We start from the raw sequence: 57,671 nt of genomic DNA, 5'->3' as shown, positions 1-57,671 counted from the left end.
GACGGGCGGATTTGATATTATGCTGTCGAACCCGCCTTATATTGCGCACAGTGAAATGGCCGGGCTTGAACCCGAGGTCCGTGATTTTGACCCGTTTGGTGCGTTAAGCGATGGTGCCGACGGGCTGGGGGCCTATCGCATTCTGGCAGGTGTTGCCGCCCGCCTGGTGCGACCATCGGGCTGGGTGCTTTTTGAAATTGGTCGGGGCCAGCACGAGGTAGTTTGCAGCCTGCTTGAACAGCAGGGGTTTGAAAGTGTTCAATACCGGCGTGACCTGGGTGGTATCATCCGCTGTGTGGGCGGTCAAAAACCGCGCTCGTCGCATTTTAACGTTTCGTTTTTGCCTGAATGACCCCTTTGTCACCCTTCAAGTTGGCGGTGCCGGATGTTTGTGCCCTCGTAAGCATTTGGGTTTGCACGCAAACATTACCTGTGCGGCCATTGCGGCCAAACAGATGTAAAAAAATTGAAAGAACGGAAAAAAACAGTTGGAATAAGCCGTCAAGCCATATAGTTTGTCGTGAGCAGGCCGGGTGCCTGACGCGCTTTCTTATTGCGCCGTGTTCCCCTGTAAACAGTAACAAATCTCCGTTCCTCAAATTGGTCATCGGTTGATTTCTGACGGTACCGTTGGCCGGTACTGTTTTTCGGGAAATGTGTTTTTTCAGACGGATTGGTTCCGGGGCACGATTACGATGCCGCCGGGTGTCCTCAACGCCAACAGTATGTTGATATGAGAAATAACAATAAACGTCCGCGCGGGCGGCCACAGCCTAATAAACGTCCTGTAAATCCGAAATTTCAAAATTTTGACAGTAACGGTCCGGACGGGCGTGTGCGCGGTAATGCCCAACAAGTTTACGAAAAATATGTTTCGCTTGCCAAAGACTGCACCGATGATCCTGTTCTGGCAGAAAATTACTACCAGTATGCCGAACATTATTACCGTATTATGCAGTCTGCGATCGAATGGGAAAATCAGCGCCGTGATGCGCAACCCCGTCCGGAACGTAACGAGCGAAATGATCGGAATAATAACGATCGCAACAACAACGACCGCAATAATAATGGCGATCGTAACAACAATGACCAGCGTGGCAACCGCCACACCAATGCTGATGCCCGGGCAGATGACGCGCCGTCGCAAGACAACGTAACGTCGCCCAACACCAGTAATGGTGCCAATGGTGGCAACAGTACCAACGGTGCTAACAATACGAACAGTACCCATGGTGCAGAAGGCGATGCTGGCAGTGCGCCGGCACAAAACCAGCACGATGATGGTGACCGTCGCAATGACGGTGCGGCCAATGCCCGCCAGGATGATGCAAAACCGGCACGGGCACCGCGCACACCGCGTGCGCGCACACCACGCCCGCACAAGGCCGATATTGCCCCTGCTGCTGCTGCCGATGATGAGGCCGCCCCTGTCGCGCGCGCTGAAAACACGGTTGCTGTTTCTACGCCGGTCGCTGTTGAAGCGCCGGTTGTGGAAAGTTCGGATGCAGGTGAAGAAGCCGCACCAAAACGTGTCACGCGGGCGCGTCGCACCACAACGCCACGTGCGCCGCGTAAAACCGCCGCAAGTGCCAAAGCGGGTGACGATGCCAACAGCGATGAAAAAGCTGCTGTTGTTGCGAAACCTGCTGCAAGCGATGGTGATGTTCCGGCGGATGCTGTTGCCAATGGCGACGCCGATGCAGATGGCGACGATAAAAAGCCGCGCAAGCGTGCTGCTTCCACCACGCGGACCCGGGGGCGTCATCCGACTGCCCGTCGGGGCCGTAGCCGGGTTGGTTCGCGCGAAGACGGCGAAGACGGTGGCGACACCGACACCGATACTGACACCGAAAAGGTTTCAGCCTGATTTATCAATTTAATGGCATAGCCATGATTGTCTGAAAATCTCCCCGGCCTTAAATGTGGCCGGGGATTTTTTGGTTCAGCACCAAATTTTCCCGGTGCGGGCCGTTTTTTATGCCATTCATCACGGTTCGGAGGTGCCGCCTGTAAACAGCGATTGTGGAAACTTGCTGCCTGCAGGTATAAATTATTTCTCTGCAATCCTGTGGGGTATGGGGGGTATGCCGGTGCGATTGCATCGACCCGCCGTGAAAAATTCAGGGTGGTTCTTTACCAGCAGGCGACAGACATACGGCAACGGGCGATAAAGCCGATGCGCGGGCAAACGGGCGTGCCCGCATAATGGCGAAAAAGGGTATGGGCCTCTTAGGCGGGGCACACCATAAACTTATATAAAACAGGGCGATTGGGGAGGTTGCAATGGGGCCATCCGGCTTCCGGGTCATATCGGTGTTGCTGTTGGCACTGGGCGCGCTGGTCGTGGTTATTGGCATGATGGCACGCGATAATGCCCTGGTGCTTGCGGGGATGAGCTGTGTTGTTATCCCGATGGTTGTGCGGCTGTTTATCGCCATCCTTGGCCCGTTTTTTAATGGCCGACCGGCAAGTCAGACAACAGCCAGCACGGGTGTAGCGCCTGTTGCGCCCAGCGAACCGGACCAGGATGAACCGCAAGGTCACTGGGCGACGGAAGACGGTTTGGAACAGGCTGGCGTAATGGCAGCTGATCCGCAAATTTATTTGGCCCGGTGGCGCAATACCACCAAACTGATTGGCTTGCCGTCGGTGCGTCGTTTAATGACATTTTGCAATCAAGCGACCGATTTTTATCAAAGCAGCGTGATCCCCAATGCCCTGACATCGCGCGATAATTTGCTGGTATTTGAGGCAAATGGCCTGGTGTGCAAGGCCGTGCGCGACCGGCGGACGCAATTGGGACAGAAAATGATCGTGCTGGACCCGTTTGGTCGTTCTGGCAGCACCCCGGACCAGTTTAATCCATTTGATTTTATGCGCCCGCAGGGTGACGGATTGGTGTCGGATGCCGGAATGCTGGCGGAATTGTTGCTGGCGCCCCATTTCATACGCGAACTTGACCCGCAGGACGCCAGGGTTGCCCGCGTGTTGCTGCAGGGCCTGATCATTCATACCTATCGCAATGCCAGCGAGGCCAACCGGCATCTTGCAGAAATGCGCCGCAGCCTGACATTACCGTCGCACCGGTTTTACCCCTTGCTGGGTGAATTGATGGATATCGATGCCACAGAAGGGCGGATTTCCGACATTGCGCTGTCGATCATGGATATGTCGGACGAGCATCGCAGCGCCATTATCGATGCCTGTCGCAGGGCGACGGCGGTATTTGAAATTTCACAAATCGAACATGCCAGCAGCAAAACCAGTTTTGAACTTGAAGATATATCGCTGCGTGACGCATCGGTTTTTATTATTGGTGACCCGCCCGAGGGCGACGACCAATCCCTGATCGCATGGAGCCGGGTGGTATTGGGATGTTTTTTATCGCTGATTTCCAGGCGTGATCTGGCGCAAAAAATACCGTCTTTTCTGGTGATGCTCGATGGTGTTGAAAAACTGGGGCGGCTGGTACAGCTTGAACGGTTGCTGGGCGGCGGGGGCGGCAGTAGCAATGAAGGGCTTACATTATGGCCCTGTTTTAGCGGCGTTAGCGCGGTTATGGATGTGTGTCACAATTGGGAAAATGTGGTTGGCCGAAGCGACGTTTTGCAGATATTTGGTCAGGATGGCGCGTTTGATCTGGATTGGACCGCAGGGCTGACGGCGATGTCTCGTTTTGTCGATACCAGCAACCGCAGCGGCACCCTTGATGCACCGGTGCATTTGCGCAGCCGGGACAAACAGCCAATGTTAAAATCGGTTGAAGTGGCCCGGCTGCCCGATATCGAACAGTTGCTGTTTTGCAAGGGATTGCCGCCCATTCGGGCCTTGCGGCTGCAATGGGCGGATGACGATGCCTTTCGGTTGCTCGCAACCCGCCCGCCAACTTTTTAACATCACCTGGCGGCTGGCGCTGCCCGGTTAACCGACTGTAAGGTGATCACCGGCTTTAACGGTGCCGCCGCTGGTTGCTTCAAGGTAAACCCCCATAAACAGGTGGTTCATGCCCTTGCGCAGCAATAACGGCACATTGATATCGGACTGGGCCGTGTCGGGGTTGATGCTGGTGGCCTTGCACCGGGTAATAGGGTGGACCATGCGAAACGTTACATCACCCAGGGTGATGGCCTGGTTTTCGGCCCATTCCAGTTCAGACCAGGCCGGGAGGCCATCGACCAGAAAATTGCCGCGAAAGCGCATAGGATCGACAAACTGGCCGACGATACGGTCGCCAAAATCCTGGATCGATGCACGATTAAGCAGCGAGATATAAGGTTGTTCCATATCGCTAAAATGGGTGCCGGGCACCGACATGATCCTGGGGCTGCCAGCAATATCATTTTTCAAAAAGGCACTTAGGAAATCCTCGATCACGGTGCGGCCCATCGCCTCTTCAAGGTTGCCCTTGCATATGGTACGGCCGTTGCGTGAAATGGTCAGGGTGGTGGTGGCATCGTCATAATCAATGCCCAGTTCGGCCAGTTTGGGCGTGTTGACCAATTGCAAAAAGTTTCGTTTGCGCGCCCAGCCCGCCAGTCCGTCTTGGCCAAGCGATGTGCTTGTTGCCAGAACATAGCGGCGATCATGTTGTAACATATTTTGGGCATCAATCGTTGCCGATGCCATTTCAACGCCGCGAAGTCCCTTGACCGGATAGCGCATGATCGCGCCAAGTTCACCGTTTGCCATCGTTATTGCCTGCTTTTCTGTCACGGGCAGCCCCGCAAGGCGCTGCATATTCATTATGTTTCAAGATCAGACGTTACTGATTGTTTCTGCCTGCGGCAAGGGCGCAATTGTCCTGATTTTATCGGGCAATGATGGCGGCAATCGGGGCGGAAACATCGCCTCAAACCGTGTTGAATGTGGTATCATAAAATGATGCTTCAGGGATGTATGCAAAGTACCGCAAGGTCCTTTCATCATTGGAAGAATGGCTGCCTGAAAAACCCGCCCGGATTTCCCAGTTTGGGGCTTGCGCCTGGCAATACTTGAGACATATCAAGGACGTTCACCTGATGTTCCTGTATCTGTAACGCAGGATGAATACCCAAAATGGTGACGGATGCTTCAGTCAAGGTCCGCCAAGTACCCCTCTGTTGACTCAAGGAGTGACAGTTAATGGAATTTGAGAATTTTACCGACCGGTCCAAGGGATTTTTGCAATCGGCCCAGTCTTTGGCCTTACGCGAAAATCATCAGCAATTTGTACCAATTCACCTGCTTAAAGTGCTACTTGATGACGAGGAAGGCCTTGCGGCCAACCTGATCAAGGTACAGGGCGGGGATGCGAAACTTGCCCTGCAACGCACCGAACAGGAACTGGCAAAGCTGCCAAAGGTTTCTGGTGCCAATAATCAGGTTTACCTTTCCAGCGAATTTGCCCGTCTGATCGACGAAGCGCAGAAAATTGCCAAAAAGGCCGGTGACAGCTATGTCACGGCAGAACGGCTGTTGCTGGCGTTAACCCTTGATACCAAGGCGGTTGCGGGCAAAGTGTTGGCTGATGCCGGGGTGACGGCGCAAAATCTGAATGCCGCGATCAATGAATTGCGCAAAGGCCGCACGGCAGACAGTTCAGGGGCCGAAAGCCAGTATGACGCCCTTAAAAAATATGCCCGCGACCTGACCGAAGCCGCGCGCGACGGTAAACTTGACCCGGTAATTGGTCGTGACGAAGAAATTCGCCGGGCCATTCAGGTGTTGTCGCGTCGGACCAAGAATAACCCGGTGCTGATCGGCGAACCCGGCGTTGGTAAAACCGCCATAGCCGAAGGCCTTGCCTTGCGGATTGTGAAGGGCGACGTGCCCGAAACCCTGAAAACCAAAAAGCTGTTATCGCTTGACCTGGGGGCGTTGATTGCCGGTGCCAAATTTCGCGGTGAATTTGAAGAACGGTTGAAAGCGGTTTTATCCGAAATTGAAGCCGAAGCCGGACAGGTGATTTTGTTCATCGACGAATTGCACACCCTGGTCGGGGCTGGCAAATCGGAAGGGTCGATGGATGCATCGAACCTGTTAAAGCCGATGCTGGCACGCGGTGAATTGCATTGCGTAGGGGCGACAACGTTAGATGAATACCGCAAATATATTGAAAAGGACGCCGCCCTTGCCCGTCGTTTTCAGCCGGTATTTGTTAGCGAGCCGACCGTGGAAGACACGGTATCGATCCTGCGTGGCATCAAGGATAAATACGAACTTCATCATGGGGTGCGTATTGCGGATGCGGCCCTGGTGGCCGCAGCGACCTTGTCGAACCGGTATATTACTGACCGGTTTTTACCTGACAAAGCCATCGACCTTATGGACGAGTCGGCATCGCGCCTGCGGATGGAACTCGATTCCAAGCCCGAGGAAATCGACGAGCTTGATCGTCGGATCATTCAGCTGAAGATCGAACGCGAAGCCTTGAAAAAAGAGGAAGATCACGCTTCGAAAGACCGGCTGCGCCGCCTGGAAAAGGAATTGACCGATCTGGAAGGTAAATCCGCAGCGCTGACAGCGAAGTGGGAATCGCAGAAAAGCGAACTGGCGGCATCGACCCATATCAAGGAACAGCTTGATCAGGCGCGCGGCGAGCTTGAACGTGCGATGCGCGATGGTCTTTTAGAGCGGGCCGGGCAGTTGCAGTATCAGGAAATTCCCGCCCTTGAACGCTTGCAGGCCAAGGCCGATGATGATCCGACCCACGGCATGAAAGACGAGGCCGTGACCGAAAAGCATATTGCCTCGGTGGTGTCGCGCTGGACCGGCATTCCGGTTGATAAAATGCTGGAAGGCGAGCGTGAGAAACTTTTGGACATGGAAAATGTGCTGCGCAAGCGCGTGGTGGGGCAGGACGATGCCGTGCGTTCTATTTCCAATGCCGTGCGGCGTGCCCGTGCCGGGTTGCAGGACCCCAACCGTCCGATCGGGTCGTTCCTGTTTTTAGGCCCGACCGGGGTGGGTAAAACCGAACTGACCAAGGCATTGGCACAATTCCTGTTTGATGATGAACAGGCAATGGTGCGCATTGATATGTCTGAATTCATGGAAAAACATGCGGTTGCGCGTTTGATTGGTGCGCCTCCGGGCTATGTTGGCTATGAAGAAGGCGGATCATTGACCGAAGCTGTGCGTCGCCGCCCGTATCAGGTGGTGCTGTTTGACGAGGTCGAAAAAGCCCATCCCGATGTGTTTAACGTTCTGCTTCAGGTGCTTGATGAAGGGCGCTTGACCGATGGGCAGGGCCGCACGGTTGATTTCCGCAATACGCTGATCATTCTGACATCCAATCTCGGGTCCGAAATTCTGGCCAATCTGGGTGAAGGTCATGATACCAGCGAAGTGCGCAACCAGGTGATGGAAGTGGTTCGGGGATCGTTCCGGCCGGAATTCCTCAACCGTCTGGACGAAGTGTTGCTGTTTCATCGTCTGGAACGTGCCCAGATGGATTATATCGTTGATATTCAACTGGGCCGCCTCGAGAAGCTTTTGCAGGATCGCAAGATCATTCTAAAACTTGATGATTTTGCAAAAAGCTGGTTGGCCGATAAGGGCTATGACCCGGTTTATGGTGCCCGTCCGCTCAAACGTGTGTTCCAGCGTTATTTGCAGAACCCGCTGGCAATGCAAATTCTCGAGGGAACCGTCAGCGATGGTGCAACGGTGCCGGTATCGGCCGAGGCAGGTGTTTTGCTGTTAAATGGCAAAAAGGTTGAACTGGTCGATTAAAGACCTGTTTCGACGTGTCGCCAAAATCGTTTTAAGCCCCCGGCATCGCAGGATGAACTGATGCCGGGGGTTTGTTTTACAAACATAATTTGGCCGCGAAGATTTATGACATACAACAGGTGTTTCGTTTTTTATTGGCCGGGGAGCCTTGAATGATGTTGTTGTCGCGTAAAATTGCTCTTGCTGCGGGCGCTGCCTTTTTGACAGCGGGCATTGTGTTGGCAGCAGTGCCAGCCCAGGCAGAAAATTCGTTTTTCAGTTCGGCCAAAAAGGCGCTGGGCGACGTTATCAGCAACCAGTCTTCGTCCGGTTCCGAGGCATCATCCTCATCCTCATCCTCGTCCTCATCGAGCAGCTCTGGCGGGCAAAACGCGGCCCTGTCGTCGTTGTCGCAAGGCGTGGTGGATGACGGTCTGCGCCAAGCCCTGGATAAAGGGATTGGCACGGTAACGAAAATGCTGGGGGCCAAGGATGGTTTTAACGCCGACCCGGTGGCGCATATTCCGTTGCCTGATACCGTGAAACAGGTGCAGTCGTTGTTGAACAAGGCCGGGATGGGCAGCTACGGCGATGAAATCGAACTGCGGATGAACCGTGCAGCCGAAAGTGCCATGAACAATGCAGGCAGTATTCTGGCCGACGCGGTTCGCAAAATGACGGTGGCCGATGCCAAGGCGATTTTGCAGGGGCCTGATGATGCCGCGACCCGCTATTTGCAAAAAGTTTCCGGCACCAGAATTGCCGATGATATGCGCCCGGTGATGAATGACGCACTTGCCGATACCGGGGCGTTGCAGCTATATGACCAGATGTTGGGGCAGTATGATAAATTGCCAATGATGCCGGATGTTAAAACATCCCTGACCGATTATGCTACCGATGCCGCCATGAAGGGGCTGTTTCATTATTTGGCCGTACAGGAAGGCGAGATTCGCAACAATCCGGGCCAGTGGACGACAGATGTTCTTAAGACGGTTTTTTCGGCAGCACAGTAAGTTTTGTTGAGTATGCTTTATACCCTCTGGAGCCTTGCGCCTGGCGGGTTGGCCGGGGCAAGGCTGGCATGACCAGTATGGTTGTGGCGTTATTTTGGGGGCAGTTTTTCCCAGCGGTTGCGCATTGTGGCTATGCCGCGCTCCGGCACATCGTGGATCGATTTAAATTGCCCTTGACATTCAATGATTTGCACGGGAATTTTTCTTTCGCGCGCCATATCAAGGTAGGGCTGCATTTCCCAGACCTGGCTAAAGGTGTTGGCAACAACAACGCTATGGCCATCTTCCAGATTTTGGCGGGTTTCGTGTTCACAGCGCGCATGAACATCGGCCAGTTTGGCCGGTGAAAAACTGTATTTTCCGTTACGGTCCGTCATGAACATGTCGGCTTCAAGATGGATCAGGTCACCATTCTGGCACAGTTTCTGTGCCAGCGTTGATTTGCCCGATCCCGGCAAGCCGCGGATTAACATCAAAAGCTGTTTGGTATCAGACGTGGTCATCAAGCTGCGGTCCGCACTGATTTGCGCAAGAGGTTTGATGCAATTTCGCAGATTGACCGCATTTGCGCCAGCCTAACCTTGCCGCGTGATGCCAAGTACCATGTGGCGTTGATATGACAGTATAGGGCGGCGCACTTAATGCACCGGAAAGTTGGTTTTGGGGGCAAGCTTGGTGACAAGGGGGGAGCCGACGGATTTTAGATATTGTATCAGTGTTGTAGACATTAAATCCTGGCGGTATAAATTGCGAATGGTCAGGTTGAACTGGTCGACCAGTTCAACACAGTTGCTTTGCTGCGAAAACATTGCATACAGGGCTTCGCCCGTAACATTAAGTTGGCTGAATGACAAGTCGAGGTCGTCATATTGGCGCAACATATAGCGGGCAACGGAATCACTGGTAAGCAGATAATCGGCACGTTGCGCACTTAACATGCGCAAGCCAACCTCGATTTCGGGAATGACATCAACCTTGAGAATTCTTTTGGCAATGGCATTGTCAATGTCGGGGCCGTGGCTGTCGCCCCGGCGCAGCAGCCCCTTTTGCGGGCGTAACTCGTTCAGGGTCAGTTCGCCCGGTTTGATGCGGCTGTCGTGGATGATGACAATGCGTTCATAGCCGATGGGTATATCGCTATATGTTGCCCAGGTAAGGCGCTCAGGTGTGCGATAGCCCGCGGGAATAAAATCAACCGATCCGCTTTGGGCCTCTGATAACAGGCGTGCCCATGGCATTTGTTCCATGGTGACGTCGATATTCATTTGTTTGAAGGCCCGTTTGGCCACTTCGATAGATGCCCCTTTTGCGTCATTATGGCCATCTCGATAGGAAAATGGCGGATAATAGCTGTATCCGACGATAATTGTGGTGCATTTTTCCTGGGAGGCCGCCGGGAATGGCAGCGTGAACATGACCGCGCATAACGCAACAGTGGCAAAGATCGTGACACAAGGATGACGGGGCAGGAGCAAAACGGCAGTCTGAATTCTTAGGAGAAATTCCGGATAATTCCGTTTGTTTTTCATCCGTTCACTATGGCGGATTTATTGTTTCATTACAATCTGGGCGATGATTTCCGAGGATTGATGTTTCGCAATGGTAGTGGTCGTCGCATTCCGTTTTTGGGGGAATCTCGATCAGTGAATTGGCGGTGTAAGCAATAAAGTGTGTTGCAACAACGGTGCTGCAAATCGGGATTCATCGAACAAGGATTGATACCTTCGCTGGTATCTTGCGCCAGCGAAGGTATCAACAAACCGTGATCAGCTTTGCCGTTTGCGTTGATAGAGAGATATCAGGCGCTGTTCATACGCGGCGCGAATTTTGTGGCGGCGAATTTTCATTGATGGTGTCAACATTTCGTTTTCGATGCTGAATGCACCATCGGCAAACGTAAAGCTGCGGACCTTTTCAATTGTGGAAAGGCGGGTATTGACCCGATCAACGGCCTTGCGGATTATTTTGCGAAATTCTTCGTTTTCCGACAGGGTTTCAATTCTGTTTTCCAGCTTATGAGTGCGGGCGAAATCACGCATCATGTCTTCTTCGGGCCATAAAATGGCAACCAGATAAGGTTGGTTATCACCATAAATCATGGCTTGGGCAATATCGGTTTCCAGGGTTAGCAAACCTTCAATGCGCTGGGGTGAAATATTATCCCCGCCGGAATTGACGATGATGTCCTTCTTTCGATCCGTAATCATCAGGCTGCCTTCATCATCGAGCTGGCCGATATCGCCGGTATGCAGCCAGCCGTCGATAATGGTTTGTGCGGTGGTTTCGGGCAGGTTCCAATAGCCTGTCATGATGCTTTCGCCGCGCAACAGAATTTCGCCGTCATCGGCAATTTTGCATTCAACCCCCAACATCGGCGGGCCAACCGTGCGCAGTTTGTTGTTTTCAGCCCGGTTACACGACACAACGGGGCTAAATTCGGTTTGGCCGTATCCTTGTAAAATACGCAAACCGCAAGAAACAAACAAAACACCCAGTTCGTAATTCAGCGGTCCGCCACCCGATACCATGGCTTTTAAGCGCCCGCCAAAGCGTTGGCGCAATTTGCGGCGTAACAACAGCTCGCACACCAGGTTTTGCACCCATTCAACCGGGTTCAGGCGCGTACCTTCGTATTTTTTGCGACCCAGACGCAGCGTCAGGTTAAACAGCTTTAATTTAAAGCCACCTTCCTTTTCCAGCGTGCGGCTCAGGCGCTGATACAGCATTTCATACAGGCGCGGCACCGCTGTCATGATGGTCGGGCGCACTTCGGCCATGTTGGCGGCCAGTTTGTCCAGGCTTTCGGCATAGTAAATTTGGGCCCCGAGGCTGATGGGGAAATACAGCCCGGCGGTATGTTCGTAAGAATGCGACAGCGGCAAAAACGACAGGAAAACTTCGTCATTAATGCCCAGGGCCTCGATAATATCGAAGGCACCAGCACAGTTATTGATAATGGCACCGTGGCTGAGCATGACCCCTTTGGGCGCGCCCCCGGTCCCTGATGTGTAAATCAGGCAGGCGGTATCGTCGCGTTTGATATTGGCAACCCAGGCGTCAACATCGTCGTCAAGGGCGCTGCCTGTTGCTATCATGTCGCTCCAGCGCGAAATCGAAATGCCGCCGACAAAACTTTGTCCCCAATCCTCGATGATGATGGCGTGGCGGCAGCGCCCGGAATCCAGTGCGCCATGCAAAAAGGGCTGGGCCAGTTTTTTGGTCGATATAATCGCCAGACTGGCCCCGGAATCTTCGATAATGTGCAAATGGTCGCGTTCGGTATTGGTGGAATAGGCCGGGGCGGTGAATGCCCCCACACACATGATCGCCAGATCGGCAATGCCCCATTCGGTCCGGTTTTCGGACAGCAAAATAACGCGATCACCGGGGCGTACACCAGAGTTATACAATGCGCGCGCCAGCGCACGCACCTGATGGGCCGCCTCGCGCCAACTGATCGAAACAAACTTCCCCGATTCTGATGATTTGGTCCACCAAAGCGGTTTGTCGCCATGCTGGCGGGCCATATCAAAAAACATCATCGGCAAGTTCTGCCAGTTGGCATAATCCTGCAATTTTGTCATGGCGTTTCCCTGTTCCCGGTTTCTTATATATATGTTGTACGACGCCCGTCAAAACGGTGATCAGATCAGCTGTTTTTGATCTTTTTGCCGTATCATGCTGGCGCTTAAAATATCTGTGTCTTATATCGCAGCAAAGCCTTTTATATTCCGAATTATCTGGAGGACCAATGAACGCGATTAACAAGAACCTGCCGACGTGGGATCTAAGCGATCTTTATGCGGATGCCAAAGACCCCGCCATTCGCAAAGATCTTGACGATGCCAAACAGCGTTCGGAGGCGTTCCAGAAGGAATATCAGGGCAAGCTGGCCGGTCTTTCCGGTGCGGACCTTGCCACGGCGATTGTTGAATATGAAGGCATTTCCGAAATTTGCGGCAAGATCGGTTCCTTTGCCGGTCTTCTCCATGCGGGCGATGGCAGCGACCCCGTGATTGGCCAGTTTTATCAGGGTGTTCGCGAAAAACTGACCACAATTTCCAGCTTCACCCTGTTTTTCGGCCTGGAATTAAACCGCATCGAAGAAACCGCCCTTCAGGCCAAATATGACGAAAGTGCCGATCTGGTGCGCTATCGTCCGTGGCTGGATGAAAACCGCTCGTTCCGCCCGCATCAGCTTTCCGACGAAGTTGAACAGGTTTTGCATGAACGCGAAGTGGCCGGTTCGGGGGCGTGGATTCGCCTGTTTGACCAAACCATGGCCGAACTGCGCTTTCCGATTAACGGGCAAGACCTGACCATGTCGGATGCGGCCAATATGTTGTCCTCGACCAAGGTTGAAGACCGCAAGGTTGCGGCAAAATCAATTGGCGATGTGCTGGGCAAAAACATCAAATTGCTGGCCCACATCACCAACACCTTGGCCAAAGACAAGGAAATCGACGACCGTTTGCGCAGTTTCGCAACCCCGGTCAGCGCGCGGAACCTGTCAAACCAGGTCGAAGACGATGTTGTCGAAGCCTTAAGTGAAGCGGTAACATCATCCTATGGGGATTTGTCGCACCGTTATTACAAGCTGAAAGCCAAATGGTTCGGTGTTGATCAGCTTGATTACTGGGACCGCAACGCGCCCCTTCCCGAAGATGACGACCGGCAGATCGATTGGGATTCGGCCCGCGAAACGGTGCTGAAGGCCTATGGTGAATTTTCCCCAAACCTGGCCAATATCGGCAAACGGTTTTTTGACAATCCGTGGATTGACGTGCCGCCGCGTGCCGGTAAATCATCGGGCGCATTTGCCCACCCGACTGTGCCCTCGGCCCATCCCTATTTGCTGCTGAATTATCATGGTAAAACCCGCGATGTGATGACCCTTGCCCACGAACTGGGCCACGGGGTGCACCAGATTTTAGCAGGCGAACAGGGTTATTTTCTGTCCGATACCCCGCTGACCCTGGCAGAAACGGCATCGGTGTTTGGCGAAATGCTGACCTTCCAGTCGATGTTGCGGGCCGAAACCGACCCGAAAATGCGCCGGATCATGCTGGCGGGCAAGGTCGAGGATATGTTGAACACCGTGGTGCGCCAGATTGCGTTTTTCGAATTTGAAAAACGGGTGCATTCCAAACGCCGCGAAGCCGAATTGACAGTAGATGAGATCTGCCAGATCTGGATTGACGTACAGAAAGAAAGTCTGGGTGATGCGATCCGCTATGACGAGGAATATAAATATTACTGGTCCTACATCCCGCATTTCATCCATTCACCGTTTTATGTTTATGCCTATGCCTTTGGCGATTGCCTGGTGAATTCGCTTTATGATGTTTATCAAAATGCCGAAGACGGTTTTGCCGACAAATATTTCGATATGCTCAAAGCGGGCGGCACCAAGCGCCATCAGGAATTGCTGGCCCCGTTCGGGCTGGATGCATCCGACCCGGCATTTTGGCAGCGCGGTCTGAACATGATCAAACGTCTGATTGACGAGCTGGAGGAACTTTCCTGATATGACCGAAGATAACGACGAGGGATTTCGCCAATCCGAAGATAATCGTTTTGGCGGGCGCGTGCGTCGTTATGCCCGCGTGGGGGCGTCTGCCGGGAAACTGGCGACGCGCCTTGCGGTGGGCAAGGTCTTTGGCACCGAGATTGACCATGGCCGCTATGCCGCCGATCTGACGGCGGCTTTGGGCGGGCTTAAAGGCCCGCTGATGAAAGTGGCACAAATATTATCCACCATCCCCGATGCCCTGCCGCGCGATTATGCCGATGCGCTGGCAGGGTTGCAGGCCGATGCCCCGCCGATGGGATGGCTGTTTGTCAAACGCCGGATGCGGACGGAACTGGGGGCGGGCTGGCAGGATAAATTTGCCGATTTTGGCAAGGACGCGGCGGCGGCGGCATCGCTCGGCCAGGTGCATCGTGCCAACTTGCCTGATGGCCGCGATGTGGCCTGTAAACTGCAATATCCCGATATGTCGGCAACGGTGGAGGCCGATTTAAAACAGCTGCGCGCGGCCTTTGCCATTTATCGCCGCTATGACAGTGCGATAGATGCCGAAAATATCCAGCTGGAACTAACAGCACGCCTGCGCGAGGAACTTGATTACGAACGTGAAGCCAAACAGATGGCGTTATACGGCCACATGTTGCGCGGTGAAGCCAACGTGCATGTGCCCGAACCGGTGAATGATCTGACCACCCGGCGCCTTTTGACCATGACCTGGCTTCAGGGCGGAAAATTGCAGGCATTTGTGGACCGTAACCCGTCCGAGTCCGAGCGCAACCAGGTGGCCTTAAACATGTTTCGCGCCTGGTATGTGCCGTTTTACAAATATGGCGTCATTCATGGCGACCCGCATTTGGGTAATTATTCCCTGCGTGATGATCTTAGCGTTAATTTGCTCGATTTTGGCTGTATTCGGGTCTTTCAGCCCACATTTGTCGGGGCGGTGATTTCGCTTTATCAGGCGATGCGCGATGGTGACCGGGACAAGGCGGTGGCGGCCTATGAAAGCTGGGGCTTTACCAATCTGTCAAACGAGATGATCGATGTGTTGAACATGTGGGCCGGGTTTGTTTATGGCCCGTTGCTAGATGACCGCGAACGCAAAATGGAAGAAAGCAATTCGGTCGCCTATGGGGCCGAGGTGGCGGGCAAGGTTCATAGCGAACTGCGCCGATTGGGCGGGGTAAAGCCGCCCCGCGAATTTGTGCTGGTAGACCGGGCTGCGGTCGGGCTGGGATCAGTTTTTTTAAGGCTTGATGCCAAGGTCAACTGGTTTCGCATTTTCCACGATCTGGTCGGCGATTTTAATGAAGCCGAACTGGCAGGCAATCAGGAAGCAGCCCTGCAACAGGTGGGGCTGGTTCGGCCCGAATAACCCTGACCTTGGTGCTTTTAACCGCTTGCGTATCTTAGCTTTCGGCTTGTTGCGGGGCTTTGATGGCGTCGGCGAATTTGCGGGTCAGACGGACAAGTTCGCTAAGGTCGTGTTCATCCCATTGATTGAAAATAGCCTGTCCGATCCGTTCGCGGGCACGGTCGATGGCATCGGTCATTTGTTTGCCTGCCGGGGCAATGATTGCATGACGTACACGTTTATCTGTCGCGCCGGATTGGCGTGTGATCAGGCCCAGATTTTCCAGTTTGGCAATTTGACGGCTGACGGTTGTGTGGTCGCGGCCAACCCGTTCGGCCAGGTCAACAATGCCAATCGGGCCAAGTTTTTCCACCAGAACCAGTAACGGAAACAGCGCGCGGTCAAGGGTGATGCCGGCCTCGCGGATCATGGCATCATCGCGCTGCGGGCGGTTCATCACGCTGATGATTTCGATCAACGCACCGTGCAGGTTGCGCATTTGCATGTTTATATGTGTATTTTGCACGCTTTTTCTTGACATCAATCGAGCCTCTGTTATGTGCATATTACACATTATTACAGAAGGGGGGCCGACATTGCCACGGTAAATTGCACAGATTTACAAGTGGCCCGGCCAAAACAGGATTTGATGGCATGACCAAAATGGCTTTCTTGCGCAGCTGGGCGACCCAACTAACCATCGGTGCCTTTCTATTGATGGCGGGAACCGGCCTGATGCTGTTTTTTGAATTTGAAGACGGGTTAACTGCGGTGGTGCATCAGTGGTTTTCGTGGTGTTTTCTGATCGGGGCCGGGGCGCATATTTTTGTTAATTTCAAACCGTTCAAAAGTCGGTTGAAATCACGGTCGGGTACTATTTTTGCTGCCGGTTTCGGGATTGTTTTTGTTTTGTCGTGTTTTTCATGGGGGCTGATTACCGGCCCGCAACTGGAACGCCCGATTGAGGAAGCCCTGGTCTTTGCCCCGTTATCGGCACTGGCGGCGGTTGTCGGAAACCAACCGGACGTGATTATTGCAAAGCTGGCCGGGCAAGGTATTGCCGCAACACCGGAACAATCGATTTATAAGGTGGCAGAGAAAACCGGCATTGATGAAAACATTCTGCTGGGCATTATCTTTTTACCCGACAGAGAGACATTGGCGGCAAAGTAACCCTGTGCAACAAATCTTTGCGTGAGGTCCTGCCCCTGCCCCTGCCCCTGTGACAGCCATAAATACAGATGAAAGCCGGATGGCAAAATGATGCGATCCGGCTTTTTGTTGTTTCAGGAGGACGCACTATCGGGCGGGTTGTGGAAATTTCATCCGGGGAACCATCGGGGCCACAGACTCGGATGGTATGAATTATTCCCGCGAAATGCTGATTTGGCTTTGGCAACGGGGCAAATTTTAGAACCAGACGGCAAAAAAACCAATTGCCCGGCATTTGAAACAATTAATCTTAGCCCAATGCTGGCTTGCTTTATGCGGGTTTTAATGAAAATCTCCGGGTGTGTAGCGTCGGATTAATTGTCTTTTTTCGCGGGTGTGAAAGCAAAAATATCAAGTAAAATCAGGGGTTTGATTTTGCGTTGATGGGAATGACACCTGTTCCATAGAGATAAAGATGTGTGTGGAAATCCGCCTATGTCGCTATGCGTCAGTTGTAAACTAAAAACAGGTTAAGCGTGATTTTTATGTGTGTTTGCTGTTGAGGTCTTGAGAAGAAAATCGCATCTTTCAATCAACGCAGACAAAGCGGGGCGCTGGTGAATGTTTGTCCTGAGCATCATTGGCGGGTGGGACCCGATTTGTCACCAAGGCTTTGCGGCCTTGGAACGCGTGGTGGGAAAGCGGGCGGTTTCTTCTGTTATTTCAGAAGAACCGCCTTTTTTCGTCCCAAACGGGGGTTTGCTGTTTTGCGGGAACACCCGACGGGATTTTGCAGCCAGGGTTGCGACGCCATTAATGACGACACGACCGGCTGGCCGGACAAGGGTTTAACAAAATAATACCAACGCCTCGCAAACAGGGGCGCTACAATAAAAGAATGACCGATATATCAGACAGGATTGTTCAAATAGGGAAGGAGGTACGACGCGATGAAGCTGGCCGTTCCAAGGGAAATATGGCCCGGTGAAAAACGCGTTGCCATCACCCCTGATACCGTTAAGAAATTTACGGGATTGGGGTTTGAGGTGGTGATCGAAACCGGTGCAGGCGAAAATGCGTCGATTGCCGATGGTCGTTACACCGACGCCGGTGCAACCATTGCCAAAACGGCAAAGACCGCTGTAGCCGATGCCGACATCGTGTTGAAGGTTCGCCCGCCGATGGTCGAAGGCAAAACTAACGAGCTTGCAGCCTATAAAAAAGGGGCCGCTGTTATCGGGTTGATCGAGCCCTATGACCGCGCCGAACTGATTGGTAAAATGGCCGAAGCCGGCGTGACCAGCTTTGCCATGGAGCTTGTTCCGCGCATTTCGCGCGCCCAGTCGATGGATGTTTTATCCTCGCAGTCAAACCTGGCCGGTTACCGTGCCGTAATTGACGCGGCCTATGAATTTGGCCGTATTTTTCCGATGATGATGACGGCGGCGGGCACCCTTGCCCCGACCCGCGTGGTTATTGTGGGCGCGGGTGTGGCCGGTTTGCAGGCCATTGCCACGGCCAAGCGCATGGGGGCCGTCGTGTCGGCATTTGATGTGCGCCCGGCGGTAAAGGAACAGGTCCAGTCTTTGGGTGGTACCTTTATCGAGGTGGAGGATGACGAAGCTGAAACCGCCGAAACCGCCGGTGGCTATGCCCGTGAAATGTCGGATGACTATAAGAAAAAGCAGGCGGCCAAGCTCAAGGAAGTTCTGGCGAAAACCGATATCGTCATTACAACCGCCCTTATTCCTGGTCGTCCGGCCCCGGAAATTGTCACAGCCGACATGGTTGCGGGCATGAAGGACGGCTCGATCATTATTGATCTGGCGGCTGAACGTGGTGGCAATGTTGCCGGGGTGAAGCCGGGCGAAACCACGATCACGGCAAACGGGGTTAAAATTATTGGTCCGTCCAATATCGTAAGCTCGGTTCCGACCGATGCCACCGCGATGTATGCCAAAAACCTGTTGAATTTTGTGACCCTGATGGTGGATCGCGACAAGAAGGAACTGGCATTTAACCGCGAAGACCAGATTATTGTCGATACCATGTTAACCCATGACGGCAAGATCGTTCATCCGAAATTTGGTGGTGAAGAACCGTCGGGGGAGGCTTCCAATGACTGATCAATCTATCACCCAGTCTGCCAACGACATGCGTGATGCTGCCCTTGGCCTGGCCGAAAAAGCCGCCAGGCTGGCCGATCAGGTCGCAGCGGGGGCACATGACATGGCAAGCGGGGCTGCCCATGTGGCATCATCAGGCGGTGTCAGCCCAACTGTGATGGGGCTGACGGTTTTTGTGATGGCCTGCTTTGTGGGCTATTACGTGGTGTGGAAAGTAACACCCGCCCTGCATTCGCCGCTGATGGCGGTGACCAATGCCATTTCATCGGTGATTATTGTCGGTGCGCTTCTGGCGTCCGGTCCGGTGGATATGAACATCTCCAAGGTTATGGGGTTTGTTGCTGTGGTGTTGGCATCGATCAATATCTTTGGCGGTTTCATTGTCGCGCAACGTATGTTGCAGATGTTCAAGAAAAAGAAGTAGGGAAGGGGAAACATCATGTCGGAAAACCTGTCGGCTTTCCTGTATCTGGTCGCCTCGGTCTGCTTCATTCTGTCCTTGCGCGGCCTGTCGTCGCCTGATTCCGCCCGTACCGGCAATATGCTGGGCATGGTCGGCATGGCGATTGCGATCTTCACCACTCTGGCCTCGCCAGAGGTTTTATCTTACACCACCATCATTGTCGGCATTCTGATTGGCGGGTCGATTGGCACCATTATCGCCCTTAAAATCAAAATGACGGCCCTGCCGCAGCTTGTGGCCGCCTTTCACTCGCTGGTGGGGTTGGCGGCGGTGTTTGTTGCCGGGGCAGCTCTTTATTCGCCAGGTGCTTATGGCATTGGCACGGTTGGGGAAATTCACCCCGCCAGCCTGATCGAAATGGGCCTGGGTGTTGCCATTGGGGCCATCACCTTTACCGGGTCGCTGGTGGCTTTTGGCAAGTTGCAAGGTCTTGTCTCGGGCACCCCGGTGCAGTTTTCAGGCCAGCATTTGCTCAATCTTGCCATTGCCATCGCCATTGTCGTCGTCGGTATTATCTTTGTGACCACCGAAAGCCATACGGCCTTTTGGCTGGCGGTCATTCTGGCGCTGGTACTGGGGATCACGCTGATCATTCCCATTGGCGGGGCCGATATGCCGGTGGTGGTTTCCATGCTCAATTCCTATTCGGGCTGGGCGGCGTGCGGCATTGGTTTTACCCTGCAAAACAACGCGCTGATCATTACCGGCGCGCTGGTCGGCGCATCGGGTGCGATCCTGTCCTACATCATGTGCAAGGGCATGAACCGCTCGATCTTTAACGTTATTCTCGGTGGTTTCGGGGTTGAAGCAGGCGGTGCCGCAGTTGCGGGTGGTGATGCCGACCGGCCGGTGAAATCAGGCTCGTCTGATGATGCGTCTTTCATCATGAAAAACGCCTCCAGCGTGATCATCGTGCCGGGTTATGGCATGGCGGTGGCGCAGGCCCAGCATGCGCTGCGTGAAATGGGTGACCTTCTTAAGGCCGAAGGTGTTAGCGTGCGTTATGCCATTCACCCGGTTGCCGGGCGGATGCCAGGCCACATGAACGTTCTGCTGGCCGAGGCCGGTGTGCCTTACGATGACGTTGTTGAAATGGACGAAATCAACCGCGATTTTGGCACTGCCGACGTCGCCTTCGTGATTGGTGCAAACGACATTACCAATCCGGCTGCCAAAACCGACCCGTCATCGCCCATTTTCGGCATGCCGATATTGGACGTGGAAAAGGCAAAAACGGTGCTGTTCATTAAACGTGGCATGTCGGCAGGTTATGCCGGTATCCAGAACGAACTGTTCTTTAAGGATAACACCATGATGCTGTTTGGCGATGCCAAAAAGATGTGCGAGGAAATCGTTGGGCATCTGGATGCGTGATTGATTTTTCGGTTCGCAAAGCAAAGGGCGGTCCATTGGGCTGCCCTTTTTGCATTGATAAAACCCTCGCCTTGGATGGCTATTTTTTATTAAATGGGGGTGCGCCCCCGAATATCTTTTAACGCCCTTGTCGCAGGGAATATTGGAAAACGGCCATGACTGATTTTCGCGATTGCACCCTTGAAACATCCCGGTTGAAACTGCGTTGTGTGCAGGTGGAGGATGCGGAGGTGATTTCGGCCTTGATGATGCCGGAAATTTCGCGCTGGCTGGCGTCGTGGTCGCTGCCCTTTACCGTGGAAAAGGCGCGCGTGCGTATTTTACGCGAGCGCGAAGCGGCAAAGAACGGCAACATGTTGCCTTTGGCCATCGAGGAACGGGCGACAGGTGCTGTTATTGGCTGTGTGAGCATTTTTCGCGATGCGGTTGACCCCCAAAAAGGCGGGGCCGGGTATTGGTTGGGGATGGACGCGCATGGCAAAGGATATTTGCGCGAAGTTGGCCCGGTTGTGCTTGCCGCCGCGTTTGACATGCTGGACGTTGATGTGATCGAGGCGGGGGCGCAGCTTGAAAACGCCGCATCGTTTGGCGTGATGCGGTGTTGGGGCATGTCGCAGGCCGATGACCGGTGGCTCTATGCCTCGGCCCGCGAAAAGGACGAATTGTGCCGTTATTTCCAGATCACCCGTGCCGGGTTTGAAGGTGTTGCCCTTGATGCCGGTAAAGATTAGCGGGTTGTTGCCATTAAAACGCTTCCGCCAATCATAAAGGTGCCGCTGGTATATCCCATACGCTTTTTGGCACGTGGGCTTTGAAACAGCTGGCGGGCGCGGGCGGCAACCAGCGCATAGCCGGTTAAAAGAACAAGGACGACCATGCTGGATGTCAGGGTTAGAATAGCCAGCTGTGCGGTTAAATCGGCCTGGGGATGAATGAACTGCGCCAGGAATGCCATGTAAAAGATGATGGCTTTGGGGTTTAGAATGGCGGTTATGGTCCCGGCCCAAAAACTGCGCCAGGCGAAATGGCTTTGGCCCGGCATGGGGGTGTTTGTGTCTGCGTCTGCTGTCGGGGTTTGGCGGGCCTCGGCGATTTGCCGGTATCCCAGCCAGGCAAGATAAAGCACACCACCCCATTTCACGACCTGAAACAGAAGGGCCGAAGCGGCAAGGATGGCACCAACACCGGCAAAGGACAGGCCCATAAGCACAATGCTGCCGATAACATCGCCCAGAATGCACATCATCGCCGCCCCTTTCCCCCGTGTGAGGGATTGCCCGATGACAAGCAAGACGCTAAAGCATTTTTCCTTTAATATGACCCATTTTGTTTGTTTTTGGCGTGTCGTTTGGCAAGGCACAGCGCGCTGCGCGATGCGGCGCATCGGGCGAGCGGTGTAACGCCGCCAAACACCGCCAAAATCAAACCCTGTGGGCCAGCACAGTCTGCCGCCTGGCCGCGTCGAAATCCTTGTCCGTAAACCCATTACGCCCTGCGGACTTCTCCTTGCCAGGCGGCAGACTGAGCTGGCAAAATGGGTCATATTAAAGGAAAAGTGCTTTAGGCCCGGGAATCAGCGTTAACACAATGCACGCGGTGGTGAATGCCAGCCATGTTTCAAAAGTCAACGCCCTGTCTCCCGTTTGTCATGCCTGCACGGCATGTCATGCCATGTGAATACCATCATTTATAAATAGCTTATAAAATGTCTAAAGACGAGCCTGAAACTGGGGCGAATGATCTGTCAGGATCGTGGGCGGATTTGCGTTGCTATTGGTCTGGCGCGTTGGTTATTCGGGCTTGTTTGTCAAACCGGACTGGGGGACACTGGTGCCGGTTTTTATGGCTGATGTGGTGGATGTGGTTTGAAACTTCGCGTGGTCAGGGTTTCGTTTTTTGCCATTGTGCTGCTGTCACTGGCGCTTGTGGTATCCATTGCCGGGATTGTGCTGACCTATACCCGCCTGACCGCCGAAATGCCGGTTGCACAGGTGCGGTTCGAGCAAGTCGGCCCGGAAGAATTTAATGCCTATTTAAGGCTGCCGGGCGAGGATATTCCCAGCAAATACACGATTTATGGCGATCAATGGCGCATGGATGCGCAATTTGTGAAGTTAAAACCCTGGGCCAATATTATCGGCATGGATGCGCGCTATCGGCTGGACCGGTTTGAAGGTCGCTATGCCGATATTGACCGCCAGAATAACGGCCCCCATCGGGCCTATGATCTGGCGACAAAATATAGCGGGTCGGTTGGGGCGTGGCTTTTGCCGTGGAATTTCCTGATGGATGCGCAATATGGCAGTTCGACCTATACCGATATTTCCACCCAAAACAGTTTTATCGTTTACCGGTCGCAATTTGGGCTTTTGGTGCGCGAACAACCCGCAGATGCCAGCCAAAGCAATGCAGGCGGCATTGGCAACCTGTTTCACTGGCTGATGGGCGAGGACGCGCCGCAATAGCGGGGTGGTTTGCCGGTGCTGAGGGCTATTTTTTCGGTGCCGGTGTTTGCGACGGGGCCGGCGGTGTTGTACTGGTGCTTTGCGGGGCCTTTTTGTCGCCTGCGCCACCTGTGCCAATATGTTCGACCGTTGCGATTTTGGGCGGGTTGGCCAGTTTATGAACTTTTGCGTCATCGGCAAGGGTGGTTTTGGCCCAGTTTTCGATGCCATCAGACAGGGCCTTGTCATCACTGCCAAGGATGGTCAGGGTATAGTCGTCCTTGCAGCGATCGCCGCAGGAAAAATGCAAGAGGGCCGCGGCCTTGATACTGCCATCGGAAGAAAGAACAATTGCCCCCTTTTCCGAGCAATCCCGTTCGCGGCATGCACCGTAAAGCCATATATCCTCACCGATTTTTTGCCGGACCTGGGGCGGTCCGCTCAGCGCGTCAATCATCTGATCAATCTTGCTGCCGTTTTTAAACAGCCAGTTAGCAGTTCCGGTGCCGATAAAGGCGCCAACATTGTCGGCAAAGCCTTTGGACCATATAAGCTGGTTGGTATCCTCGCACAGGGACAGATGGGCGGTGTCGCAATGCTCAACCGGGGGGGCTGGCGTAGATGCCGGTGCCGGTGCCGGTGTCGGTGTTGTCGCTGGTTGGCCCGCTGCCGGTTGGCCTTGTGCGGCGTTGGTGGCCGCAGGTGGCGTTTGCGCAAACGCCGAGAAAGCAGACAGGATGACAAAGCCGGTTGTCAGGGCCACCGTGAAAGAGGGCAGACAAAACGAAGCGAGGTTTTTGCGATGCGGGTGATCTGTCACGCTGGCGGCTCCTGATATGGTTTGTCCCAATAGATAATTATTTTGCTGTTTAAAACAACAGGTCGTGTATGCGGCATTGTTTTAAAAACACAAAACCCACCATGCCAGATCAAATACAGGGCCGGGTTTCTGGGAATTGAATGCGATTAAAACGTCGCGTCCGAAACTGGCGAGCAGATTTTCGGGGCCAGGCATATTTTTCCACATCGTTAATTGCACCGCATGCCTTCGGGCCGGTGCCAGATGGATTGGAAAGATCATGTTACTTCAAGACAAGGTTGTGATTATCACCGGGGCCAGTTCCGGGATCGGCGCCGCATCGGCCAAGCTGTTTGCCGCCGAGGGGGCGAAGCTTGTCCTTGGTGCGCGCAATGTTGATCGGCTGGATGCGGTTGTGAGTGAAATTACCGCTGCAGGCGGCGAGGCCTTTGCCCTTGCGGGCGATGTCTGTGACGAGGCGTTCGCCAAGGCGCTGGTCAATGCGGCCATTGGGGAATATGGCGGGCTTGATGTCGGGTTTAACAATGCCGGGACGCTGGGATCGCCTGGGGCGCTGGTCGATATTGAACAAGACGACTGGGACCAGACACTGCGCACCAACCTGACCTCGGCGATGTTTGGAGCAAAGCACCAGATGCCCGAAATAGCCAAGCGTGGTGGCGGATCGGTTATTTTTACGTCCACCTTTGTCGGGCATACCATCGGACTGCCGGGCATGACGGCCTATGCCGCCAGCAAAATGGGGCTTATGGGCATGGCGCAATGTCTGGCGGTGGAATATGGCGGGGCCAATGTGCGGGTTAATGCGTTGCTGCCCGGCGGAACGGATACCCCGATGGCCGCAAGCTATGCCAATAATCCGGAAGCCCGCGCCATGGTCGAAAAGTTCCATGCGCTTGGCCGGATCGCCGAGCCGGACGAAATTGCCAAGGCGGCCTTGTTCCTGGCATCGGATCAATCAAGTTTTGTTACCGGATCGGCCATGCTGGCCGATGGCGGCAATTCGATCTGCAAGGCAGCCTGATCGGTTCTTGATGGGGCCCTGATTGTGGCCAAGATATGGAAAAACCAAACCCGCCCGGATTGCTCCGAGGCGGGTTTGGCGCACGGGTTCGAATTTAGCGCGCTAAATTCAACCGTACAGTCACGTTCGAGGAACCCCGAAAGTGAAAAAGACTAGAAGCCTTCGCGCTCGATGCGCTTGCGCTCCAGCTTGCGAGAACGACGGACTGCTTCCGCCCCTTCGCGAGCTTTCTTCTCCGACGGCTTTTCAAAGTGACGACGGAGTTTCATCTCACGGAAAATGCCCTCACGCTGCATCTTTTTCTTAAGGGCTTTCAGAGCCTGATCGACATTGTTGTCGCGAACGATTACCTGCACGGAAACCACGCTCCTTTCAATAAAATACAATAAGCCGGAAGGCATGGATGCCAACCGGATGCTAAAGCGGCCAACATGGCCGTGGCGGTTATATAGTGCAAAGTGGATAAAAAGGGAAGAGGGCAGCGTAAGAGATCGCGCCAGACGTTTGTCTAAAATTGTTCCGCCACATTTATATAAGATTGTTCTTGGCAGGAAACAGGGTTTGATCGGATAATAAGGCCATGTCGATATTAAAAATTGCCCGGATGGGCCACCCGGTTTTGCGCAAGGTTGCGAACCGGGTCGAAAACCCGAACGACCCTGAAATCATTCGCTTAATTGCCGATATGATTGAAACATTAAAGGATGCTGGCGGCGTTGGCCTGGCAGCACCACAGGTGTTTCAGTCTCTGGCGGTGATGATTTTTTTCGTGCCGCCAAGCCGCACCAATGAGGATGACGCGCAAAGCGAAGTTCCCTTGACAGTGTTGATCAATCCCGAGATTGAGCCCCTGGAGGATGACGAAAAAGTCGGCGGCTGGGAAGGTTGCCTGTCGATTCCCGGTTTTCAGGGCTATGTGCCGCGCTGGCGCAAAATCCGCTATCGCGGGATTGATGAAAATGGCGACCGGGTTGAAAAAATTGCCAGCGGTTTTCATGCCCGCGTTGTTCAGCATGAATATGATCATTTGATCGGAGTCATGTATCCCGAACGTATGGAAGACATGACCCTGATGGGATTTACCGAAGAATTGCGCCGCGACCCGCCCGATGTTTCGTCTGACAATACAGAGGCCGACCCCCAGGGCAGTGGCGACGCGCAACAGGAGAAATAGCATGTCCGTTGAGGAAAGTTTTGCCCGCATTGCCCGCCAGCGCGACGAATTGGTGCGCGCGGCCCTGGACCATGTGGCCTTTGATGGCTGGAGCAAGACAACATTGCGCACCGCAGCCGAGGATCTGGGCTGGTCGCCGATGGAGATCGACCGCCTGTTTCCCGGCGGTATCGGCCAGGTGATTGCGCATTATGTCGCCCTGACGGACCGCGACATGATGGACCGTCTGGCGGCGATGGATATTAAGTCGATGAAAATTCGCGACCGTATTGGCGCAGCAATCCGGGTGCGGCTGGACCTGGCCGAAGCGCACAAGGACGCGGTACGGGCCGCCGTTGTCCATTTGTCGCTGCCGCAAAACCTGCTCAAAAGCCTGCGCATGACGGCCACAACGGTTGATCTGATGTGGCAGGCGGCGGGCGATACATCGACCGATCACAACTGGTACACAAAGCGTGGCCTGCTGGCCGGTGTTTATGGATCAACCCTGCTATATTGGCTTGATGATACATCAGAGCACCATCAGGCGACCTGGGAATTTATGGACCGCCGGATAGGCAATGTCATGATGATCCCCAAGGTCAAGGCAAGCCTTGGCAAAGCCGGCAAGGTTGCCGGAGGCGGGTTTCGCATGGGCCGCAAGATTGCATCTTGTATTCCCACACCGGGCCGCATTGCCCGCCAGTTTGGCGGGGCACGATAAGGCGCAGATCTTTCGTCCGTGCGATCAAAAATCAAAAACCGTTGTCCGGCAATGTGGGCAACGGTTTTTTTGGGGTCAAATTTGGGGGCTTGATCACGGCATCATAAAGCTGAGCAGGGTCCGGTCCGGTTCGTTTTGTGCCTTCATTTCGGCGGCCAGATCGACATTGAAAATGGCGTTGCGAATAGCGGCTTTGGCACCCGGGGCGGTAACTGTTTCGGATTTTCTGGTTGCGGCAATCAGGCTGGCGGGCGGGCTGCCCATCCATATGCCCTTGCGGTTATCGCGGGCGAAATTCTGATCGGCGATATAGGTTTTGCAGCGCGCATAGGTTTCGCACACATTCATGTCAACCATGGCCCAGCCAGCCCGCAAAATCAGGCGGTTAAGGTCGCTTTGGCCAACGTGGCATTCGGTCAGCATCGGGAAAAGCTGGCTGTCGGATACTTTTTCGCACGAAACGGCATAATCCTGAAGAATACGCCGTACGGCCTGGGCCGCAGCTTCGCCGCATTGAAATGAAATATCATCGGCCCGGCAAACTGTGCCGGGTTGGGGGGCGCGAATACCAAAAAGATCCACCGCCATGGCCCCAAACAAAAGTTGGTCCCCACGAATGACAGTGGGGAAACCCGCTGCGCCCGGATTAAATGAACTTGCCCGTGCTACCCCGCCAATGCCGGGGGCAAGAAGGATCGCCATCAGGATTGCCAGCGTGGAGAAAAGTTTTTGCATCGTCCGTTGCCTCACATATGACCTGCCAGGACATCAGCAAAAGCAATGCCAGTTTTGGCAGGCAGATTATGCCGCCCTGGACATGTTCGCAGATGTGCCGGTTTTAAGGGGGCAGGCCAAGTATGGCAGTGTTGCCAAACTGTGCAAAACCGCCATTGGCAGTGGGGGCTGGATAAAACGGGGTAGGGGATGATGACGGGATGCAGGTTACCGGGTAATTTGGGCGGAATGTGTATGGTTAAAAAAATACCCCGCAACCCGGATAAACGGGGCGACGGGGTATTGTTTTTGGCGGGTGTAATGTCGCCCGGTAATGCGGGTTGCGTTATTTGGCGGTTTTGGCGGGTTTTGCCGGGCGCAGCCAGGTCACATGGCCCATTTTGCGGCCCGGTTTGGCGTCGGCCTTGCCATACAGGTGCAATTTGGCATCAGGGTCGGACAAAATTGCCTGCCAGGCATCAATATCGTCGCCAAGAAGGTTTTTCATTTCTGCATCTGAATGGTTGGTCGGATCGCCCAGCGGCAGGCCGCACACCGCGCGGATGAATTGTTCAAACTGGCTGGTCACACAGGCATCAATCGTCCAGTGGCCGGAATTATGCGGGCGCGGGGCGACCTCATTGACCAGCAATTTGCCATCGCGGGTCACAAACATTTCAACCGCAAGAAGGCCAATAAAATCCATCTTTTCGGCCAGTGTTTTGGCAATGTTTTCGGCCTCAGTGCGCAGGGACGCACGAATTTGGGCCGGGGCGATGGTGACATCGAGAATATGGTTGGCATGGCGGTTTTCCACCGGGCAGAAACAGGCCATTTTGCCGTCAATGCCCCGGGCGACAATGACCGAAAGTTCGCGTTCAAAATCGACAAAGCCTTCAAGAATGGCTTCGCTGCTGCCCATATCAAGCCAGGCAGACGCCAGGTTGGTGTCATCGGTGATTTTAATCTGACCTTTGCCGTCATAGCCCATTTCAGTGGTTTTCAAAACCGATGGACGGCCCAGTTGTTTAACCGCTGCTTCGAGATCGGCGAGGGAGCGCACGGCCGCAAACGGGGCCGTGCCAACGCCATGTTCATTGCAAAAGGTTTTTTCGCGCAACCGGTTTTGCGAAATATGCAGGCATTTCCACCCCGGACGAACCGGCACCATGCCAGAAAGCAGTTTGACCGCATCGTAAGGGACATTTTCAAATTCAAATGTCACCACATCAACGCTGTTGGCAAATTCTTTAAGGGCGGTGAAGTCGGTATAGTTGGCAACCGTTGCCTTGTCGCAGACCTGTTGCGTCGGGCTGTCTTTTCCGGGACCAAACACATGGACGCGATATCCCAGTTCGGCAGCACAAAGGGCGGCCATGCGGCCCAATTGGCCATTGCCCATAATGCCGATGGTGCCACCGGGGGCGATGATGCGTTTGTCAAAATCAGGGGTCATGAAATCCTCGGATCGGAAAGGCGGGCACGGAACGAAACGGGTGATGTTCGGGGCACCAACGTGGTTTATGCACATGATACCGTTTCGGGCGCAATGGCAACATCCCTGGCATTATATCGCGCCAGTCGGACAAAGACACATATGTAAAAATGGCGCATCGGGGAATGCGCGATCAGAGGTATCAGACCGCCGGGTCAACGGGGTCTTGTGCAACCGCATCGGTCTGGCTTTGACGCCAGGCATCAAGACGGTCGGCCAGAGCGTCATTCATCAGGGCCATGATGCCAGCTGCCAGCAGACCGGCATTTTTTGCCCCGGCCGCTCCGATTGCCAATGTGCCCACCGGCACGCCGCCGGGCATTTGCACGATCGACAACAAACTGTCCATTCCCTTAAGCGCACGGCTTTGTATCGGAACCCCAAGAACGGGAAGCGGCGTCATCGCGGCCGTCATGCCAGGCAAATGGGCGGCGCCGCCGGCACCTGCGATAATAACCTTCAAGCCGCGGGATTTGGCGGTTTTGGCATAGTCAACCAGGCGGTCCGGGGTGCGGTGGGCCGAAACGATTTTCGTTTCATAGGCAACCCCCAGCGTATCAAGAATATCGGCGGCGTTTTTCATGGTTTCCCAGTCGGACTGGCTGCCCATGATAATGCCGATTGCCGGGCGGGGGTCGCGCATGATGGAGGCTCCGTTTTAATGGCGTGCAATACGAAGGCCCGCATTATAGGGAGGTCGTATCGTCATGCAAGCGCAACGCCGGGCTCAGGCAGGCAAAATCGGTAATTGTTCACATACGGGCGATGGTGTCCCTGTTTTTGACGAATTGTCGCCTTACCATCTTAATGGTTGAATATCTGTCTGTATGGTATGTCTTTAATGGATTTTATCTGAAAGATGATTTAAGCTGCAATATGGAAGATTGCTATGCAGGCAGTTCCAAAACGCAGGTAGCGCGAGAACCCGACATGAAAGTCACAGAGGCGAGGATGGCATCGTCATCCTCTGGGGCCGGTTCCGAAGGACGGGATCCAGCCGCAAAACAGGCAGTTTATGCCACACAGGCTTATGTTCGCAACGGTGGCAACGGCTTTAACGGGGCTGCTGGCGGCGGTGGTGGAAACACTGGCGGGCGGGATGCAAATGGCCGTACCCCTGTTGATCCGGCCAACCTGTTAGGTATTCCCTCCGAACAGATTACCCCTGCCGTTGAGCAGGCCCTGTCGCGTCTGATGTCGCGGGTTGATACCTTGGTGACCCAGCTTGAAACGGTGCAAAAACACCAGCAGGAACTGGCACGGCGTTCGTCGCAAGATCCCTTTACCGGCCTTTTGTCGCGGCCATCCTTTATGCAAATTCTTGAAAATGAAATCACCGTTGCGCTGTCAGCCCCATCGCCGCGGTGCCTGTTATTGTGCGAAATTTCCGGGTTGGAAAATCTGTCGAAAATTTACGGGCAGTCTTGCAAGGATGCGATGATTGCCCAGCTTGCCGAATTTCTGACCGTCTATATTCAGCCACCCCATCAATTGGGGTATCTGGGCTGCAACGATTTTGCGGCCCTGCTCTATAACGTCAATGCGGCCGAGGGATGGCGTCGGTCCCAGGCGATTGGCGAACAATTGCGGCGGGCTTCGTATTTCTGGGACGGCCAACTGGTGGATTATCGCCTGGTTTTCGGGGTTTATCAGATTGGACCTGGCGAAACCCTGACCAGCGTTATGGCGGGGGTCGATCATGAATTGCGCCAGTCGATGGTACGGCTTCAGAATTTAACGACGCCAACATAAATAACGCGCCGGTTAAACCTGCATTAAAGGAAATATGCTTTTAAGCAGCATTTGCTTTCTCCCGCACCTTGGCAAAAGGCAGGTTCCGGCGGGCAGTCGTTTCTTTTGTTTGTGGGGATTGATGCGCTGGTTGGACAACCGTTCACAAAAAGCAGGACCAAAGATCCTTGCTTCTGCGCCCGACAACGGACAGTTCAGGCAATAATATCGGGCAGTATTTGCGACTCGGCATACCGGATTTCATCCTTTAATGCCAGCTTCCGCTTTTTTAACCGCACCAGGCGCAACTGATCATGACGCGGATTGTTCGCCATTTCAGCAATGGCAATGTCCAGGTCGCGGTGTTCCTCGCGTAGAGTGGCCAATTTTTTTTCAATCTCGATCTGATTGATTTCGTCCATTTTTGATCCAGCTTATTTATCAACGCGAATAGCCTGTAATACTATCAGAAAGCGGGCGCGAACCCACAGCAATAATGTGGTGGTTTCATCATGTGCCCCATAAAGAAGACGAAAAATTGCAACGGGAGATGTTTGATGCGGATCGGGATTTTAACCAGCGGTGGTGATTGCGCCGGGCTGAATGCGGTTATTCTGGCTGTGGTGCGTCGTGCGGTGTTGGGGTATGGCTGGGATGTGGTCGGTATCCGCCAGGGAACGCACGGTTTGTTGCAACGCCCACCTGCGGTGATGCCGTTAAATGATTATGTGAACAATGATGGCATGTTGCGGTTGGGCGGCACCATTTTAGGCACAATTAACAAGGGCAATCCGTTTCATTACCCGATGCCCGATGGCAGCTTTGCTGATCGTTCCGACGAAGTGATTGCCGGATACAAGGCCCTGGGGCTTGATGCGCTGATTGGTGTTGGCGGTGATGGCAGTATGGCGATATTGCGCCAACTGGCCCAAAAGGGCGGGATCAATTTGGTCGGGATTCCCAAAACGATTGATAACGATCTGGCGCATACGGAATATTCGGTGGGGTTTACAACAGCCGTTAATGTGGCGGTAGAGGCCCTGGACCGGTTACAGCCTACCGCGGCCTCGCATGAACGGATCATGATTTTGGAAGTCATGGGGCGCGATGCCGGGCACATTGCCCTGTTTGCCGGTATTGCCGGTGGGGCCGATGCTATTTTGATCCCGGAAATGGATTATGACCTGGATGATTTGGCCCGGCATTGCCTGAATATTCGCAAACGGGGGCGCAACCATGCCCTGGTGATTGTGGCGGAAGCCGTTAAAACCGACCAGGGTGACGCTGTGTTTTCGGGCCATGACGGGCAAAAGGCGCGTTATGGCGGTGTCGGCCACTGGCTGGCAGAAAAACTGGGCGAGCGAACCGGCTGGGAAACCCGAGTAACGGTGCTGGGACATTTGCAGCGCGGCGGAACACCATCGCCACGCGACCGGCTGGTGGCATTGACATTTGGCGTTCATGCCGTGGACCTGATTGCGCAGAACAAATTTGACCGGGTTGTGGCGTGGCAAAACCGCCGGGTTGTGGATGTGCCGATGGCCGATGTGATTGCCGGGCCGCGGCTGGTGGATACCGGCGAAACAATGGTGTCTACCGCAATCGGCCTGGGGGCTTATATGGGGACGCCGCCGGAAACAAAAAAAACGGCAAAAACTGTGTAAGACGATAAGATATTACGGCAAATGAACAAGATTTGCCGTAATATTGAAATACGGAAAAATACAAATTTGCCCGATAAAAGAGGCAAGCAAAACAGGGGCGAGCAAATGGACGCCAAAGCGTTATGGAAGTTTACGGTCGCCTTTTACGGGCGGCCGGGGGTAGCCCCTATGTGCCTGTCATTGCAGGAAAAATGTGGGCTGGATGTGAATTTGCTTTTGTTTCTGGCATGGCTGGGGTTGCAGGACAAAGCCCCGCACAGCATTTCAGCGTTGGAAAATGCCGTTCGGGCCTGGCGCGAAAATGTGATTTCACCGCTGCGAACCACACGGCGATATTTGCGCGATGATCCGTCTGTCGGTGTGCAGGCCCTGCGCGAGCAACTTAAAAAAGATGAACTTGTTGGCGAACGGATCGAGCAGGAATTGCTCTGTGCTGCGGTTGAAACCATACCGGCCAATCAGGATAAAACCGCCCCGATGCGCGCCTATTTGTCGCCAACCCGGTTTGATCTGACACAGGATGAGTGTAACGAAGCCTTGCGTTTTCTGATCGCCAAGCTGCCCCCGAGGCTTGAGTAACAGCACCAAAATCCGCAAAGAATTTTGATCCTGCAAGCCGCTTGTCGTGGATGCTGGCCGTTTTCGCGAATGGCGATATGCCATCGCATATCGCTTTTAAGACCGGTTCGGGTTTTTACGTAAACGCGACTCCACAGATTTTATGCGAACTGCGCTGCGAATTCGATGTTGCCTGCGGATAAAATGGGTGTGTGAAGCAGATTATTGACAGTGCAAAAGCCGCTGGGGACGGAATGTGTCGTTCGATGTAACCCTATTGATATTCCGGAACTTTTTTATTGTGCAGATGGCGGTTGCTGGGGACACCAATAGAAAAATGGCCGAAGGCTGCTGGCGGCGTGATTTCACGCGATATGATTAAATCCTGTTTGGCCAAAACACGACGAACCCCCTGAAATGCCATCAATTATTGGTCAATTCACGACATGTTCTTAGGGATAGCGGGCAAAAATTGTTCGATTTATGCGCGGAAAGACTGGAAATCACGTTACAGAATTACTACCCTTTTGTTGTGGGCAATATCAGGAATGAGGAGTAGGCGAATGAGCGTTCAATCCCATATCGAAGCTCTTACTGCCAAACATGCCACGCTCGAGCAACAGCTTCATACGGAGCAATGTCGACCGTCCCCTGATTTATCGCGGATCTCAAGTATCAAACGGCGCAAACTGGAAATCAAAGACGAGATTAGTCGGATCACACACTGAAAAAGGATGCAGAAGTTCCCGGTAAAATGATCAATGGTTTGAACCAGCCAAAGTGTCTTTTGCCGATGTAAAGAACAACCCCTTTTAATTTCGCCGCCTCCGGTTTGTGCCCACGCCGTGAGGCGGCAAATATGTTCAGAACCCTTATTTAAAACCATGATGTTGTGGCCTGCGCAACGATCCGGATCTGCCTGAAGACGACGCCTTGAAATCGAACACGCGCTGCCGGCTGTGTTAGGCCAATTTGATAATTGGTCCGGTTCCCGTCATATAATTTTCATCCCCCCAGCTAATGCGTTTTGAAGTTATTCAAAACGGGATCAAAAAGATCGACCAATGTCTAAGGGATGTTTTATCCATAAATCGGTATTATAATGCGGAATTAACGGGCCATCATGAAACCGGTATTGACCTTGCAGGGCAGGGCGGCAAAACCGGTCATGAAAAATGGACAAAATGACCGCCAAGCGGGAGGAATGACGCCAATGCCGGGTTGCTATCAGGATATTTACGCCCATTCGATTGCGGATCGCGAGGCTTTTTGGGCCGAGGCGGCCGATGCCCTGTCGTGGGATAAAAAATGGGATCAGGTGGTTGATCTCTCTGCCCAGCCCGTCGCGCGCTGGTTTGTCGGCGGGAAGGTCAATACCTGTTTTAATGCGCTGGATCGTCATATTGATGACGGGCGGGGCGACCAGAACGCCCTGATTTATGACAGCCCCGTCACCGACACCGTAACCCGTTATACTTATCGTGAACTGCGCGACGAGGTTGCGATGCTGGCCGGTGCGATGCAGGCGCACGGTGTTGGCAAGGGCGACCTTGTTATTGTTTATATGCCCATGATCCCGCAGGCTGCGATGGCGATGCTGGCCTGCGCGCGGATCGGGGCGATCCATTCGGTGGTGTTTGGGGGCTTTGCCGCCCACGAACTGGCAACCCGCATAAACGATGCCAAACCAAAAATGATGCTTTCGGCCAGTTGCGGAATCGAAGGCAGCCGGGTGATTGCCTATAAACCGCTGTTAGACCGGGCTATTGAGCAGGCAACCCATAAACCCGATGCTGTTTTTGTCTGGCAGCGTCCCCAGGCGCAGGCCGACATGACCGCCGGGCGCGATTTTGACTGGCAAGATGAATGCGCCAAAGCCAACCCGGCCGATTGTGTATCGGTTGCGGCAACCGACCCGCTTTATGTTTTATATACATCGGGCACCACCGGGCAGCCCAAAGGGGTGGTCCGCGACAATGGCGGCCATATGGTGGCGCTGAACTGGTCGATGAAAAACATTTATGGCGTTTCGGCAGGCGATGTTTTTTGGGCCGCTTCTGATGTGGGCTGGGTTGTTGGCCATTCCTATATTGTTTATGGGCCGCTGCTGGCGGGCTGTACCACCATAATGTATGAAGGAAAACCGGTCGGCACCCCCGATGCCGGGGCCTATTGGCGGGTCATTTCCCAACATGGGGTCAAGGTGCTGTTTACCGCACCAACGGCCTTTCGCGCCATTAAACGCGATGATCCCGATGCCGAACTTTTAAAGGATTACGACCTTTCCTGTTTCGATGCCTTGTATCTGGCGGGCGAACGGTCTGATCCCGATACATTACAATGGGCGGAACGGCATTTGGGTGTGCCGGTAATTGACCATTGGTGGCAAACCGAAACCGGCTGGTCAATTTGTGCTAATCCGCGCGGGATCGAATTATTGCCGATCAAATATGGCTCGCCCACGGTGGCCGTATGCGGTTGGGAAGTTCAGGTTGTCGATGAAGATTGTCATGAATTGCCCCGCGGCAAAATCGGTGCGCTGGTGGCAAAGCTGCCCTTGCCACCAGGAACCCTGCCAACCCTGTGGCAAAACGATGACCGGTTTGTTTCATCCTATCTGTCGGAATATCCGGGCTATTATGCCACGGGCGATGCCGGTTTTATTGATGAAGATGGCTATATTTATGTGATGTCGCGGACCGATGATATTATCAATGTTGCCGGGCATCGGTTGTCGACCGGCGCGATGGAGGAAGTTTTATCGGGCCATAAGGATGTTGCAGAATGCGCGGTGATTGGTGTGCATGATGATTTAAAAGGCCAGGTGCCATTGGGCTTTATGGTGCTAAAGGCCGGGGTTGACCGTCCTGATAGCGAAATCATTGCCGAGGTTATTGCCATGGTGCGTGATCAGATTGGTCCGGTGGCAGCCTTCAAGCAGGCAACAATTGTTGATCGTTTGCCCAAAACGCGGTCGGGTAAAATCCTGCGGCGGACCATGCGCTCTATCGCTGATGGCGAAGCCTATAAAACACCGGCCACCATTGATGACCCCGGCATTTTGCCCGAAATTGCCGATGCCTTGCGCGATATCGGCTATGCCCGCGAGGGTGCAGCAGGGTAACCGGCACGATTATAGGTTAAATTATACCAGATCTTTGTGAGGATAACTCATCAAGATCTGGTTTAGCGCGTACAAACATGGCCGTCCGTTTCCTGTTTATGGGGCGGGCGGTTTTTTTGTGATCTGGGCATATAGCACGCCAGAGGCAATAAGGGTGGAAAGCGAGAGCACGCACAATATGCCCAAAACGGCATCGGCCCCCAGCCCCGTCATGGCCATGGCAAACAGGGACGGGGCCAGCGCCGAAAGGATAAAGCCCGGCAATAACAGGCTGCCGACCCGTTTGCCATAGTGGCGCGCGTCAAAGATCATTAACGGTAATGTGCCGCGTGTGATGGTTAAAACCCCGTTCGCCGCCCCGAACGACACCGTAAACACGGCCGCAGCCCACAGCGATATGCCAGATGCAAATCCGACGATAAAGGCAAGGGTCAATAATAACGCTGCACTGATGGTGACAATGGCCGGGTTGAAATTGCGCCCAAACAGGGTGTCGGCCAACCGGGATGCCAGTTGCCCAAACCCGCGCAGACTGGCAATATTAATCGCCTGTGCCCCGATCAGGCCCAACCCGGCCAGAAGGGCAATCATATGGGCCGACATCGCGGCATTGATAATATTGATCAGCGACATGATCACGGCATAGAGTGCCCCGCACAGCACCTGTTGCCGGTCTGGCAAGGGGCGAAACGCCGGGGTATGGGGCGTGGAAAGCGGCTGGTCGTGGTTTGGTTTTATGGTGGTACGGGGCAGGGATAAATGCAGTGGCAGGGTGATAAAGGCAAACCCGGCATAGCTCAGCAAGGCAATCGTCAGCCCGAATTGGGCGTCGATATAATGGCCAAGCGGCCAAAAAATCGTCGAGGCCAAGCCGCCAAACAGGGTGATCTGCCCCATACTACGCCGTGCAGCGGCACCGCCAATGCGGGCCAGGGTGGCGAATGCGGCATCATATAATGTGAGCCGCATGGCAATGCCAAGCAACAGCCACGCGACAAAATAACTGCCAAGGCTGGTGCCCCAGGCCAGGGTGACGCAGCCGCCGATATGGAATATTGACCCCGTCGCCATCACCTTGCGGCCCCCATGCTGGTCAATCAGTTTGCCACATAGCGGTGATACAGCCCCCATCACCAGCAGGGACAGGGAAAACCCGGCATAAATGACCGTTTCACTCCAGCCATGTTGTTGGGCCAGGCGGGTGCCGAAATTGCCGATCAGGTAATAGGCCGTTCCCCAGCTGATTAATTGGGCAATACCCAGCCGGATCACCAGACCGGTTGTGATCATTTCGTCGGGGCCGGGGCAGACATCAGGGCGGTGTCGGATTTTAGCGGGCGCTGCATCAGCACGGAATCAAGCCAGCGGCCAAATTTATACCCGACATTGTGAAAAGTGCCGACAAGCTGAAAGCCGTGTTTGCGATGAAGCGCGATAGAACCACTATTCTGGCTGTCGCCGATTGCGGCAATCATTTGCCGCCACGGCCCGGCGTCGCACCGCGCGATCAGGGTGCTCATAAGCAGGCTGCCCACCCCGTTGCCCCAAGAGTTTGGTGCAACGTAAATGGAATCCTCGACCGTATGGCGATAGGCCGAACGCGGGCGATAAGGTCCGGCATAGGCATAACCGCATAAATCGCCTGATGCGGCGTTTATGGCAACGATATAGGGGTATCCGTCCGCCATCAGGGTTTTCTGGCGGCGTGCAAGTTCCATTTGGTCGGGGGCGACTTCTTCAAATGATGCTGTGCCTTCGGTAACGGCCTGTTGGTAAATACGGGTAATGGCGGGAATATCGTCTGGTGTGGCGTCGCGTACCATCAAGGTGGTTGCAAGCCCGCTTGGGGCCTGGTCGGCATAGGCGTGTTTCGTCATCGGATAAAGTCTTTGCCAATGTGGCCGGATCGGCGCGGTGAAAGCGATTGGCAAAATATAGTTTGGTTTTTATCATAAGTATGTGTTTGATTATTTATGCAAACCATAAGGAAAATCGATAATGCGCGGGTTTAGTCTGGATCAGTTGCAAGCCTTTGCCGATGTGATTGACCTGGGCAGTTTCTCGGCTGCGGCCGAACACCGTAATTTAAGCCAACCTGCCATCAGCCAGCAGGTGAAACTGTTGGAAACGCGCCTGGGTGTGCGATTGATTGAACGCATTGGCAAACGTGCGATGCCGACCGCTGCCGGGCAGGCGTTGCGCGCCCATATTGGCCCCATCAACCGTGCTATTCGCGATGCGCTTGATGCGGTGGCCCCCTTTGGCAGTGGCGTGCGCGGGCGGGTGCGGATCGGTTGTGGGGCGACGGCTTGTATCTATTTTTTGCCTGCCGTTTTGGCCGATATTCAGCAGCGTTTTCCTGAATTGGAAATTTCAGTCAAAACCGGAAATACCGCCGACATTGCCCGACTGGTGGAAAATAATGATCTTGATATTGGTTTTGTCACTGTCCCGGTCAGCAGCCGTGCGCTGGAGGTAACTCCGGTGATGCATGACCCGTTTGTGGCAATTTTCGCCGCCGATAGCGAGGTTGCCGACATGATCACTCCCGCACAACTGGCCTGTTTCCCGCTGGTGTTTTTTGAACTGGGGTCAAATACCCGTGTCCTTGCCGATACATGGCTGGGGGGCAAGGGGAAGGCGGCTGTCCGACCCGTCATGGAACTGGGCAGTGTCGAGGCGATTAAGGAACTGGTGGGGGCGGGGTTGGGGGCGTCGGTGTTGCCCTCGATGGCCTTGGCCCATGGGCGCACCCGGTTGCCGGTTATTTCCCGGCCCCTGTCACCTTTGCTGGGGCGGGATCTGGCCATTATTGTCCGGCGCGATAAAACCCTGACAAAAGGGTTGCGCGCCGTTCAAAACGGTATCCTTGCCGCAGCCAGCACGTTTGCACACGAAAATAATACCTGACGGAATGCAGTATGTTGGCGTTGGCAAAATGGTCATATTAAAGGAAAAGTGCTTGATCAAGACGGATACTTTAATGATCGTCAGGGACGTAAAATGTCGGGTATTCGGCACCTGGTTCGGGCACATGCAGTTCGACCCCGGTTTTTTCGATCATGGCAATGATTGCATCGGGCGGGGTGGTGTCGGTGAAAAAGGCTGATACCTGGGCGATATTGCCGCCGCGCACCACGGCATTGCGCCCAAACTTTGTATGATCAGCAACAAGATAGTTTTGGCGCGAATTGGCAAGGATGGCCGATCGTGCGCGGACTTCGTGCTCATCAAAATCAAGCAGGCTGCCATCAGGGTCGATGCCGCCAACACCGAAAATGCCGTAATCGACCTTGTAGCTGTTAAAAAACGCCTCGACCTCGGGGCCCAGAACATCGCGGTCACGGTTGCGCAAGCGCCCGCCGATCAGGGTGACGTCAAAGCTGTCATTGGTGGCGGCGACATAGGCTACATTCAGATTATTGGTAAAAATCCGCAACGAGCGGTGCTGCAACAGGGCGCTGGCAACCAGTTCGGGGGTGGTGCCAATGGAAAAAAACAGCGACGCCCCGTCGGGAATGTGGCGGGCAACCAGGGCTGCTATTTTACGTTTTTCGTTAACATGCAAAACCTTGCGAGCCCGGTAAGCAATGTTTTCATGCTCCAGTGCCGGTTCAACACCGCCGTGTCGGCGGCGCAGCAACCCTTCTTCGCACAATGCGTTTACATCGCGGCGAATGGTTTGGGCGGTGACCTGAAAGCGGTCAGCAAGGTCTTCGATGGTGCGAAATCCATCGGCGCGCACTGTTTCGACAATGCAGGCCTGACGTTCGGTTGGGCGTTTTTGCATAAAATTGTTTTTCTATCGGCCTGTTTTAAGGTGCGAATGAATGCTAGTGCAGGTGCGTTTCAATAATATGACGGTTCGGCTGCATTCATATGAAACCAACAAACGGGCAAAAAAGAAAGGCCGCCTTGCGGCGGCCTCCTTCTGATCGGTGGGGATTAGCTGCGGAAAAGGTTCTCGGCAGCTTCCTTGTAATCGTGCGTAGACTTGTTGCGGTCTTCTTTTTTGTCCTTGTCGGAACCTGCGCCGGGAAAATCTGGTTCCGGCTTGATCTGCAATTCTTCGGGCAGTGGATCAGGTTCGACGTCGCGGACGATTTTTTCCGGGTTTTTGTTGCGTGCGATCACAACCTGTTTTTCCAGGTCAAGCTCGGTGCAAAGGCCCATGGTGACCGGGTTGCGCGGGACAAGGTTGGCAGAATTCCAATGGCTGCGATCGCGAATTTTGCCGATCGTGTCCTTGGTGGTGCCAATCAACTTGCAAACCTGTGAGTCTGCCAGTTCCGGGTGGTGTTTTAACAGCCACGCAATGGCGTTCGGGCGGTCCTGGCGTTTTGAAACCGGGGTATAACGCGCACCCTTGCTTTGCGAACGCGGACGTGGCAGGTCCGATTTCGCCAGTTTAAGAATTTGGCGCGGGTCTGCTTCGCAGCGGGTGATTTCTGCCTGGGTCAATTGACCATTCGTCACCGGGTCGCGCCCGACGATCCCCTGGCTGACATCGCCATCGGCGATGGCCTGGATTTCAAGCTCGTGCAAACCGGTGAAGGCGGCAATCTGCCGGAATGACAAGCCGGTATTGTCGATAAGCCATACAGCAGTTGCTTTCGGCATGAGGGGCTGAGCCATAATTCCTCCTGTTATCATTTAACTTCTGGAGACCGGCGATGGGTAAAAGGCCCAAAAACGCGGCAATATCTGCCCCAGAATATAATCTCTTTTGCTGGTTCGGCAACGCAGCAGGTCAACCAACGGTTAGCCGCGCGCGAATGCCCAACGCACCACTGCGTTCTTTTCGATCAATGCGGGCCTAAAAGCAACATTCTGTTGCGTTTAAGGGGCAATAATATTTTTATCGCCCCGAATTGCCGGTTTTAAGCTCCGAATTCCGCTTTTGAACCGCGATATCACTCCATTTTGATCACAACTTTGCCAATATGCGCGCCCTCTTTCAGAATATCATGTCCCTGTTGGGCATCGTCAAATGCGACCTCGCTATAAATGACAGGTTTTATCTTGCCAGCTTCGATCAGGGGCCAAATGGTTTCACGCAACCGGGTTGCAATTGCTGCCTTTGCCGCAACCGGCTGGGCGCGTAGGGTTGAACCGGTTAATGTCAGGCGTTTTTTAAGCAGCGGCAAAAAGTTGGTTTCGGCCTTTGGCCCCCCTAAAAAGGCAATCACGGCTATGTGGCCATCTTGCGCGGCACATTGAAAATCGCGCCCGATATAATCGCCTGCCACCATATCAAGAATGACATTGGCACCTTTGTCCTGTGTTGCCTCCATAACGACGCTAACAAAATCCTGTGTGCGATAATTTATAACGTGATCTGCGCCAAGATCGCGGCAGGCTTGGCATTTGTTTGTGCTGCCTGCGGTGGCAATAACGGTCGCCCCGATTGCTTTTGCCATTTGAATGGCGGTGGTGCCAATCCCCGACGTCCCGCCATGCACCAGAAAAACCTCGCCTTCCTGCAACCGGGCTTTATCAAACACATTGTGCCATACGGTAAAAAAGGTTTCAGGCAGGCAGGCCGCCTCGATCATGGAAAGGCCCTTGGGAACGGGCAGGCACTGCCGGGCGGGAACAACCGCATATTGGGCATAAGCCCCGCCTGCAACCAGCGCACAAACATCCATGCCCGGCTGCCATTCACCACAATCCTCGCCGCATTCAACAATTTGTCCGGCCAGTTCCAGGCCTGGTATGTCGGACGCGCCCGGGGGTGGCGGGTACATGCCGGCAACCTGCATTAAATCGGGGCGGTTAATACCGGCCGCCGCCACCTTGACAAGGACTTCGCCGTTACCCGGTTTGGGGCACGGGGCGCTTTGGGGCACCAGCTTTCCGTTTTTGCCGCTATTTTCAATGGCGATGATTTTTATGGTGTCGGGAATTTTTTGTGCGCTCATGTCGCGTCCTCTGTGGCGAAAGGGGTGTCTGGTTATTATCTAGTTTTCACATTGATACATGAAAGGCCTTTGTGGGCATGTTGTTGTTGATCCGGCGGTTTTTATGCAAAGACCGTTGGCGAACCGGAACCGGCCTTTGGGCGCATGTTGGTTGGCAGGATAACATTGGAGGGCAATGATGACGGAAGATGACCTTTTGGCAACCGCCGCCGCAGGAATGCCGGTTGGTATTCCGCGCGACCTGGATGACATGTCTGGTGAAAATCTGATGGCTTACAAATCCGTGCTTTTGTTTGAAATTGAGCGCGTAGAACAAGCACTTAACCGCCGCGATGGTGTTCGCAAAGGGGCCGAAGCCCTGTTTAGAACCTGAACGTTTCAAATAAAATTCATTCGGTTGTCATTAAAACGATAAAATAAACCCTGGGTTCATTGAATGTTAATTCTGCTGCCCTATATGTAAGGTTAAGGGTTCAGTCTTGATCCCTTGTCGAACGTGATGTTTCGATGCCTCCCTGTTAAACTGGGCCGCCCTTTTAAAGGGCGGTTCTTTTTCGTGGTGCCGATACGTAGTAATACGCACAGTCACATTTTTGACACTTATGCGCTTGACCCGGCTAGAACCGGGAGTATAGATTTTCAAAAAATAAAACAGTCCGGCAAGTTTAGCAGGTTGAGGCAGAGGTCGCTCTTATCAGGAGCGGCCTCTTCGCTTTTTGGTATCAATGATGCTTGAACTGAATCCCATATAGTCCAATATACGGGGGATGACATATGATCCGCCGTTCAACGGGAAAAGGAACTATGACAGCAACTTTGTCATCGTACCTTTTTCAAAGACTTATGACGAGGCCCTGACCCTTTTGGTTGAGGCCAGAGACTATTTGTCTGCCAATCGCAAGCGAGACAGGATAAATCAGCTCAGCGATGGTGCCATAAATCAGTTTCGTGAAGAAATGCGGATGACCACGCGCCTTATCCGGGCTATGGCGTGGTTATTGTCGGTTCGCGCGGTGGAGTCCGGGGAAATTGAATGGGCCGATGCGGTGGACAGTGACGATTTGATGGTGGACATCAAAATCTGCATTCAGGATGACCGGGACGGTTGCGATATTGCGACACCCGCACTTTTAAGCCTGATGGAGCGGGCGCACTCGCTTTATATGCGTGCAGCCCGGATGGAACTTCAGGTTGCCGCCCGCCATAGCTCCCGCGATTAAAGCACATTTCCTTTAATATGACCCATTTTGCCAGCTCAGTCTGCCGCCTGGCAAGGAGAAGTCCGCCGGGCGTAATGGGTTTACGGACAAGGATTTCGACGCGGCCAGGCGGCAGACTGCGCTGGCCCACAGGGTTTGTTTTTGGCGGTGTTTGGCGGCGTTACACCGCTCGCCCGATGCGCCGCATCGCGCAGCGCGCTGTGCCTTGCCAAACACCGCCAAAATCAAACAAAATGGGTCATATTAAAGGAAATGTGCTTTAAAGGAAAAGTGCTTTAAAAGGAAAGCCAGGTGGTGCCGGTATCAAGGGTGGTTTTTCGCCATCAACTGCGGCTGGTTGCGGCAAATACTTCTACCGGGCTGCCAAAACCTTTCATCTTTCGTGCCCCGCGCGCAGCAAAGGCTGCCCGTTTTCCGGCATAGGTTTCCTTTACCGCCATTGACACCAGTATTTCATCGCCGGTGGCCGCCGCACATACCCTTGCGGCAAGCTGTACGACCGTACCAAACAGGTCGTTTCCCTCGGCAATGGCTTCGCCCGCGTTAATACCGATCCGGACATGAAATTCCAGCTCGCCCCGCGTATTGTGAAGGGCCATTTTCTGTTGAATTTCAATCGCCCCCTCGATGGCTGCGTTAGATGACGGGAAAACAGCCATAATGCCGTCCCCCAGATGTTTTACTTCTTTGCCATAATTGTTCAGAAGGGCGGTGCGCACGATGTTGTCGTGGGTATGAATCATCTGTTGTGCGCCGAGATCGCCCAGTTCCTGGGTCAAGCGGGTGGAATTGACAATATCGGTAAACATCAGCGCATGGACTTTTTTGCCGGTCATTGGCAAGGCCGCTTTGGCCGGTTTTTCAGACCAGATCTTCAGGGCCTGGATTGCCGACCTTGACAGGCTGGTTTCATCTTTTATGAAATCAACCATCGAATCGCGCCCGGCGCCATACATATCGTTGTATTTCGGCTCTAGCAGGTATTGGTCAAGGCTGCGGCAAAAGGTTTCCGACATTTTGTCGTTGGTCCCAAGGGCGGAAACGCAGTCGTACAGAACCTCGCGGCCATTATCGCGGGGCAAGGCATTGCTTTCGCTGCAGGCATCACACGCCCCGGCAACATACAGATTAACGCCGAATTTTTGATAGGCATCCATCTGAGGCAGGCTTTTGCCGATGGCAACCACCGTTCCGGCCATAAAATTCCGCATGATTTGTCGGGTGGCTTGCAGGGCCGGGGTGTTGGGCACAGGTGCTGGTGCGGGCTGGCCGTCGGGTTCGGCCAGTATGCTTTCTTTGTCTTCTATGGTGTCGTCGGTGTCGCTCGTATTTTGTGCGGATGACGGGTCGCCGGTGTGTTCGTCAGTGGCTATTGCCGCAAGATTTTCGTCCAGGCTCCGGCGCAGGGCTGCGGCGCGGGCCTGGCGCATTTGTTCTTCCGTTGGGCCGCTGGGAATGGCGGGGGCGTTCGATGGTATGGTTTTTTGCTTTTTCCCATTGTGGCTGACATGCCTGAAACGGCGGGTCAATGCCATCATCATGGGCGTAACCGACACCACAAAACCCAGGACAAAGGCAAAAAAGTTCGCTTTTTCAAATACACCCTGGCTGATATTGTAGCCCATACTGGGCATTGCTTCCAAAAGGCGGGCCGTTCCCAACATAACGGCCAAACCGATGGCGATGGCACCGCAAAATGCCAGCATCATTTTCAGGATCAGCCCAACCAGGCCGACATCCTTTGGCGGGTTTGATCCCGATCGGGGCTGAGCCTGTGTTGTGGATTCTGTGGATTCTGTTGTGTCTTTTTCGGATGGGATCGCTTCGGCGGAGTTTTTTACATCCTTGGCGGCGCGCGCTGGCGCACTTTTTTCGCGGCTTTCGGGAGTGCGTGTCTGGTAAACGATATATTCGTCGGCGCTGTTGGTTTCGCTGCTGTAAACCTCGCGAATCAGCTTCACAGCCATCACATGGGCTTCACGTTCAAGCTGATAGGTTTCTTCTTCAGCAACCTTTTTTTGCGCACCGGTGTAATGGGCATGGATAACCCATTTTCCCGTACGGTCCTTAATATAGACTTCATAGCTGATCTGCTTGCGCGCGATCACCTGATTCATACCTCGCGCTCCCGCGAAGACGGCATGATATACATGCTATCCGCCCCGATTATCCTGTCCCGACATTAAGTATGGCAAGAAAATGGCATCTATACCATAGGCTGTTATGGCATATGAGACGTGTGAGATCGGATATAAAGATCTTGGGTCAAAGAAAAACGCCCGCCGCATCGTTTTGATGCCGCGGGCGATAATCCCATAAACCGCAAAATGCGATTTGTGTTCTTAGTTGTTACCAATATTGAAACCAGCGAAACGCTTTTTGAACTTGGCAAGCTGTCCACCGCTGTCAAGAAGACGATGAACACCCGTCCAAGCCGGATGGCTCTTCGGATCAATGTCCAGCTTCATGACGTCGCCTGGTTTACCCCAGGTCGACTTGGTGGTGTAGGTGCTGCCGTCCGTCATCTGAACGGTGATTTCATGATACTCGGGATGGATGTCTTGTTTCATCGCCTATCACTCCGGAATTTGAAGCGCGGTGTATAGGCGAAAAAAACGAACTGCGCAACCCCTGTGACGGGAAATATCTCAGTTGGGGCAAAACGCGGGATTTCCTTGCCCTGATTGATGATGTCTACTTGCGCACGTCACCTTATATAGTATGGTGCGCGGACAGACCAGAACCATCATCGGGACGGCACCATGCCCTCCCGCCTGACAGACGGAGTTTGATTGTGCCTCTTGAAGAAACCTTTTTTCATCGCCTTGCGGATGAGACCATCGAAACCATCTCTGATCTGATCGATGATGCAATGGGCGACGACATCGACGTCGACCTGGAAGCCGGTATTTTGACGATCGAACTCGATTCGCGTGAGCAGTTTATTATTAACAAACACGCCCTTAATCGTCAGATCTGGATGTCTTCGCCCGTTAGCGGTGCAAGCCATTACGATTATGACGAAGATACCGAAAGCTGGCGCTCCACCCGGGGGGCCACAACCTTGCCCGAACAGCTTGCTGCCGATCTTGCCGTCAAGACCGGGCACAAGATCGCGCTGGACTAAATCCTTGGTCCGGCGTTTTCCTTTCGATATTACAGAACTGGAATATTGCCGTGGCGACCTCTCCGCGAAAGTCTCCCCGCCTCGAAGATCGTGATCGAAGCCGGGACCTCTCCTCTTTGCGGGCTATCGTGCCCTTTATCAAGCCGTATAAATTACAAATTGCGGGTGCCGCCCTTGCCCTTGTTGTGGCATCGGGGACGGTTCTTGCCTTGGGTAACGGTTTGCGTTTTCTGGTCGACAAGGGCTTTGCCAAAGGTGATGGCGGTCTTCTTGATCAGGCATTATTTGTGCTTTTGGGCTTCACCATCTTGATGGCGCTTGCCAGTTATTCCCGATTCTATCTGGTTTCCTGGATCGGGGAACGGGTGGTGGCCGATATTCGTCGTTCGATTTATGCCCATATCATTCGTCTTGATCCGGGCTTTTTTGAAGTCACCCGTACTGGCGAGGTGTTGTCACGCCTGACAACCGACACTTCCCTGTTGCAGGTGGTTATCGGTTCAAGTGTGTCGATTGCCCTGCGCAACATTTTGATGTTTGTCGGGGGCTTGGCGATGCTGGCCATTACCAGCCCCAAGCTGACCGCCCTGGTTTTACTGGTGGTGCCGCTGGTGGTGGTGCCGATCATTTTTTACGGACGCAAGGTGCGTCGGCTGTCGCGGGATTCGCAAGACCGCATCGCCGATGTCAGTGCTTTTTCCGAAGAATCGATCAATGCCCTGCGGACCGTGCAGGCCTATACTCATGAAGAAATCGAAAGCAACCGCTTTAACGGTTATGTCGAAGGGGCCTTTAAAACTTCGATTGCGCGTATTTCTGCCCGTGCACTTTTGACCGCCGTGGTCATTATCATGGTGTTTGGCGCTGTCGGCGTGATTTTGTGGATCGGTGGTCACGATGTGCTTAATGGTGCCATTTCCGCCGGTGAATTGTCGGCCTTCGTGTTTTATGCCATTGTTGTTGCGGGCTCGGTTGGCGCGATTAGCGAGGTCATTGGCGATTTGCAGCGTGCTGCTGGTGCGGCCGAACGGTTGATCGTCCTGCTTCAGACCCAGCCAGCCATTGCTGCCCCGACCCATGCCGTTGCCATGCCGGATCATCATCAGGGCAATGTCCGGTTTGAAAATGTTACCTTCCATTACCCGGCCCGGCCCGATCGTTCGGCCCTGACCGGGTTCTCGCTTGATGTGCATGCAGGCGAAACTGTTGCGCTGGTCGGCCCGTCGGGAGCGGGTAAAACCACTGTCTTTCAGTTGTTGCTGCGCTTTTACGATCCGGCATCGGGCACGATCTCGCTTGATGGTGTCGATATTCGCCAGGCCGACCCGATTGCCGTTCGTGAACGCTTGGGCCTGGTCGCGCAGGACCCGGTTATTTTTGCCGCCAATGCTTGGGAAAATATCCGTTATGGCCGCCCCGATGCATCAGATGTCGATGTGCGTGCGGCCGCCGAGGCGGCCCATGCCAGCGAGTTTCTGGATCGCTTGCCCGATGGTTTTAATACCTTTCTGGGTGAAAAAGGTGTGCGCTTGTCTGGCGGGCAACGCCAGCGGATCGCCATTGCCCGTGCCATTCTGCGCAACCCTTCGGTGTTGCTGCTAGATGAAGCAACCAGCGCATTGGATGCCGAAAGCGAACAGGTGGTGCAAAAGGCGCTTGAAACCATCATGAAATCGCGAACGACGCTGGTGATTGCACATCGCCTGTCAACCGTGCTGCATGCAGACCGCATTGCCGTGATTGATGATGGTCGGCTGGTTGCCATCGGCTCGCATCACGAGCTGCTTGAAAGCAGTCCGCTTTATGCCCGTTTGGCCAAATTACAGTTTGAAAGTGACGCCGCCTGATATCCTTCTGATATCCTTGCCCATTGCCCCTATGCGCGGGCGGGCCGCAACATCATTAAAAACACAACGCCGGCGGTTTCATTGACACCTCCGGCGTTTGTTTGTTTGCGTCTGCCAATTGGCGTTTTGGGTATGATCGTGATCAGTTATGTCTGCCCCATATGAAGGGAATGCATAGCGGCATATTTGGGTCTACAGCCCCATACGATCAGCAAGTTCATGCCACTTCATGATCGCAGGCAAAAACCACGGATTGCCATAGTAAAACGGTCGACCTTTAAACGGATAATCTTCGAATGTGGTGCGGCCTTCGGCAAGCCCCAAAACCTTTTGCGCAATTTTGCGCCCGAAATAGTTTGACCGTCCAACCCCCGAACCGCAATAACCCATGGCATAATGCAGGCCATCAAGTTCGCCAATATGGGGAACATGATCGAAGGTATAGGCAATCAGCCCGGACCACGCGTAATCGATTTTAGCGGTTTCAAGTTGGGGAAACAACCTGACCATGAAATTGCGCAGATAGTGTGAATAAAGGTCGGGCCGATCGCCACGTCCAAAGGCACGGCCGCCAAACAAAATACGTTTGCCATCAGGCGAGGGGCGATAATAGGCCGATAGCCTTTCGGTGCTGCCGTGGCAACGTAATTTGGGCGAAACAGAACGGATCACAGATTCGGGCAATTCCTGTGTGGCTATCATGGCAGAACGAATGGGAATCAGGCGCCGCTTAAATTGCGAAAATGCCCCGCCAGTATAGCCATTGGTGGCGATAATGACATGACCGGCATTGATTTGCCCGGTATCAAAGCGAACGCTAAATTGCCCGTTTTGTTTTTGAACAGTGCGCACAGGCGTTTGTTCAACCAGCATGGCACCTTCTGTTCGGGCAATCTGGCATAAGCCGCGAAACAGCTTTGCCGGTTGGACGGCACCGTCGGTTGGATAAACCAGTCCGCCATAATAACGATTGCTGCCAACTTCTTGCAGCTGTTCGTTGCGGCTAACCTCAATTGCCGGGAAATCGACAATCTTTGCCAACTGGTTTGCCTGTTCAACCAGCCCGGCATAATGCGACGGGTGGCTGGCCCCGCGAAACCGCCCACATATTTGCAGGTCACATTCAATCTGTTCGTCGCGGATGAATTTTACCAGCCAGTCAAACGCGACCAGGCTTTCCTTGATTGAGGCATGAACCTGATCGCGCCCGTAATGGCGTTCCAGCCCGTTAACACCCAGTTTGCTGAAACTCGGCCCCAGCATTCCCCCGGTGCGGGTGCTGGCACCGCTGCCTAAATGTCCGGCTTCAAACAGAGCAACCTTTAAACCGGCACGGATCAGGGTTATGGCCGCCGACAAACCGGTGAAGCCGCCGCCGACAATAGCCACATCGACAGAAGCGGGCAGGTCCTGGTGCCGAAATGTTGCAGGTGCAGCCCTGACGGATGTGTCTTCAAGCCAATAAGGCGCATGGGTGTAATTCGATGAATGTTTTGCCAACATTTCGATCATTTTCCGTTTTTTTGACGTGGTTGTTTTTGCAGGCTGCAATCAGCTAAAGGATATGGTCGAGAAATTCCTTCGTGCGGTCCCATTGCGGATTTAGCAAAACCTGTTCTGGCGGCCCGACCTCAACAATCTCGCCATCCTGCATAAAGACAACGCGGTCAGCGACCTGACGGGCGAATTGCATTTCGTGGGTCACGCACACCATTGTCATGCCTGTTTTTGCAAGGTTAACCATCACATCAAGCACTTCCTTGACCATTTCCGGGTCAAGGGCGGATGTGGGTTCGTCAAACAGCATGATTTTCGGTTCCATCGCCAAGGACCGCGAAATGGCCACGCGTTGTTGCTGACCACCGGAAATCTGCCCGGGAAAACGATCTGCCAGATCGGCAATACCAACCCGGTCCAGCAAACTCATGGCAATGTCGCGGGCTTCGCGGTCGCTTTTTTTACGAAGCCATGTCAGGCCCAAAGTGCAGTTTTGCAAAACACTTAAATGGGGGAACAGGTTAAAGCTTTGAAAGACCATGCCGATGGTCTGATGAATATAGCGGTTGCTTTGGGCATTACGCTGCAAGGGGTGGCCAAATACTGAAACCTGCCCTTCCTGATATTCTTCAAGATGGTTCAGGCACCGGATCAGGGTTGATTTTCCTGATCCGGATGGACCGCACACCACCATGATTTCACTTTCCGCGATATCAAGCGATATATCGCGCAAGACGTGATGGGCTCCATACCATTTGTTAAGTCCGCTGATTTCGATGGCACGGCCAGGTAATGTCGGGGCGGGCGCCGAACGGTTCTGCAGGGTCATGAGCGATCCACCTTCAGGCGTTTTTCAAGGTTAAGGCTGTATTGCGACATGCTGTAGCAAAGGACAAAAAACAGGATCGAGATCATGGCGATGGGTTCGGTATGCAGCCCGATCCAGTCCTTGTCGTTTGCGATGTTGCGGGCCATCAGCATGATGTCGAACAGGCCGATAATGGAGACCAGCGTGGTATCTTTTAGAATGCTGATGAACGAGGTCATGATATTGGGGATCATCAGGCGTAATGCCTGGGGCAAGACAATAAGCAACATGGTGAACCCGTATCCCAGACCAAGCGATTGTGCCGCTTCATATTGCCCGCGTGGAATGGCTTGCAAACCGCCACGAATGTTTTCGGCCATATAGGCACCGGCAAAAATGCAAACAGCAAAAAGAACCTGGGACAGCTTGTTGAGTTCAACATCACTTGGCAGAAAAATCGGTAACAGCGTTACGGCCATAAACAGAACCGTAATCAGGGGAACCGCACGTACAAGTTCGATCACCAGCAGTGATAACCAATGAATAACCGGCAATGTCGATTGGCGCCCCAGTGCCAGTACCACCCCGATTGGAATGGACATGGTAATTGCGAAGGTGGCGATGATCATGGTCAGGAACAGTCCGCCCCATCGTTCGATCGCCACGGGTTGCAGTTGTGCCTGCGATAGAACAACCGCCACCGGCAGGCTTAATAAAGCCCACACCAAAAGCAGGCACAGGGTTTGTGACCCGCGATTGAACAGGCGCGATGCCAAGGGCTGAAGCATTTGGCAAAGATGTGGTTTGTTTAAAACCGCCAAAAGCCAGTTTGTGTACAGCAATATAAAAAAGCCACTTGCAAGGCAGGTTAGAACCGCGTGGACAATGCCAATATCGCCCCTGAATGAGCCGCCCAGAAACAGATAGGCCCCAAAAAACGGATATAGCGCTATCCATGACAGCAAGATAAAATTGCGATAGGCGATTTTCTGGCAGCTCAGCGGGAAAAGCCACATCACGGCAAGGATGAAACCAAGGTTAACGCGCCATTGCTGTTCTGCCGGGTACCGGCCATAAATCAGCCCGTTAAACCAGCTGATGACACCGGCCCAACATGCGCCATCCGGGCTGATATTCATGCATTCGCGCCGGGTGCTGGCGTGCCACACGGCATCAAATACGGCCCAGTCAAGGGCCGCCCTGATGACATACCAGGCCAGAACCACAACCGCGATTGTCAGAATGCTGTTGCCGATGGTGTTAAAACAACGGCTGCGAATGCGGCGGATAATGTTTTGTTCATTTTGGGTTGGCAGACGTGCAGGTTTCGCAACGAACTGTTTTAGCCCGGTTTGGTTGCTCATTTATCTGGCCTTGTACTGCACGTGGGCATTATACCGGTTTAGCAAATAGGAAATGCTCAGGCTGACCACGATGTAAAAACCCATGACCATCGATATGATTTCAATGGCGCGCCCTGTCTGGTTGATCGAGGTCTGCATGAAAACCGACACGATTTCTGGAAAACCGATAGCAACGGCAAGGGATGAATCCTTCACGGCCACAAGCCAGGAATTCGCCAGCGGCGGAATAATCGCCCGCACAGCCTGGGGGATCAGTACAAGGCGCAAGGTCTGATACCGGGAAAACCCGATCGTCGCGGCGGCTTCATGTTGCCCCTTGTCAATGGATTGCATCCCCGCACGAACAGTTTCTGCAATTGCTGCTGATCGGTAAACCGTCATGGCAACAAAGGCCGCCCCGAACGCTGCTGGAATATATCGCCCGCCTTCAAGATTAAAACCGTCAAGGGCGGGAACCGACCAGGTTAGAGAACGGCCAAGAAAAATCACGCAGGCAAGTAATAAAACAGCCCAGCATCCCCAACCTGCCATACCTGCCCGCGATTTTTGCGTACGCGCATCCGGGCCTGATCGGGAAGACCATCGCAAAAACCAGCCGCCAAACACAAAGGCGCATGTCGCAATCACAAACCAGCTGAGGGGGATATCTGACTGTGCTGCGGGAAAATAGAACCCGCGATTGTTCAGGAAAAACACCTCGCCAAAGGAAAATCCCTGGCGTGGGGGCGGCAAGGCCGAAAAAACTGCGGTGAACCAGAAAATGATCTGGATCAGCAAGGGAACATTTCGAACCACTTCGACATAACAACGGGCCAGTTGGGCCACCAACGGGTTGTGCGACAGGCGAAGAATGCCGACAATGGTGCCGATAAGGGTGCCAAAAAGGATTACTGCCGCCGATAACACCAGCGTGTTGGTAATGCCAACGAAAAAGACCCGCCAGTAACTCATCCCCGGGTCATAGGGAATAAGGCTCCAGCTAATATTAAACCCTGCGGTCGTGGTCAGAAAGTCAAAACCGAAAACCATTCCCAGTCGGTCAAGGTTATGGGCCGCGTTTGAAAACAGATACAGAAAAAGCAAAAGGACGAGTAAAAGCACCGCGCTTTGAATAAAGCCGGCGCGTGCCGAATCCTTGTTTAAAAAAGCGACCAGCGACCGACGCCCAACCAGGTTGGAACCAGAACGGGCAGGGGGGGATTTGCGTGATTTTTGCGTCGAAGAGGGGATCATGCCGGGGAACCGAACCTTGAAAGGTTTGAAACAGGCAGGCCGAAAGGCCTGCCTGAAATGTCAGAACCAACGCGCGTTAACGGAACGATTTGGCGTACATCAGCCCGCCATCCTGCCACAGGGCGTTTAGCGTACCTTTGCGTTCAAGGCCTAAAACACTTTCAGGGCCGACATTGCGGGCATAAATCTCGCCATAATTGCCAACGGCTTTGATCACCTGATAGGCCCAGTCCGGCGATAGTCCAAGGCCGGTGTTCAGATCGCCTTCAACACCCAGGATACGGCGGACAACCGGGCTGGCTGAATTGTTTTTCATCTCATCAACATTGGCTGAGGTGATGCCATATTCTTCGGCGGCAACCATCGCTTCAAAGGTCCATTTCACAACATTGGCCCATTCGCTGTCATTTTGGGTCACCGCAAAGGAAAGGGCTTCTTTCGAAATGGTTTCGGGCAGGACGATATAATCGTCCGGGTTCGGTGCGGCCGAACGTTGTGCTGCCAGGCCCGATTTGTCATTGGTCAGGGCATCGCAGTTTTGATTGAAAAACGCAGTGTTGCGAACAGCAGAATCATCAAACACCACGGTTTTAAGGTCCAGTTCGTGGGTGCGGCTGTAATCGGCAAGGTTCAATTCGCTTGATGTCCCGGTGAGAACGCAAACCGTTGCCCCCTTCAGGTCCTTGACCGAGTTTACCCCCAGATCCTTACGCACCATGAAACCCTGGCCGTCATAAAAATAGGTTTCAAGAAAGTCCAGACCCTGGCTGGTATCGCGCGATAGCGTCCATGTCATGCCTTTCGACAGCATATCGCCTTCGCCACTTTTGATGGAGGTAAAACTTTGTGCCCATTGAACCGGCATGAATTTGACTTTTGACGCGTCACCAAACACTGCTGCGGCAACCCCGCGGCACATGTCAATGTCCATTCCCTGCCATTCGCCGTCTTTGTTAAGGCTATAAAATCCGGGGAAGGAATTGCCAATCACGCAGCTCAAATATCCGCGATCCTTGACCTGTTGCAGGGTGTTGGTGCGTTCCTGCGCGATGGCCGACGGGCTGGTTGCAGCCTGCATCACAAAGATTGCGGTCCCCGCAGCCACAATTGACTTTACTTTATTCATTTTGATTCCCTGTTTTAAAATTCTTGTTCGTTGGGCATTCGCCGTAAAAGCATATTCCCAGACTGAAACGGTGCAATTTGGTATCGCACTTTTTGTTATTTGTGCCGCGCTCTGATCCGACGCTTGATCTGATGCTAGTTTAAGTACTTTAATAATGATATTGAATGTTTTTAATAAGGTTATAACTTTAGATTATGGCGATGAATGTCAGGCGCTTGCGGATTTTCCACGAGGTTTTTGTGACCGGAAGTATCACCCGGGCCGCCGAAAGAAGTTTTGTCAGCCAGCCCGCGGCGAGCAAAATGCTGACCAATCTCGAAAGCGATATTGGCTACAGGCTGTTTGCGCGCAGTAACGGCAAACTGATCCCGACCGACGAAGCCCATTTCCTGCATGACGAGGTTTATGCCTTGCTTCAGGGCCTTAATCATCTTGATGACAGCTTGAAAGCGGCAAAAAACAACAAGGCCGGTCGCCTGCGCATTTGCAGTATTTTCGGTCCATCTTATCGGTTCTTGCCAGAATTGATTGCGCGCTATTTACAAAAGCATCCCGGTGTCCAGGTCAGCTTGCATCAGGCGGGGTGTTCGGTGATTCGTCAGGGAATATCAACCGGCCAATATCAGATCGGGCTTGTCGATAAATCGCAAAGTTCCTTTAGCCACGAATCGGTGGCGATGGATTTGTTATGTCACTGCGCGATCCACAAGGATCACCCGGCGGCGCATCTGGACGCACTCACACCCGAAGCTATTGCCGATTCTCCCTGGGTCACCCTTGATTCCGAGAATGCGACAACAAAGGCTCTAAAAAGGATCTATGCGGATCGCGGGCTTGCATTCAACCGGGCGGTGGAGGTTCACACAACGGTTCATGCCCTGTCTTTTGTTAATCTTGGGGTCGGGGTGGCATTGGTCGATGCGCTAAATTGTCGTTTGTTCGCAGACTCATTTAACCTGTCCAATGTCAGGCTTTTGCCCTTTCGCCCGCAAATTCTCGAACCGCTTGAGGTGATTACCTCAAATGTGCATCCGTTATCGGGTGTCGCCCGCGAATTTTATGATGTGATGCTGGACGAACTTCAGACATTTTCCCAGCGATGATTGCAGAAATATCCGTATATCCTGCCCGATTGTCGTGTCCGGAGCCCCCGAAAAGGGCCAACCGTCTGCGATGGTAAAACGCTGCATGTTATGGGAACAAAACAAAACCCTGCCAGGGGGAACTGGCAGGGTTCGGAAGAACGACAAATCGTTAGATCGCTTCAGTCGGCGCTGGCAACTTTCGCCCCTTTGATCGCCAATTCGGCATATTGCTTTTGCAATTGCTCCGAACTGTTACGGAAACGATCAAGTTCCTTCCCGGTCAGGGTCCGTCCGCTTGGCATTTTCACGCTGATCGGGTTGACCTGATGGGCTGATTTCAGAATTTCAAAATGCAGGTGCGGGCCGGTGGCGCTGCCGCTCATGCCGACATAGCCAATCACATCACCCTGTTTCACCCGCGATCCGGTATGCAGCCCTTTGGCAAAGCGCGACATATGACCATAGGCCGTTTCATAGCTGCTGTTGTGGCGCAGGCGAATATAATTGCCATAGCCGCCAACCTTGCCAATGCGTTCAATGGTGCCGTTACCGGCAGCAAAAATCGGCGTTCCGGTCGGGGCGGCAAAATCGACCCCCTGATGCATGCGGCTATATCCCAAAATCGGATGTTTGCGCATGCCAAATCCCGAAGACAGGCGAGAACCGTTAATCGGTGTGCGCATCAAGGCGCGACGAAACGATTCGCCTTTCTCGTTGTAAAAATCCTGGTTGCCATCGCTGTCGGTATAGGAATACAGGCGATAGTCGGTGCCGCGAATGCTCATGCTGGCATAAACAATGTCACCATGGCGCACCAGATCGCCTTTGGTATTTTTCATGTCGTCATACATGACTTCAAAGCTGTCGCCGGGCTGAATGTCACGCTGAAAATCAACGTCATAGCTATACAGCTTGATCATTTCCATCAGCACCGATAACGGCATGCCGTTCTTTTCTGCCGCCATAAACAGGCTCTGATCAATGGTGCCGCTTGTTGCATTGGGCGAGCTTACCAGTTCGACCTTGTCTGTCGATGCGCTAAATCCGTCGTCAGTGCGCGATACCGAAACAATGGTTTCCGCATCGGGCTGAAAGCGCAAAGTGTCGAGAAGGTCGCCGGTGTCGCCGCTGATTTCGCTGGCATAAACCAGGTCAAATTCCTGGCCAGCCCGCAATTTGCGCGGATTATAAACGTCGCGCAGTGCTTCAATTGCTTCAAACGCAACCGAACGCTCCAAACCTGCACCGGTCAGCACGGCCATCAGGTTTGATCCTTTTTCCAAAACAACAGTATCCTGCCGTGATGAATTATTTTGATCTTGGAGGGAACCTTCAACTGCATGTGTCGTTTCCGCAACAGAAGCAACTTCATTGAGCGCCTGATGCTTCGGCGACATTGCAGGTTTCGGCATGGTCGCGCTTTCCGCTGCATAAGCAGAAAGTGGGCCATGGTGTCCCTGTTGTGGGTCGGAAAGAATATAGCCAGTTGTCCCGCCAATAATGGCCGCAAGTGCAGCAAGTGATACGATTTGTCTTCCGGCCATTGCCGCAGATCTCCCCTGTCGTCAAAAATGCAGTGTACCCAACGTGTTGCTCTTTTTGGCAACATCGGCGGAAGTGTTATACAAAATGACAGACAATTGTGAAACCCTAATTGCCTGCCTTGTGTGGTCAGGTTGCCAAAGTCAGTGTGCCAGTATGAAGGTTTAAGAAGTGTTGAGGCCTCTTGAAAAACCTGTTCCCGGCGCGCGTCATCTGCCCGTGGACCATGGCAGGAAAATGGCAGTCGTTTAACGATCTGAAATACGCCTCTTTTGTTGATGCCGGGACGACGTTGCCACAGGCGGGCAGCAGCGCATCGCACAGCTTTTCCCGCCCTGGTTCTCCGACTTATATATGGGATGAAGATCTGGATCGTTTTTTAACCCTGCCGACCGTCTTCGAGATTACGAATAAGGGTGGCGCACTTTTAAACCCACCCTTGTTTCTGCGTCTTTCTGCGTTCCATGATGCATGGTAGCAATTTATGTACCGTTTTTTCCGGGGGGGCTGGCTGGATTAAGGCATTGGCGGGCCGTATGGATGCCTTCCATCTGGCGATTTACGGCACCTTACGCCTCAGGCGGGAACGCCTCGCGGATCTGTTCTCTTTCGGGTTTTCTTTTGCCCGGGAAATCCCAAGGTTCCGTAAAAAACGTCATTTTTGTTTAAAAAAGGTATTTACAGGTCCGGCTTAGGCCCCTATAACCCGCCTCCACCGACGGGGCGCGGCGCTACGAACTAGG

Annotated in this window: 53 protein-coding genes (1 of these 53 running past the window's edge); 28 read left to right on the top strand and 25 right to left on the bottom strand. The window is 53.6% G+C overall.

Translation table 11 applies throughout. From position 1 onward, the window contains the following. The 3 genes from prmC to AAC086_RS14370 all read left to right on the top strand — a co-directional run. Positions 1–352: the 3' portion of a peptide chain release factor N(5)-glutamine methyltransferase gene (gene prmC / locus AAC086_RS14380; protein ID WP_339779580.1), read on the top strand. Its footprint begins 524 nt before the window's first position; only the last 352 of its 876 coding nucleotides appear in the window; its start codon lies beyond the left edge, outside the window; it ends in the stop codon at positions 350–352. A 381-nt stretch (positions 353–733) separates the two neighbouring features. Next, positions 734–1,867 (top strand): DUF4167 domain-containing protein, encoded by a 1,134-nt coding sequence (locus AAC086_RS14375; protein ID WP_339779578.1) that lies wholly within the window; start codon positions 734–736, stop codon positions 1,865–1,867. A gap of 416 nt (positions 1,868–2,283) precedes the next feature. Then, a complete protein-coding gene (locus AAC086_RS14370; protein WP_339779576.1) occupies positions 2,284–3,894 on the top strand; it encodes a type IV secretory system conjugative DNA transfer family protein in 1,611 nt (536 codons plus the stop codon). A 27-nt stretch (positions 3,895–3,921) separates the two neighbouring features. Here the strand turns inward: AAC086_RS14370 and AAC086_RS14365 are convergent, their stop codons facing one another. After that, positions 3,922–4,689, bottom strand: a complete 768-nt coding sequence (locus tag AAC086_RS14365) for an MOSC N-terminal beta barrel domain-containing protein (protein WP_339779574.1) — start codon at positions 4,687–4,689, stop codon at positions 3,922–3,924. Positions 4,690–5,121: 432 nt separating this feature from the next. Here AAC086_RS14365 and clpB point away from each other — a divergent pair, with 432 nt between their 5' ends. Together clpB and AAC086_RS14355 are read left to right on the top strand one after the other, a co-directional pair. After that, positions 5,122–7,713: an ATP-dependent chaperone ClpB gene (clpB, locus tag AAC086_RS14360; protein WP_339779573.1), complete on the top strand. Its 2,592-nt coding sequence runs from the start codon at positions 5,122–5,124 to the stop codon at positions 7,711–7,713. Between the two features lie 152 nt (positions 7,714–7,865). Continuing rightward, positions 7,866–8,708: a DUF4197 domain-containing protein gene (locus tag AAC086_RS14355; RefSeq protein ID WP_339779571.1), complete on the top strand. Its 843-nt coding sequence runs from the start codon at positions 7,866–7,868 to the stop codon at positions 8,706–8,708. A gap of 89 nt (positions 8,709–8,797) precedes the next feature. Here the strand turns inward: AAC086_RS14355 and AAC086_RS14350 are convergent, their stop codons facing one another. The 3 genes from AAC086_RS14350 to AAC086_RS14340 form a co-directional block, all read right to left on the bottom strand. Then, positions 8,798–9,211: an ATP-binding protein gene (locus AAC086_RS14350; protein WP_339779569.1), complete on the bottom strand. Its 414-nt coding sequence runs from the start codon at positions 9,209–9,211 to the stop codon at positions 8,798–8,800. A 135-nt stretch (positions 9,212–9,346) separates the two neighbouring features. After that, positions 9,347–10,123, bottom strand: coding sequence for a transporter substrate-binding domain-containing protein (locus tag AAC086_RS14345; protein ID WP_339779568.1), 777 nt, complete (start codon positions 10,121–10,123; stop codon positions 9,347–9,349). Between the two features lie 351 nt (positions 10,124–10,474). Then, complete coding sequence (locus AAC086_RS14340; RefSeq protein WP_339779567.1) at positions 10,475–12,292, bottom strand: AMP-binding protein; 1,818 nt, start codon at positions 12,290–12,292, stop codon at positions 10,475–10,477. Positions 12,293–12,459: 167 nt separating this feature from the next. Here AAC086_RS14340 and AAC086_RS14335 point away from each other — a divergent pair, with 167 nt between their 5' ends. Both AAC086_RS14335 and AAC086_RS14330 read left to right on the top strand, forming a co-directional pair. Next, positions 12,460–14,235: a M3 family oligoendopeptidase gene (locus AAC086_RS14335; RefSeq protein ID WP_339779566.1), complete on the top strand. Its 1,776-nt coding sequence runs from the start codon at positions 12,460–12,462 to the stop codon at positions 14,233–14,235. Position 14,236: 1 nt separating this feature from the next. After that, positions 14,237–15,613, top strand: a complete 1,377-nt coding sequence (locus AAC086_RS14330) for an AarF/UbiB family protein (RefSeq protein WP_339779564.1) — start codon at positions 14,237–14,239, stop codon at positions 15,611–15,613. Positions 15,614–15,647: 34 nt separating this feature from the next. On the opposite strand, the gene AAC086_RS14325 is transcribed toward AAC086_RS14330, so the two are convergent. Further along, positions 15,648–16,133 carry a MarR family transcriptional regulator gene (locus AAC086_RS14325; RefSeq protein WP_339779563.1) on the bottom strand — a complete coding sequence of 162 codons (486 nt, stop codon included), beginning with the start codon at positions 16,131–16,133 and terminating at the stop codon, positions 15,648–15,650. 113 nt (positions 16,134–16,246) lie between these two features. Between AAC086_RS14325 and AAC086_RS14320 the strand changes: the two genes are divergently transcribed. The 5 genes from AAC086_RS14320 (at position 16,247) to AAC086_RS14300 (ending at position 21,438) form a co-directional block, all read left to right on the top strand. Next, the gene (locus AAC086_RS14320; RefSeq protein WP_339779561.1) at positions 16,247–16,765 is read left to right on the top strand and encodes a hypothetical protein; all 519 of its coding nucleotides are present in this window, start codon (positions 16,247–16,249) and stop codon (positions 16,763–16,765) included. 929 nt (positions 16,766–17,694) lie between these two features. Continuing rightward, the gene (locus AAC086_RS14315) at positions 17,695–18,870 is read left to right on the top strand and encodes a Re/Si-specific NAD(P)(+) transhydrogenase subunit alpha (RefSeq protein WP_339779559.1); all 1,176 of its coding nucleotides are present in this window, start codon (positions 17,695–17,697) and stop codon (positions 18,868–18,870) included. After that, positions 18,863–19,294, top strand: coding sequence for an NAD(P) transhydrogenase subunit alpha (locus AAC086_RS14310; protein ID WP_339779557.1), 432 nt, complete (start codon positions 18,863–18,865; stop codon positions 19,292–19,294). The genes AAC086_RS14315 and AAC086_RS14310 overlap by 8 nt, the downstream gene beginning before the upstream one ends. Positions 19,295–19,309: 15 nt before the next feature. After that, on the top strand, positions 19,310–20,707 hold the full coding sequence (locus AAC086_RS14305) for an NAD(P)(+) transhydrogenase (Re/Si-specific) subunit beta (RefSeq protein ID WP_339779556.1): 1,398 nt from the start codon (positions 19,310–19,312) through the stop codon (positions 20,705–20,707). 155 nt (positions 20,708–20,862) lie between these two features. After that, the gene (locus AAC086_RS14300; protein WP_339779555.1) at positions 20,863–21,438 is read left to right on the top strand and encodes a GNAT family N-acetyltransferase; all 576 of its coding nucleotides are present in this window, start codon (positions 20,863–20,865) and stop codon (positions 21,436–21,438) included. Here the strand turns inward: AAC086_RS14300 and AAC086_RS14295 are convergent. Beyond that, positions 21,435–22,091, bottom strand: a complete 657-nt coding sequence (locus tag AAC086_RS14295) for a LysE family translocator (RefSeq protein WP_339779838.1) — start codon at positions 22,089–22,091, stop codon at positions 21,435–21,437. The genes AAC086_RS14300 and AAC086_RS14295 overlap by 4 nt on opposite strands. Positions 22,092–22,572: 481 nt before the next feature. Here AAC086_RS14295 and AAC086_RS14290 point away from each other — a divergent pair, with 481 nt between their 5' ends. After that, on the top strand, positions 22,573–23,172 hold the full coding sequence (locus AAC086_RS14290) for a hypothetical protein (protein ID WP_339779554.1): 600 nt from the start codon (positions 22,573–22,575) through the stop codon (positions 23,170–23,172). Positions 23,173–23,197: 25 nt separating this feature from the next. Here AAC086_RS14290 and AAC086_RS14285 read toward each other — a convergent pair whose 3' ends face one another. Further along, positions 23,198–23,971 carry a hypothetical protein gene (locus tag AAC086_RS14285; protein WP_339779553.1) on the bottom strand — a complete coding sequence of 258 codons (774 nt, stop codon included), beginning with the start codon at positions 23,969–23,971 and terminating at the stop codon, positions 23,198–23,200. A 259-nt stretch (positions 23,972–24,230) separates the two neighbouring features. On the opposite strand from AAC086_RS14285, the gene AAC086_RS14280 reads away from it, so the two are divergent. After that, a complete protein-coding gene (locus AAC086_RS14280) occupies positions 24,231–24,995 on the top strand; it encodes an SDR family oxidoreductase (protein WP_339779552.1) in 765 nt (254 codons plus the stop codon). A gap of 152 nt (positions 24,996–25,147) precedes the next feature. On the opposite strand, the gene rpsU is transcribed toward AAC086_RS14280, so the two are convergent. After that, positions 25,148–25,351: a 30S ribosomal protein S21 gene (gene rpsU, locus AAC086_RS14275; protein ID WP_007091098.1), complete on the bottom strand. Its 204-nt coding sequence runs from the start codon at positions 25,349–25,351 to the stop codon at positions 25,148–25,150. A 224-nt stretch (positions 25,352–25,575) separates the two neighbouring features. Here rpsU and def point away from each other — a divergent pair, with 224 nt between their 5' ends. Both def and AAC086_RS14265 read left to right on the top strand, forming a co-directional pair. Beyond that, positions 25,576–26,169 (top strand): peptide deformylase, encoded by a 594-nt coding sequence (gene def, locus AAC086_RS14270; RefSeq protein ID WP_339779550.1) that lies wholly within the window; start codon positions 25,576–25,578, stop codon positions 26,167–26,169. A gap of 1 nt (position 26,170) precedes the next feature. Continuing rightward, the gene (locus tag AAC086_RS14265; protein ID WP_339779549.1) at positions 26,171–26,872 is read left to right on the top strand and encodes a COQ9 family protein; all 702 of its coding nucleotides are present in this window, start codon (positions 26,171–26,173) and stop codon (positions 26,870–26,872) included. A gap of 93 nt (positions 26,873–26,965) precedes the next feature. Here the strand turns inward: AAC086_RS14265 and AAC086_RS14260 are convergent, their stop codons facing one another. The 3 genes from AAC086_RS14260 to purE all read right to left on the bottom strand — a co-directional run bounded on the left by AAC086_RS14260 (position 26,966) and on the right by purE (position 29,724). Continuing rightward, positions 26,966–27,607 (bottom strand): thermonuclease family protein, encoded by a 642-nt coding sequence (locus tag AAC086_RS14260; protein WP_339779547.1) that lies wholly within the window; start codon positions 27,605–27,607, stop codon positions 26,966–26,968. 325 nt (positions 27,608–27,932) lie between these two features. Continuing rightward, positions 27,933–29,042 (bottom strand): 5-(carboxyamino)imidazole ribonucleotide synthase, encoded by a 1,110-nt coding sequence (locus AAC086_RS14255; RefSeq protein WP_339779545.1) that lies wholly within the window; start codon positions 29,040–29,042, stop codon positions 27,933–27,935. Between the two features lie 181 nt (positions 29,043–29,223). Then, on the bottom strand, positions 29,224–29,724 hold the full coding sequence (purE, locus tag AAC086_RS14250) for a 5-(carboxyamino)imidazole ribonucleotide mutase (protein WP_339779544.1): 501 nt from the start codon (positions 29,722–29,724) through the stop codon (positions 29,224–29,226). 287 nt (positions 29,725–30,011) lie between these two features. On the opposite strand from purE, the gene AAC086_RS14245 reads away from it, so the two are divergent. Continuing rightward, entirely contained in the window at positions 30,012–30,833 is an 822-nt protein-coding gene (locus AAC086_RS14245) for a GGDEF domain-containing protein (RefSeq protein ID WP_339779542.1), read from the top strand. A gap of 194 nt (positions 30,834–31,027) precedes the next feature. Here the strand turns inward: AAC086_RS14245 and AAC086_RS14240 are convergent, their stop codons facing one another. Then, complete coding sequence (locus AAC086_RS14240) at positions 31,028–31,234, bottom strand: DUF465 domain-containing protein (protein WP_339779540.1); 207 nt, start codon at positions 31,232–31,234, stop codon at positions 31,028–31,030. 135 nt (positions 31,235–31,369) lie between these two features. Between AAC086_RS14240 and AAC086_RS14235 the strand changes: the two genes are divergently transcribed. The 4 genes from AAC086_RS14235 to AAC086_RS14220 all read left to right on the top strand — a co-directional run bounded on the left by AAC086_RS14235 (position 31,370) and on the right by AAC086_RS14220 (position 36,158). Continuing rightward, positions 31,370–32,476 carry an ATP-dependent 6-phosphofructokinase gene (locus AAC086_RS14235; protein ID WP_339779538.1) on the top strand — a complete coding sequence of 369 codons (1,107 nt, stop codon included), beginning with the start codon at positions 31,370–31,372 and terminating at the stop codon, positions 32,474–32,476. A 105-nt stretch (positions 32,477–32,581) separates the two neighbouring features. Further along, positions 32,582–33,055, top strand: a complete 474-nt coding sequence (locus tag AAC086_RS14230; protein WP_339779536.1) for a TIGR02444 family protein — start codon at positions 32,582–32,584, stop codon at positions 33,053–33,055. A 425-nt stretch (positions 33,056–33,480) separates the two neighbouring features. Further along, positions 33,481–33,762, top strand: a complete 282-nt coding sequence (locus AAC086_RS14225) for a DUF465 domain-containing protein (RefSeq protein WP_339779535.1) — start codon at positions 33,481–33,483, stop codon at positions 33,760–33,762. 485 nt (positions 33,763–34,247) lie between these two features. Then, positions 34,248–36,158 (top strand): propionyl-CoA synthetase, encoded by a 1,911-nt coding sequence (locus AAC086_RS14220; RefSeq protein WP_339779533.1) that lies wholly within the window; start codon positions 34,248–34,250, stop codon positions 36,156–36,158. Positions 36,159–36,254: 96 nt separating this feature from the next. On the opposite strand, the gene AAC086_RS14215 is transcribed toward AAC086_RS14220, so the two are convergent. Both AAC086_RS14215 and AAC086_RS14210 read right to left on the bottom strand, forming a co-directional pair. Continuing rightward, the gene (locus AAC086_RS14215) at positions 36,255–37,448 is read right to left on the bottom strand and encodes an MFS transporter (protein WP_339779532.1); all 1,194 of its coding nucleotides are present in this window, start codon (positions 37,446–37,448) and stop codon (positions 36,255–36,257) included. Next, positions 37,445–38,035, bottom strand: a complete 591-nt coding sequence (locus AAC086_RS14210; protein ID WP_339779530.1) for an N-acetyltransferase family protein — start codon at positions 38,033–38,035, stop codon at positions 37,445–37,447. The genes AAC086_RS14215 and AAC086_RS14210 overlap by 4 nt, the downstream gene beginning before the upstream one ends. A 121-nt stretch (positions 38,036–38,156) precedes the next feature. On the opposite strand from AAC086_RS14210, the gene AAC086_RS14205 reads away from it, so the two are divergent. Then, positions 38,157–39,068: a LysR family transcriptional regulator gene (locus tag AAC086_RS14205; RefSeq protein WP_339779528.1), complete on the top strand. Its 912-nt coding sequence runs from the start codon at positions 38,157–38,159 to the stop codon at positions 39,066–39,068. Between the two features lie 70 nt (positions 39,069–39,138). On the opposite strand, the gene AAC086_RS14200 is transcribed toward AAC086_RS14205, so the two are convergent. The 3 genes from AAC086_RS14200 to AAC086_RS14190 form a co-directional block, all read right to left on the bottom strand. After that, positions 39,139–39,948: a DeoR/GlpR family DNA-binding transcription regulator gene (locus AAC086_RS14200; protein WP_339779526.1), complete on the bottom strand. Its 810-nt coding sequence runs from the start codon at positions 39,946–39,948 to the stop codon at positions 39,139–39,141. A gap of 155 nt (positions 39,949–40,103) precedes the next feature. Further along, a complete protein-coding gene (locus AAC086_RS14195) occupies positions 40,104–40,793 on the bottom strand; it encodes a cell cycle transcriptional regulator TrcR (protein ID WP_339779525.1) in 690 nt (229 codons plus the stop codon). Between the two features lie 278 nt (positions 40,794–41,071). Further along, complete coding sequence (locus AAC086_RS14190; protein WP_339779524.1) at positions 41,072–42,079, bottom strand: NAD(P)H-quinone oxidoreductase; 1,008 nt, start codon at positions 42,077–42,079, stop codon at positions 41,072–41,074. A gap of 175 nt (positions 42,080–42,254) precedes the next feature. On the opposite strand from AAC086_RS14190, the gene AAC086_RS14185 reads away from it, so the two are divergent. Continuing rightward, positions 42,255–42,452, top strand: a complete 198-nt coding sequence (locus AAC086_RS14185) for a DUF1192 domain-containing protein (protein WP_339779523.1) — start codon at positions 42,255–42,257, stop codon at positions 42,450–42,452. A 394-nt stretch (positions 42,453–42,846) separates the two neighbouring features. Beyond that, positions 42,847–43,299, top strand: coding sequence for a DUF1465 family protein (locus AAC086_RS14180; protein WP_339779521.1), 453 nt, complete (start codon positions 42,847–42,849; stop codon positions 43,297–43,299). Between the two features lie 323 nt (positions 43,300–43,622). Here the strand turns inward: AAC086_RS14180 and AAC086_RS14175 are convergent, their stop codons facing one another. Next, positions 43,623–45,416 carry an adenylate/guanylate cyclase domain-containing protein gene (locus AAC086_RS14175; protein ID WP_339779519.1) on the bottom strand — a complete coding sequence of 598 codons (1,794 nt, stop codon included), beginning with the start codon at positions 45,414–45,416 and terminating at the stop codon, positions 43,623–43,625. A 225-nt stretch (positions 45,417–45,641) separates the two neighbouring features. Further along, entirely contained in the window at positions 45,642–45,869 is a 228-nt protein-coding gene (gene rpmE / locus AAC086_RS14170) for a 50S ribosomal protein L31 (RefSeq protein WP_085582130.1), read from the bottom strand. A gap of 224 nt (positions 45,870–46,093) precedes the next feature. On the opposite strand from rpmE, the gene cyaY reads away from it, so the two are divergent. Then, positions 46,094–46,426 (top strand): iron donor protein CyaY, encoded by a 333-nt coding sequence (gene cyaY, locus AAC086_RS14165; RefSeq protein WP_339779515.1) that lies wholly within the window; start codon positions 46,094–46,096, stop codon positions 46,424–46,426. A gap of 50 nt (positions 46,427–46,476) precedes the next feature. Beyond that, positions 46,477–48,273 carry an ABC transporter transmembrane domain-containing protein gene (locus tag AAC086_RS14160; protein WP_339779513.1) on the top strand — a complete coding sequence of 599 codons (1,797 nt, stop codon included), beginning with the start codon at positions 46,477–46,479 and terminating at the stop codon, positions 48,271–48,273. A gap of 192 nt (positions 48,274–48,465) precedes the next feature. Here AAC086_RS14160 and AAC086_RS14155 read toward each other — a convergent pair whose 3' ends face one another. The 5 genes from AAC086_RS14155 to AAC086_RS14135 all read right to left on the bottom strand — a co-directional run bounded on the left by AAC086_RS14155 (position 48,466) and on the right by AAC086_RS14135 (position 54,301). Next, complete coding sequence (locus tag AAC086_RS14155) at positions 48,466–49,785, bottom strand: FAD-binding oxidoreductase (protein WP_339779511.1); 1,320 nt, start codon at positions 49,783–49,785, stop codon at positions 48,466–48,468. Between the two features lie 43 nt (positions 49,786–49,828). Then, positions 49,829–50,599 carry an amino acid ABC transporter ATP-binding protein gene (locus tag AAC086_RS14150; RefSeq protein ID WP_339779509.1) on the bottom strand — a complete coding sequence of 257 codons (771 nt, stop codon included), beginning with the start codon at positions 50,597–50,599 and terminating at the stop codon, positions 49,829–49,831. Beyond that, a complete protein-coding gene (locus AAC086_RS14145; RefSeq protein WP_339779507.1) occupies positions 50,596–51,942 on the bottom strand; it encodes an amino acid ABC transporter permease in 1,347 nt (448 codons plus the stop codon). The genes AAC086_RS14150 and AAC086_RS14145 overlap by 4 nt, the downstream gene beginning before the upstream one ends. After that, positions 51,943–53,175 (bottom strand): ABC transporter permease subunit, encoded by a 1,233-nt coding sequence (locus AAC086_RS14140; RefSeq protein ID WP_339779505.1) that lies wholly within the window; start codon positions 53,173–53,175, stop codon positions 51,943–51,945. It lies immediately after the preceding gene. 76 nt (positions 53,176–53,251) lie between these two features. Next, entirely contained in the window at positions 53,252–54,301 is a 1,050-nt protein-coding gene (locus AAC086_RS14135) for an amino acid ABC transporter substrate-binding protein (RefSeq protein ID WP_339779503.1), read from the bottom strand. Positions 54,302–54,495: 194 nt separating this feature from the next. Here AAC086_RS14135 and AAC086_RS14130 point away from each other — a divergent pair, with 194 nt between their 5' ends. Continuing rightward, positions 54,496–55,404: a LysR family transcriptional regulator gene (locus tag AAC086_RS14130; RefSeq protein ID WP_339779501.1), complete on the top strand. Its 909-nt coding sequence runs from the start codon at positions 54,496–54,498 to the stop codon at positions 55,402–55,404. A gap of 161 nt (positions 55,405–55,565) precedes the next feature. Here AAC086_RS14130 and AAC086_RS14125 read toward each other — a convergent pair whose 3' ends face one another. Further along, on the bottom strand, positions 55,566–56,930 hold the full coding sequence (locus AAC086_RS14125; protein WP_339779499.1) for a peptidoglycan DD-metalloendopeptidase family protein: 1,365 nt from the start codon (positions 56,928–56,930) through the stop codon (positions 55,566–55,568). A 182-nt stretch (positions 56,931–57,112) separates the two neighbouring features. Between AAC086_RS14125 and AAC086_RS14120 the strand changes: the two genes are divergently transcribed. Then, on the top strand, positions 57,113–57,406 hold the full coding sequence (locus AAC086_RS14120; RefSeq protein WP_339779497.1) for a hypothetical protein: 294 nt from the start codon (positions 57,113–57,115) through the stop codon (positions 57,404–57,406). Positions 57,407–57,671 lie beyond the last annotated feature (265 nt).

Source organism: uncultured Thalassospira sp., assembly GCF_963976115.1.
In the GTDB taxonomy this organism is placed as follows: Bacteria; Pseudomonadota; Alphaproteobacteria; order Rhodospirillales; family Thalassospiraceae; genus Thalassospira.
This window is presented reverse-complemented; position numbering and strand designations above follow the sequence as displayed.

Bases quoted from the DNA above. Each gene is read 5' to 3' on its own strand.
- clpB (WP_339779573.1), top strand. From the start codon at position 5,122: ATGGAATTTGAGAATTTTACCGACCGGTCCAAGGGATTTTTGCAATCG.
- AAC086_RS14210 (WP_339779530.1), bottom strand. From the start codon at position 38,035: ATGACGAAACACGCCTATGCCGACCAGGCCCCAAGCGGGCTTGCAACC.
- rpmE (WP_085582130.1), bottom strand. From the start codon at position 45,869: ATGAAACAAGACATCCATCCCGAGTATCATGAAATCACCGTTCAGATG.
- AAC086_RS14340 (WP_339779567.1), bottom strand. From the start codon at position 12,292: ATGACAAAATTGCAGGATTATGCCAACTGGCAGAACTTGCCGATGATG.
- AAC086_RS14230 (WP_339779536.1), top strand. From the start codon at position 32,582: ATGGACGCCAAAGCGTTATGGAAGTTTACGGTCGCCTTTTACGGGCGG.
- AAC086_RS14315 (WP_339779559.1), top strand. From the start codon at position 17,695: ATGAAGCTGGCCGTTCCAAGGGAAATATGGCCCGGTGAAAAACGCGTT.
- AAC086_RS14205 (WP_339779528.1), top strand. From the start codon at position 38,157: ATGCGCGGGTTTAGTCTGGATCAGTTGCAAGCCTTTGCCGATGTGATT.
- AAC086_RS14260 (WP_339779547.1), bottom strand. From the start codon at position 27,607: ATGCAAAAACTTTTCTCCACGCTGGCAATCCTGATGGCGATCCTTCTT.
- AAC086_RS14305 (WP_339779556.1), top strand. From the start codon at position 19,310: ATGTCGGAAAACCTGTCGGCTTTCCTGTATCTGGTCGCCTCGGTCTGC.
- AAC086_RS14310 (WP_339779557.1), top strand. From the start codon at position 18,863: ATGACTGATCAATCTATCACCCAGTCTGCCAACGACATGCGTGATGCT.
- AAC086_RS14335 (WP_339779566.1), top strand. From the start codon at position 12,460: ATGAACGCGATTAACAAGAACCTGCCGACGTGGGATCTAAGCGATCTT.
- AAC086_RS14365 (WP_339779574.1), bottom strand. From the start codon at position 4,689: ATGGCAAACGGTGAACTTGGCGCGATCATGCGCTATCCGGTCAAGGGA.
- AAC086_RS14350 (WP_339779569.1), bottom strand. From the start codon at position 9,211: ATGACCACGTCTGATACCAAACAGCTTTTGATGTTAATCCGCGGCTTG.
- AAC086_RS14150 (WP_339779509.1), bottom strand. From the start codon at position 50,599: ATGACCCTGCAGAACCGTTCGGCGCCCGCCCCGACATTACCTGGCCGT.
- AAC086_RS14185 (WP_339779523.1), top strand. From the start codon at position 42,255: ATGATGACGGAAGATGACCTTTTGGCAACCGCCGCCGCAGGAATGCCG.
- AAC086_RS14195 (WP_339779525.1), bottom strand. From the start codon at position 40,793: ATGGCTCAGCCCCTCATGCCGAAAGCAACTGCTGTATGGCTTATCGAC.
- AAC086_RS14245 (WP_339779542.1), top strand. From the start codon at position 30,012: ATGAAAGTCACAGAGGCGAGGATGGCATCGTCATCCTCTGGGGCCGGT.
- AAC086_RS14355 (WP_339779571.1), top strand. From the start codon at position 7,866: ATGATGTTGTTGTCGCGTAAAATTGCTCTTGCTGCGGGCGCTGCCTTT.
- AAC086_RS14145 (WP_339779507.1), bottom strand. From the start codon at position 51,942: ATGAGCAACCAAACCGGGCTAAAACAGTTCGTTGCGAAACCTGCACGT.
- AAC086_RS14255 (WP_339779545.1), bottom strand. From the start codon at position 29,042: ATGACCCCTGATTTTGACAAACGCATCATCGCCCCCGGTGGCACCATC.
- AAC086_RS14140 (WP_339779505.1), bottom strand. From the start codon at position 53,175: ATGATCCCCTCTTCGACGCAAAAATCACGCAAATCCCCCCCTGCCCGT.
- AAC086_RS14325 (WP_339779563.1), bottom strand. From the start codon at position 16,133: ATGTCAAGAAAAAGCGTGCAAAATACACATATAAACATGCAAATGCGC.
- AAC086_RS14190 (WP_339779524.1), bottom strand. From the start codon at position 42,079: ATGAGCGCACAAAAAATTCCCGACACCATAAAAATCATCGCCATTGAA.
- AAC086_RS14330 (WP_339779564.1), top strand. From the start codon at position 14,237: ATGACCGAAGATAACGACGAGGGATTTCGCCAATCCGAAGATAATCGT.
- AAC086_RS14135 (WP_339779503.1), bottom strand. From the start codon at position 54,301: ATGAATAAAGTAAAGTCAATTGTGGCTGCGGGGACCGCAATCTTTGTG.
- AAC086_RS14265 (WP_339779549.1), top strand. From the start codon at position 26,171: ATGTCCGTTGAGGAAAGTTTTGCCCGCATTGCCCGCCAGCGCGACGAA.
- def (WP_339779550.1), top strand. From the start codon at position 25,576: ATGTCGATATTAAAAATTGCCCGGATGGGCCACCCGGTTTTGCGCAAG.
- AAC086_RS14215 (WP_339779532.1), bottom strand. From the start codon at position 37,448: ATGATCACAACCGGTCTGGTGATCCGGCTGGGTATTGCCCAATTAATC.
- AAC086_RS14320 (WP_339779561.1), top strand. From the start codon at position 16,247: ATGACCAAAATGGCTTTCTTGCGCAGCTGGGCGACCCAACTAACCATC.
- AAC086_RS14225 (WP_339779535.1), top strand. From the start codon at position 33,481: ATGTTCTTAGGGATAGCGGGCAAAAATTGTTCGATTTATGCGCGGAAA.
- AAC086_RS14125 (WP_339779499.1), bottom strand. From the start codon at position 56,930: ATGGCCGGAAGACAAATCGTATCACTTGCTGCACTTGCGGCCATTATT.
- AAC086_RS14280 (WP_339779552.1), top strand. From the start codon at position 24,231: ATGTTACTTCAAGACAAGGTTGTGATTATCACCGGGGCCAGTTCCGGG.
- AAC086_RS14345 (WP_339779568.1), bottom strand. From the start codon at position 10,123: ATGTTCACGCTGCCATTCCCGGCGGCCTCCCAGGAAAAATGCACCACA.
- AAC086_RS14375 (WP_339779578.1), top strand. From the start codon at position 734: ATGAGAAATAACAATAAACGTCCGCGCGGGCGGCCACAGCCTAATAAA.
- AAC086_RS14240 (WP_339779540.1), bottom strand. From the start codon at position 31,234: ATGGACGAAATCAATCAGATCGAGATTGAAAAAAAATTGGCCACTCTA.
- AAC086_RS14200 (WP_339779526.1), bottom strand. From the start codon at position 39,948: ATGCAAAAACGCCCAACCGAACGTCAGGCCTGCATTGTCGAAACAGTG.
- AAC086_RS14155 (WP_339779511.1), bottom strand. From the start codon at position 49,785: ATGATCGAAATGTTGGCAAAACATTCATCGAATTACACCCATGCGCCT.
- AAC086_RS14300 (WP_339779555.1), top strand. From the start codon at position 20,863: ATGACTGATTTTCGCGATTGCACCCTTGAAACATCCCGGTTGAAACTG.
- AAC086_RS14175 (WP_339779519.1), bottom strand. From the start codon at position 45,416: ATGAATCAGGTGATCGCGCGCAAGCAGATCAGCTATGAAGTCTATATT.
- AAC086_RS14180 (WP_339779521.1), top strand. From the start codon at position 42,847: ATGACATATGATCCGCCGTTCAACGGGAAAAGGAACTATGACAGCAAC.
- AAC086_RS14295 (WP_339779838.1), bottom strand. From the start codon at position 22,091: ATGCGCCGCATCGCGCAGCGCGCTGTGCCTTGCCAAACGACACGCCAA.
- AAC086_RS14235 (WP_339779538.1), top strand. From the start codon at position 31,370: ATGCGGATCGGGATTTTAACCAGCGGTGGTGATTGCGCCGGGCTGAAT.
- AAC086_RS14370 (WP_339779576.1), top strand. From the start codon at position 2,284: ATGGGGCCATCCGGCTTCCGGGTCATATCGGTGTTGCTGTTGGCACTG.
- purE (WP_339779544.1), bottom strand. From the start codon at position 29,724: ATGCGCGACCCCCGCCCGGCAATCGGCATTATCATGGGCAGCCAGTCC.
- AAC086_RS14220 (WP_339779533.1), top strand. From the start codon at position 34,248: ATGCCGGGTTGCTATCAGGATATTTACGCCCATTCGATTGCGGATCGC.
- AAC086_RS14130 (WP_339779501.1), top strand. From the start codon at position 54,496: ATGGCGATGAATGTCAGGCGCTTGCGGATTTTCCACGAGGTTTTTGTG.